This is a genomic window from Nocardioides lijunqiniae (assembly GCF_015024225.1).
Classification (GTDB): Bacteria; Actinomycetota; Actinomycetes; order Propionibacteriales; family Nocardioidaceae; genus Nocardioides; species Nocardioides lijunqiniae.
Map to the genome: position 1 here is coordinate 1 of NZ_JACJGM010000040.1, position 42493 is coordinate 42493.

Annotated in this window: 48 protein-coding genes; 19 read left to right on the top strand and 29 right to left on the bottom strand. The window is 73.6% G+C overall.

All coding sequences use genetic code 11. The annotated features are described in order from the left end of the window. Window positions 1–202 precede the first annotated feature (202 nt). From IRQ30_RS19960 to IRQ30_RS19990, 7 genes are all read left to right on the top strand, one after another. Complete coding sequence (locus IRQ30_RS19960; protein ID WP_193607647.1) at window positions 203–775, top strand: YceI family protein; 573 nt, start codon at window positions 203–205, stop codon at window positions 773–775. 114 nt (window positions 776–889) lie between these two features. Further along, window positions 890–1828 (top strand): GNAT family N-acetyltransferase, encoded by a 939-nt coding sequence (locus IRQ30_RS19965; protein WP_193614661.1) that lies wholly within the window; start codon window positions 890–892, stop codon window positions 1826–1828. A gap of 33 nt (window positions 1829–1861) precedes the next feature. Then, window positions 1862–2848 (top strand): LLM class flavin-dependent oxidoreductase, encoded by a 987-nt coding sequence (locus tag IRQ30_RS19970; protein ID WP_193614662.1) that lies wholly within the window; start codon window positions 1862–1864, stop codon window positions 2846–2848. A 100-nt stretch (window positions 2849–2948) separates the two neighbouring features. Beyond that, complete coding sequence (locus IRQ30_RS19975) at window positions 2949–3932, top strand: ABC transporter ATP-binding protein (protein WP_193614663.1); 984 nt, start codon at window positions 2949–2951, stop codon at window positions 3930–3932. Beyond that, window positions 3929–4804, top strand: coding sequence for an ABC transporter permease (locus IRQ30_RS19980; protein WP_193614664.1), 876 nt, complete (start codon window positions 3929–3931; stop codon window positions 4802–4804). Before IRQ30_RS19975 ends, IRQ30_RS19980 begins: the two co-directional genes overlap by 4 nt. A gap of 51 nt (window positions 4805–4855) precedes the next feature. Next, window positions 4856–6040: a sensor histidine kinase gene (locus tag IRQ30_RS19985; RefSeq protein WP_193614665.1), complete on the top strand. Its 1185-nt coding sequence runs from the start codon at window positions 4856–4858 to the stop codon at window positions 6038–6040. Then, complete coding sequence (locus tag IRQ30_RS19990) at window positions 6037–6642, top strand: response regulator (RefSeq protein ID WP_193614666.1); 606 nt, start codon at window positions 6037–6039, stop codon at window positions 6640–6642. The genes IRQ30_RS19985 and IRQ30_RS19990 overlap by 4 nt, the downstream gene beginning before the upstream one ends. A 3-nt stretch (window positions 6643–6645) precedes the next feature. Here IRQ30_RS19990 and IRQ30_RS19995 read toward each other — a convergent pair whose 3' ends face one another. The 6 genes from IRQ30_RS19995 to IRQ30_RS20020 all read right to left on the bottom strand — a co-directional run bounded on the left by IRQ30_RS19995 (window position 6646) and on the right by IRQ30_RS20020 (window position 13138). Next, window positions 6646–7278 (bottom strand): hypothetical protein, encoded by a 633-nt coding sequence (locus tag IRQ30_RS19995; RefSeq protein ID WP_193614667.1) that lies wholly within the window; start codon window positions 7276–7278, stop codon window positions 6646–6648. Then, complete coding sequence (locus tag IRQ30_RS20000) at window positions 7275–8489, bottom strand: acyl-CoA dehydrogenase family protein (protein ID WP_193614668.1); 1215 nt, start codon at window positions 8487–8489, stop codon at window positions 7275–7277. Before IRQ30_RS20000 ends, IRQ30_RS19995 begins: the two co-directional genes overlap by 4 nt. A gap of 82 nt (window positions 8490–8571) precedes the next feature. Beyond that, a complete protein-coding gene (locus IRQ30_RS20005) occupies window positions 8572–9315 on the bottom strand; it encodes a PadR family transcriptional regulator (protein WP_193614669.1) in 744 nt (247 codons plus the stop codon). Between the two features lie 138 nt (window positions 9316–9453). Then, window positions 9454–11382: a M3 family metallopeptidase gene (locus IRQ30_RS20010; protein WP_193614670.1), complete on the bottom strand. Its 1929-nt coding sequence runs from the start codon at window positions 11380–11382 to the stop codon at window positions 9454–9456. Window positions 11383–11531: 149 nt separating this feature from the next. Beyond that, window positions 11532–12776, bottom strand: a complete 1245-nt coding sequence (locus tag IRQ30_RS20015) for a sigma-70 family RNA polymerase sigma factor (RefSeq protein WP_193614671.1) — start codon at window positions 12774–12776, stop codon at window positions 11532–11534. Next, window positions 12773–13138 carry a YciI family protein gene (locus IRQ30_RS20020; RefSeq protein ID WP_193614672.1) on the bottom strand — a complete coding sequence of 122 codons (366 nt, stop codon included), beginning with the start codon at window positions 13136–13138 and terminating at the stop codon, window positions 12773–12775. Before IRQ30_RS20020 ends, IRQ30_RS20015 begins: the two co-directional genes overlap by 4 nt. Before the next feature lie 134 nt (window positions 13139–13272). Between IRQ30_RS20020 and IRQ30_RS20025 the strand changes: the two genes are divergently transcribed. After that, window positions 13273–14352 carry a glycoside hydrolase family 6 protein gene (locus tag IRQ30_RS20025; RefSeq protein ID WP_193614673.1) on the top strand — a complete coding sequence of 360 codons (1080 nt, stop codon included), beginning with the start codon at window positions 13273–13275 and terminating at the stop codon, window positions 14350–14352. Window positions 14353–14364: 12 nt separating this feature from the next. Here the strand turns inward: IRQ30_RS20025 and IRQ30_RS20030 are convergent, their stop codons facing one another. Both IRQ30_RS20030 and IRQ30_RS20035 read right to left on the bottom strand, forming a co-directional pair. Next, entirely contained in the window at window positions 14365–14862 is a 498-nt protein-coding gene (locus IRQ30_RS20030) for a DUF427 domain-containing protein (protein ID WP_193614674.1), read from the bottom strand. 46 nt (window positions 14863–14908) lie between these two features. Next, on the bottom strand, window positions 14909–15130 hold the full coding sequence (locus tag IRQ30_RS20035; protein WP_193614675.1) for a DUF4287 domain-containing protein: 222 nt from the start codon (window positions 15128–15130) through the stop codon (window positions 14909–14911). A 92-nt stretch (window positions 15131–15222) separates the two neighbouring features. Here IRQ30_RS20035 and IRQ30_RS20040 point away from each other — a divergent pair, with 92 nt between their 5' ends. Continuing rightward, window positions 15223–15777 carry a gamma carbonic anhydrase family protein gene (locus tag IRQ30_RS20040; protein ID WP_193614676.1) on the top strand — a complete coding sequence of 185 codons (555 nt, stop codon included), beginning with the start codon at window positions 15223–15225 and terminating at the stop codon, window positions 15775–15777. Here IRQ30_RS20040 and IRQ30_RS20045 read toward each other — a convergent pair. Beyond that, on the bottom strand, window positions 15774–16184 hold the full coding sequence (locus tag IRQ30_RS20045; RefSeq protein WP_193614677.1) for a hypothetical protein: 411 nt from the start codon (window positions 16182–16184) through the stop codon (window positions 15774–15776). The two genes, IRQ30_RS20040 and IRQ30_RS20045, sit on opposite strands and share 4 nt — an antisense overlap. A 94-nt stretch (window positions 16185–16278) precedes the next feature. Here IRQ30_RS20045 and IRQ30_RS20050 point away from each other — a divergent pair, with 94 nt between their 5' ends. Further along, a complete protein-coding gene (locus tag IRQ30_RS20050; RefSeq protein WP_193614678.1) occupies window positions 16279–17556 on the top strand; it encodes an MFS transporter in 1278 nt (425 codons plus the stop codon). Here the strand turns inward: IRQ30_RS20050 and IRQ30_RS20055 are convergent. Beyond that, window positions 17534–18037, bottom strand: coding sequence for a mycothiol transferase (locus IRQ30_RS20055; protein WP_193614679.1), 504 nt, complete (start codon window positions 18035–18037; stop codon window positions 17534–17536). The genes IRQ30_RS20050 and IRQ30_RS20055 overlap by 23 nt on opposite strands. Window positions 18038–18080: 43 nt before the next feature. On the opposite strand from IRQ30_RS20055, the gene IRQ30_RS20060 reads away from it, so the two are divergent. The 3 genes from IRQ30_RS20060 (at window position 18081) to IRQ30_RS20070 (ending at window position 20061) form a co-directional block, all read left to right on the top strand. Continuing rightward, on the top strand, window positions 18081–19073 hold the full coding sequence (locus IRQ30_RS20060) for a TIGR03557 family F420-dependent LLM class oxidoreductase (RefSeq protein ID WP_193614680.1): 993 nt from the start codon (window positions 18081–18083) through the stop codon (window positions 19071–19073). A 55-nt stretch (window positions 19074–19128) separates the two neighbouring features. After that, window positions 19129–19593 (top strand): group II truncated hemoglobin, encoded by a 465-nt coding sequence (locus IRQ30_RS20065; protein WP_193614681.1) that lies wholly within the window; start codon window positions 19129–19131, stop codon window positions 19591–19593. Window positions 19594–19656: 63 nt separating this feature from the next. Beyond that, on the top strand, window positions 19657–20061 hold the full coding sequence (locus tag IRQ30_RS20070; protein WP_193614682.1) for a hypothetical protein: 405 nt from the start codon (window positions 19657–19659) through the stop codon (window positions 20059–20061). Window positions 20062–20078: 17 nt separating this feature from the next. Here the strand turns inward: IRQ30_RS20070 and IRQ30_RS20075 are convergent, their stop codons facing one another. Genes IRQ30_RS20075 through IRQ30_RS20085 form a run of 3 tightly spaced genes read right to left on the bottom strand, consistent with a single transcriptional unit; the run spans window position 20079 to window position 23594 of the window. Further along, the gene (locus IRQ30_RS20075; RefSeq protein WP_193614683.1) at window positions 20079–21779 is read right to left on the bottom strand and encodes a DUF429 domain-containing protein; all 1701 of its coding nucleotides are present in this window, start codon (window positions 21777–21779) and stop codon (window positions 20079–20081) included. Between the two features lie 25 nt (window positions 21780–21804). Beyond that, the gene (locus tag IRQ30_RS20080; RefSeq protein ID WP_193607671.1) at window positions 21805–22719 is read right to left on the bottom strand and encodes a pseudouridine-5'-phosphate glycosidase; all 915 of its coding nucleotides are present in this window, start codon (window positions 22717–22719) and stop codon (window positions 21805–21807) included. Beyond that, on the bottom strand, window positions 22716–23594 hold the full coding sequence (locus tag IRQ30_RS20085; protein WP_338089802.1) for a carbohydrate kinase family protein: 879 nt from the start codon (window positions 23592–23594) through the stop codon (window positions 22716–22718). Before IRQ30_RS20085 ends, IRQ30_RS20080 begins: the two co-directional genes overlap by 4 nt. Before the next feature lie 88 nt (window positions 23595–23682). Here IRQ30_RS20085 and IRQ30_RS20090 point away from each other — a divergent pair, with 88 nt between their 5' ends. Together IRQ30_RS20090 and IRQ30_RS20095 are read left to right on the top strand one after the other, a co-directional pair. Beyond that, window positions 23683–24675, top strand: a complete 993-nt coding sequence (locus IRQ30_RS20090) for an ATP-binding cassette domain-containing protein (protein ID WP_193614685.1) — start codon at window positions 23683–23685, stop codon at window positions 24673–24675. Next, the gene (locus IRQ30_RS20095; RefSeq protein ID WP_193607673.1) at window positions 24672–25481 is read left to right on the top strand and encodes an ABC transporter permease; all 810 of its coding nucleotides are present in this window, start codon (window positions 24672–24674) and stop codon (window positions 25479–25481) included. Before IRQ30_RS20090 ends, IRQ30_RS20095 begins: the two co-directional genes overlap by 4 nt. A gap of 37 nt (window positions 25482–25518) precedes the next feature. Here IRQ30_RS20095 and IRQ30_RS20100 read toward each other — a convergent pair whose 3' ends face one another. Together IRQ30_RS20100 and IRQ30_RS20105 are read right to left on the bottom strand one after the other, a co-directional pair. After that, window positions 25519–25869, bottom strand: coding sequence for an iron chaperone (locus IRQ30_RS20100; RefSeq protein WP_193607674.1), 351 nt, complete (start codon window positions 25867–25869; stop codon window positions 25519–25521). A 36-nt stretch (window positions 25870–25905) separates the two neighbouring features. Beyond that, entirely contained in the window at window positions 25906–27210 is a 1305-nt protein-coding gene (locus IRQ30_RS20105) for a cytochrome P450 (protein ID WP_193614686.1), read from the bottom strand. Between the two features lie 123 nt (window positions 27211–27333). Between IRQ30_RS20105 and IRQ30_RS20110 the strand changes: the two genes are divergently transcribed. Next, on the top strand, window positions 27334–27615 hold the full coding sequence (locus tag IRQ30_RS20110; RefSeq protein ID WP_193614687.1) for a DUF427 domain-containing protein: 282 nt from the start codon (window positions 27334–27336) through the stop codon (window positions 27613–27615). Here IRQ30_RS20110 and IRQ30_RS20115 read toward each other — a convergent pair. The 9 genes from IRQ30_RS20115 to dnaB form a co-directional block, all read right to left on the bottom strand. Next, window positions 27599–27772 (bottom strand): hypothetical protein, encoded by a 174-nt coding sequence (locus IRQ30_RS20115; protein WP_193614688.1) that lies wholly within the window; start codon window positions 27770–27772, stop codon window positions 27599–27601. The genes IRQ30_RS20110 and IRQ30_RS20115 overlap by 17 nt on opposite strands. Next, the gene (locus IRQ30_RS20120; protein ID WP_193614689.1) at window positions 27772–28626 is read right to left on the bottom strand and encodes a hypothetical protein; all 855 of its coding nucleotides are present in this window, start codon (window positions 28624–28626) and stop codon (window positions 27772–27774) included. Before IRQ30_RS20120 ends, IRQ30_RS20115 begins: the two co-directional genes overlap by 1 nt. A gap of 76 nt (window positions 28627–28702) precedes the next feature. After that, window positions 28703–29125, bottom strand: a complete 423-nt coding sequence (locus tag IRQ30_RS20125) for an MmcQ/YjbR family DNA-binding protein (protein WP_193614690.1) — start codon at window positions 29123–29125, stop codon at window positions 28703–28705. Window positions 29126–29193: 68 nt separating this feature from the next. After that, entirely contained in the window at window positions 29194–30078 is an 885-nt protein-coding gene (locus IRQ30_RS20130) for an aldo/keto reductase (protein ID WP_193614691.1), read from the bottom strand. Window positions 30079–30088: 10 nt separating this feature from the next. Then, window positions 30089–31078 (bottom strand): saccharopine dehydrogenase NADP-binding domain-containing protein, encoded by a 990-nt coding sequence (locus IRQ30_RS20135; RefSeq protein WP_193614692.1) that lies wholly within the window; start codon window positions 31076–31078, stop codon window positions 30089–30091. 145 nt (window positions 31079–31223) lie between these two features. After that, window positions 31224–31928: an alpha/beta fold hydrolase gene (locus tag IRQ30_RS20140; RefSeq protein ID WP_227467870.1), complete on the bottom strand. Its 705-nt coding sequence runs from the start codon at window positions 31926–31928 to the stop codon at window positions 31224–31226. A 10-nt stretch (window positions 31929–31938) separates the two neighbouring features. Beyond that, window positions 31939–32661, bottom strand: a complete 723-nt coding sequence (locus tag IRQ30_RS20145; protein ID WP_193614693.1) for a VOC family protein — start codon at window positions 32659–32661, stop codon at window positions 31939–31941. A 20-nt stretch (window positions 32662–32681) separates the two neighbouring features. Then, entirely contained in the window at window positions 32682–33950 is a 1269-nt protein-coding gene (locus IRQ30_RS20150) for a hypothetical protein (RefSeq protein ID WP_193614694.1), read from the bottom strand. A gap of 68 nt (window positions 33951–34018) precedes the next feature. Beyond that, window positions 34019–35368 carry a replicative DNA helicase gene (gene dnaB, locus IRQ30_RS20155; RefSeq protein ID WP_338087764.1) on the bottom strand — a complete coding sequence of 450 codons (1350 nt, stop codon included), beginning with the start codon at window positions 35366–35368 and terminating at the stop codon, window positions 34019–34021. Window positions 35369–35870: 502 nt separating this feature from the next. On the opposite strand from dnaB, the gene IRQ30_RS20160 reads away from it, so the two are divergent. Next, window positions 35871–37214: an MATE family efflux transporter gene (locus IRQ30_RS20160; protein WP_193614695.1), complete on the top strand. Its 1344-nt coding sequence runs from the start codon at window positions 35871–35873 to the stop codon at window positions 37212–37214. Continuing rightward, window positions 37211–37765 carry a hypothetical protein gene (locus tag IRQ30_RS20165; RefSeq protein WP_193614696.1) on the top strand — a complete coding sequence of 185 codons (555 nt, stop codon included), beginning with the start codon at window positions 37211–37213 and terminating at the stop codon, window positions 37763–37765. Before IRQ30_RS20160 ends, IRQ30_RS20165 begins: the two co-directional genes overlap by 4 nt. A 149-nt stretch (window positions 37766–37914) precedes the next feature. Here IRQ30_RS20165 and rplI read toward each other — a convergent pair whose 3' ends face one another. From rplI to rpsF, 4 genes are all read right to left on the bottom strand, one after another. Next, window positions 37915–38361, bottom strand: a complete 447-nt coding sequence (gene rplI, locus IRQ30_RS20170; RefSeq protein ID WP_193607689.1) for a 50S ribosomal protein L9 — start codon at window positions 38359–38361, stop codon at window positions 37915–37917. A gap of 15 nt (window positions 38362–38376) precedes the next feature. Further along, window positions 38377–38613 carry a 30S ribosomal protein S18 gene (gene rpsR, locus IRQ30_RS20175; protein WP_011758085.1) on the bottom strand — a complete coding sequence of 79 codons (237 nt, stop codon included), beginning with the start codon at window positions 38611–38613 and terminating at the stop codon, window positions 38377–38379. Between the two features lie 98 nt (window positions 38614–38711). Continuing rightward, complete coding sequence (locus IRQ30_RS20180) at window positions 38712–39266, bottom strand: single-stranded DNA-binding protein (protein WP_193614697.1); 555 nt, start codon at window positions 39264–39266, stop codon at window positions 38712–38714. A 119-nt stretch (window positions 39267–39385) separates the two neighbouring features. Continuing rightward, the gene (rpsF, locus tag IRQ30_RS20185; RefSeq protein ID WP_134740527.1) at window positions 39386–39685 is read right to left on the bottom strand and encodes a 30S ribosomal protein S6; all 300 of its coding nucleotides are present in this window, start codon (window positions 39683–39685) and stop codon (window positions 39386–39388) included. 178 nt (window positions 39686–39863) lie between these two features. Between rpsF and IRQ30_RS20190 the strand changes: the two genes are divergently transcribed. Then, window positions 39864–40739: a serine/threonine-protein kinase gene (locus IRQ30_RS20190; RefSeq protein WP_193614698.1), complete on the top strand. Its 876-nt coding sequence runs from the start codon at window positions 39864–39866 to the stop codon at window positions 40737–40739. Between the two features lie 40 nt (window positions 40740–40779). On the opposite strand, the gene IRQ30_RS20195 is transcribed toward IRQ30_RS20190, so the two are convergent. Continuing rightward, a partial coding sequence (locus IRQ30_RS20195) for a trypsin-like peptidase domain-containing protein (protein WP_193614699.1) occupies window positions 40780–42493 on the bottom strand: 1714 nt, incomplete at its 5' end.

Here is a 42493-nt window from a genome sequence, read left to right on the forward strand (position 1 = left end):
TTCGCCGGTCGACCGGCGAATCTGGACCTTGACCGCTGAAACTTCGTCGGTCCAGGGTGAGTTTCGCCGGTCGACCGGCGAAACTCACCGCCGCTCAGCGCTCCCCCGCGACCGATTGCCCCACGACATCGGGAATGAAAGCGGACGCGAGTCCGTTTGCACCATCGTTGACACTTCAACCACCCGACCAGAGGAGATCCCCATGAGCAGCGACTTCGACCCCAGCACCACCGTCATCGACGACATCGCCGGCGACTACACCATCGACGCGAGCCACTCGCGCCTCGGCTTCGTCGCGCGCCACGCGATGGTGACCAAGGTCCGCGGCCACTTCGGCGACTTCGGCGGCACCGCCCACATCGACACCGCCAACCCGGCCGCGTCGAACGTCTCGCTCACGATCAAGACCGCCAGCGTCACCACCGGCAGCCCCGACCGCGACGGCCACCTGGTCTCCGCCGACTTCTTCGACGCCGAGAACAACCCCGAGATCACCTTCGCCTCCACGAACGTCTCCCGCGACGGCTCCGACTGGACCATCGCCGGCGACCTGACGATCAAGGGCACCACCAAGCCCGTCACGATCGAGTTCGAGGAGACCGGCTCGGCCCGCGACCCGTTCGGCAACCTCCGCGTCGGCTTCGAGGGCTCCACGACCCTCAACCGCAAGGACTTCGACCTGACCTGGAACGCCGCCCTCGAGACCGGCGGCGTCCTCGTCTCCGACAAGATCAAGCTCGAGCTCGACATCTCGGCCATCCAGAACGCCGGCTGACGCACCACCTCCCACTGACCCGCCAGGTACGCCTGGCGGGTCAGTGCGCATTTCGGGGACGCCCCGACGGAAAATCGGGTGCCGGGGCGACCCGGTCGCCGCTTGAATGCCGCCATGCACGCACGACCCGAGATCACCGGCCTGCCCGAGGGCTACACCTCCCGACCGCTCCGCCTCGACGACGCCGCCGCGGTGACCGCGGTGATGGCCGCGCAGGAGCTGCACGACGTCGGCGAGGTCGTGATCGAGGAGGCCGACATCGTCGCCGACTGGCAGCGCCCCTCCTACGACGTCACGCAGACCTCCGTCGGCGTCCTGCACGACGACCGGCTGGTCGGGTACGCCGAGATCACCGGCGGCGACCGCGGCGACGCGGCCGTGCACCCCGACCACCGCGGGCGCGGGATCGGCACCGCCCTGGCCCGGTGGATGCAGGACCTCGCGCGGGCGCAGGGCAAGCCCGTCGTCGGCATGCCGGTGCCGCAGGGCTCGCCGGCCGACCGGCTGCTCGAGGCGTTGGGCTACCACGTGCGGTGGACCAGCTGGGTCCTCGAGCTGCCCGACGGCAGGACCGTGCCCGAGCGCCGGCTCCCCGACGACTACGCGCTGCGCGAGGCCACCGAGGCCGACCACGAGGCGGTCTGGACCGTGCAGGAGGACGCGTTCCTCGAGTGGTCGGAGCGGGAGCGGGAGCCGTTCGAGGACTGGCGCGCCGGCGTACCGCTGCGACCGGGTTTCGAGCCCTGGAACCTGCGGGTGGTCACCGATCCCGACGGCGACATCGTGGCGATCGCGCTGATCCACCTCACCGGGGAGGGCTCCGCCCGCGAGGGGTACGTCGACCGGCTGGCGACGCGGCGCGACCAGCGCGGCCGCGGGCTGGCGCAGGCGCTGCTGGTCGACGCCTTCGCGGCGGCGCGGGAGCACGGTGCGGCGCGGTCGACGCTGTCGACGGACTCGCGCACCGGCGCGCTCGGGCTCTACGAGAAGGTCGGCATGGAGGTGACCTCGGTGTGGGTCAACCGCGCCGTCACGCTCGCCGCGGCTACCTAGAACCTGTTCCACTTCTCTGCCAGGGTGAGCCGCATGGCCCACTTCGTCACCCGCTACGACTTCCGCGCCCCGGGCGCCGACCCGGCGACCCGCCAGGAGATCTTCGGGCGCGCGATCGAGCAGGCGGCCTACATCGACGAGCACGGCGAGGACGCGATCATGCTCTCCGAGCACCACGCCTCCGACGACGGCTACCTCCCGAGCCCGATCCCGGTCGCGGCGGCCGTCGCGGCGGTGACCAGCCGGGTGCCGATCACGATCTCGGCCTTGTTGGCCAACCTCTACGACCCGGTCCGCCTCGCCGAGGACATCGCGGTGCTCGACCACCTCTCCCGCGGGCGGGTCAGCTACACGATCGGCCTGGGCTACCGGCCCGAGGAGTACGAGCACCTCGGCCGGCCCTGGTCGACCCGCGGCGCCGACCTCGAGGCCGCGATCCTGGTGCTGCAGCGGGCCTGGCGCGGCGAGGCGTTCGAGCACGAGGGCCGCACGGTGCGGGTGACGCCCGCGCCGTACTCCCAGCCGCACCCCGTCCTGTTCTACGGCGGCGGCTCGCTCGCCGCGGCCCGTCGCGCGGCGCGGCTCGGCCTGCACTTCGCCCCCCAGCACGGCGACCCGGAGCTGCACGCGGCCTACGAGGAGGCGTGCCGCTCACACGGCCGGGAGCCCGGGCTCGTTCTGCGCTCGCCACGCGGTCCGGCCAACGTCTTCTGCGCCGACGACCCCGACGAGTTCTGGGCGACGTACGGCCACCACCTGCTCGCCGACGCGACCGGCTACGCCGCCTGGCGCGGCACCGACCAGCGCTCCTACGTGCAGGACGACTCCGCCAGCGTCGAGGAGATGCGCAAGGCCGGGGTGTACGTCGTGCTGACCGCCGACCAGCTCGTCGAGCGCTGCCGCAGCAAGGAGATCCGGCTGGTCACCAGCCATCCTGCGTGCGGCGGGCTGCCCGCCGAGCCGTCGTGGGAGAGCGTGCGCCTGATCAGCGAGGTGGTGCGACCCGCGCTGGCCGGCTGAGCCTCCCATGACGGATGTCATGGGGAAGGGGTGTGCGAGCACGGCAGACCGATGACGGCGCGCACTGCCGCGGGCGCTCGCGGCGCGGCACCGTGGAGGCATGGACACCACGACCTCCTCGCGACCCGGCCCACGCCCCGGCCCACGAACCAGCCGTCCGTCCGGCTCCGTCGCCGACGAGCCCGCGATCCTCGTGCGCGACCTGCGACGCACCTACGGCTCCGGCAAGCAGGCCTTCGAGGCCGTGCGCGGCGTCGACCTCGACGTCGAGGCCGGCACCGTGAGCGCCCTGCTCGGCACGAACGGCGCCGGCAAGACCTCCACGATGGAGCTGATCGAGGGGCTGGGCCGGCCCAGCGCCGGCGAGGTCCGGGTGCTCGGCCTGGACCCCGTCGCCGACCGGGCCGCCGTGCGCCGCCGCCTGGGGATCCTCCTGCAGCGCAGCGGCTTCTCCGGCGACCTCAGCGTCCTGGAGACCCTGCAGATGTGGCACAGCACGCTCAGCCGGCCGCGGCCGGTCGCGGACATGCTCGACGCGCTGCGGCTCACCGGGCGGGCCGACACCCGCGTCGTCGGCCTCTCCGGCGGCGAGCAGCGGCGCCTCGACCTGGCCTGCACGCTGATGGGCGACCCCGACGTCGTGCTGCTGGACGAGCCGACCACGGGCCTGGATCCCGAGAGCCGGCGCGACGTGTGGTCGCTGATCCGCGGCCTGCGCGACGGCGGCACGACCGTGCTGCTCACCACCCACTACCTCGACGAGGCCGAGGCGCTGGCCGACGAGCTCGCCATCATGCACGAGGGGCGCATCGTGCGCCGCGGGACCGTGCCGCAGATCGTCGAGGGGCACCCCTCCGTCGTCCGCTTCACCACCCCCGACCGGGCCCTGCCCGACCTGCTCGGCACGGCCACCACCGAGCGCGGCCTCACCGTCGTCGAGACCGACGACCTCCAGCGCACGCTGACCGCGCTGCTGACCTGGGCCGACGGCCACGGCGTCCGCCTCGCCGACCTGTCCGCCCGCACCGCCACCCTCGAGTCGGTCTTCCTCGCGGTGGCCGACCAGGAAGGAAGCACCCGATGAGCACCTCCACGCCCTCGACCACCCCGCCCGCCGCCCCGGACCCGTCGGCCTCCTCGGCCTCCTCGGCCTCGTCGGCCCCGTCGGACCCGTCGGAGACCACCGAGCCGGGCCGGTACGCCGTGTCGTGGCGGCGGGTCGCCGGCCTGGCGCGCGCGAACGTGCTGCTGATGACGCGCAACCGGCTTACGCTGCTCTACGGCCTGGTCCTGCCGCTGCTGCCCCTGCTGCTGCTCCTCACCGGTGAGCGCGGCGACACCGCGATCGGCGCCAGGGCGGTCACCAGCGCGCTGCTGACCGCCCTGCTCTTCCCCGTCTACTACAACATCCTCTCGCTGGTGGTCTCGCGCCGCGACGAGCTCGTGCTCAAGCGGCTGCGCACCGGCGAGACGCGCGACTCCGAGCTCGTGGTCGCGCTGTCCCTGCCCGGGGTCGTGATCGCCGTCGTCCTCTCCGTCCTGACGCTCGTGGTCGGCCTCGTCGGCGGCCTGCCGACGCCGGCCAACGCGCCGCTCTACCTGCTCGGCATGCTGGTCTCCTCGGCGATGTTCGTGGCGTTCGCGTTCTGGACCGCGGCCTGGACCAAGACAGCCGAGTCGGCGCAGATGACGAGCCTGCCGGTCATCGCGCTGGCCGTCGTCGGCACCATGTCGGCGGCGTTCCCGGAGCGCTTCGCCGAGATCGTCGAGCGCACCCCCACCGGTGCGCTCCGGGAGCTGGTCGACGTCTCGTGGTTCGGGGAGGACGGCGCACGCAGCGTCGGCTTCGTCGACAGCTGGGCCGCGGCCGGGGAGCCGATCCTGGTGCTGCTGGGGTGGACGGCGGTGGCCGTCTGGCTCGCCGCCCGCTCGCTGCGCTGGGAGCCCCGCACCTGATCTCCGTAGGCTGACGGCCACGGGCGGCACCAGCAGCGGGAGGGGAGCACGATGGCAGGCACGCGGCAGGGCGGCGCGCGGGGATGGCCCTGGCGCAGCTGGTCCGACCTGAGCGAGGTCGAGCGCGTCGACGTCTACACCCGCCAGTCGCTGTACCTGCTGCTCTGGGCCTCGCTGGCCTTCACCCTCGTCGGCGCCCTGCCCGAGGCCGACGAGGTCACCCCGCGGCTGGTCGCGGTCCTCGCCGCGGCGCTGGTCCTCGGTCTCCTCGGCACCCGCGCGCTCACCGCCGTGGCCGACCTGTACCCCGCCGAGGGCCCCCTCCCCTGGCGGCAGGTCGGGCCGCTCCTGGCGGCCTGCGCCGTCGCCGTGGCGGTCGTGGTCACCTGGGCCGGCGACCTCCGCAGCGCAGCAGGGGCCGGCATCTGGGTCGTGCTCGCCTGGTCGCTCGGCGGGCTGCGCGGCCGGATCCCGAGCGCGGTCCTGCTCGCGGTCCTGACCGTGCTGCCGGCCGTCGTCACCACCGAGTGGTGGGCCTTCGCCTACGGGCTCGTCACCGGGGCCTTCTTCCTCTTCACGTGCCGGGTGTCGCTGTGGCTGCTGGGCGTCGTCACCGAGCTCGACGCCGCCCGCACCGCCCAGAGCGCGCTGGCCGTGGCCGAGGAGCGCCTGCGCTTCTCCCGCGACGTGCACGACGTGCTCGGACGGCGGCTCTCGACGATCGCGGTGCAGGCCGAGCTGGCCGCCACGCTCGCCGGTCGGGGCGACGAGCGCGCCGCGCCCCGGATGCTCGAGGTGCGCGGCATCGCCCACGAGGCCCTGCGCGAGGCCCGCGAGCTCGCCCGCGGCTACCGCCCCACCGACCTGGGCCAGGAGCTCGAGGGAGCCCGCTCGCTGCTGCGCTCCGCCGGCATCGGCGCCCAGGTGGACGTCGAGGGTCTCGACCCGTCGTGGCACGAGCCGGCCGCCTGGGTCGTGCGCGAGGCGGTCACCAACGTCCTGCGCCACTCCAGCGCCACGACCGTCGCGATCTCGTACGCCGGCGACGTCCTGGAGGTCCGCAACGACGGCGCCGGCGGGCCGGTCGGCGACGCCGGCACCGACGGCAGCGGGCTGTCCGGGCTGCGGGCCCGGCTCGCCCCGCGGGGAGCGACGGTGGAGGTCGAGCACGACCCGCCGTCGTTCGCCGTGCGCGTGCGGATGCCGGCGCCCGCGCTGACGGGGGCGCCGTCGTGATCCGCCTCCTCGTCGCCGACGACGAGCACCTGATCCGCACGGCCCTGGCGCAGCTGCTCGGCCTGGAGGACGACCTGGAGGTCGTGGCCGAGGCCGCGAGCGGCGCCGAGGCGCTCGCCGCCGCCGTGAAGGCGCAGGTGGACGTGGCGATCCTGGACCTGCAGATGCCCGAGCCCGACGGGATCGCCGTCGCGGAGCGGCTGGCCACCGAGCTGCCCGGCTGCCGGGTCGTCATCGTGACCAGCCACGGCCGGCCCGGCCACCTCAAGCGGGCGCTCACCGCCGGGGTCCGAGGCTTCCTGCCCAAGACGACGTCGGCGGCCACGCTGGCCGACGTCGTGCGCCAGGTGCACTCCGGGGGCCGGTACGTCGACCCCGAGCTGGCCGCGGAGGCCATCGGGGCCGGCGACTGCCCGCTGACCCCGCGCGAGGCGGACGTCCTCGAGCTGGCCGCCGACGGGGCGAGCATCGAGGAGATCGCCCAGCGCGCCTCGCTCTCGCCGGGCACCACCCGCAACTACCTCTCCAACGCCGTCGCCAAGCTCGGCGCCGCCAACCGGCACGAGGCCTTCGTCAAGGCGCGTCGGCTCGGCTGGATCTGAGCCTCAGCGGCCGTCGCCGACCTCGACGGTGGTCGTGACGGTGGTGACCGACGGTCGGCGCGGGGTCGAGGAGAAGCCGAACCGCGGGGGCGGGTCGAGCGGCGCGAGCGCCCCGAGGTCGCGACCGTCGTAGGCGCCGGTGAGCGAGACGACCGCGCGGTTGTCGGTCGCGCCGTACCACTCGCGGCGGTCGCCGCCGGCCGTCCCTCGCGTGCGCACCCCGCGCACCAGCACCCGGGCGACCGGGTCGGTCAGCGCGGAGAACCACGGCGCCTGCGCGACGACCCGCGGCACGCACCGGACCAGCAGTCCGAGCCAGGTGCGTCGTCCGGTCGACCAGTCGAGCGCGAGCGACGCCGACCGCAGCCGCCGGCGGTCGCCTTCCACGTCCACCTCCACCGGCTCGACGCGGACCTCGTCGAACACGTAGGTCGTGGCCACGAAGTCGGCCACCTCCTCGGTCGGCGCGACCAGCACGCGGTGCCCGCCGGGCAGCTCGACCATGGCGTCGGAGAAGGAGCCGTACGGCGACTCCGGCCAGTGCCCCACGACCACGCGGACACCGCTCGTGCTGCCGAGCCCCGAGATGGACCCGCGGAAGCGACGGCGCTCGCGCCGCTCGCCCCGGCGGGTCATCGGATCGGGGCGCCCGAGACCGTGCGCGCGATGACGAGGCGCTGGATCTCGGAGGTCCCCTCGAAGATCGTGTAGATCTTGGCGTCGCGCGCCATCCGCTCGACGGGGTACTCCCGGGTGAAGCCGTTGCCCCCGAGGATCTGCATGGCGCGCTCCGTGACCCGCACTGCGGTCTCGCCCGCGAACAGCTTGGACATCGAGCCCTCGGCCTTCTCGAACCGCCTGCCCTGCCGGGCCATCCAGGCCGCGCGCCACACGAGCAGCCGCGACGCCTCGATGGAGGTGGCCATGTCGGCGAGCATGAACGCGATCGCCTGGTTCTCGATGATCGGCTTGCCGAACTGCTCGCGGGTCCGCGCGTAGTCCAGCGCCACCTCGTACGCCGCCCGCGCGATGCCGATCGCCTGCGCGCCGACCGCGGGACGGGTGCGCTCGAACGTCGCCATGGACGCGTTGCCGGACGAGCTCGCGCCGTGGCGCGCCTTGGCCAGGCGGGCGTCGAGCCTCTCCTTGCCGCCGAGCAGGCAGCGGCCGGGCACCCGCACGTCGTCGAGGACGACCTCGGCGGTGTGGGACGCGCGGATGCCGTGCTTGGCGAACTTCTGGCCCTGGCTGAGGCCCTTGGTGCCCGGCGGCACCACGAAGCTGGCCTGCCCGCGGGTGCGCAGGTCGGGGTCGACGACCGCGGTCACGACGTGGACGTCGGCCAGGCCGCCGTTGGTGGCCCAGGTCTTGGTGCCGGTGATGACCCACTCGTCGGTGGCCTCGTCGTAGCGGGCGCGGGTGCGCATGGCGCCGACGTCGCTGCCGGCGTCGGGCTCGGAGGAGCAGAAGGCGCCGAGCTTGAGGTCGCCGGGCTCGCCGAACATCTGCGGCACCCACTCGCCGACCTGCTCGTCGGTGCCGTTGGCGCGCACCCCGGCCGCGGCGAGCGCCGTACCGCAGATGGCCAGGCCGATGCCGGCGTCGCCCCAGAACAGCTCCTCCATCGCGACCGGGATGCCGAGGCCGGTCTCGTCGAAGCTCTGGGTGGCGAAGAAGTCCAGGGAGTAGATGCCGGCCGTGGCCGCCTCCTCGAGGACCGGCCAGGGGAACTCCTCCCGCTCGTCCCACTCGTGGGCGGCGGGGCGGATGACGTCGGCGGCGAAGGTGTGGAGCCAGTCGCGGAGCTCGACGTGGTCGGGGCCGAGCTCGAAGGAGGGTGTCGTCACCTACCCGAGAGTAGCCAAGCGCGCCGCCGGCCCGCCGAGGATCTCGGACGGGCCGGCGGGTCGTGCGGTCAGCGGGTGGCGGTCACTCGGCCGGGGTCTCCGGGTCGGTGCCGTCGGCGAGGATCCCGTAGAGCTTGCGGCGGGTGTCGACGAGGACGCCGACCGCCGCGCTGCGCTGGCTCTCGGAGCCGGAGCTGACGATCTGCCAGACCGCGCCCATGACCTGCCCGATCTCGGACTTGATGTCCGCCGAGCCGGACTCGGCGCCGTCGGGCTGCTCGCGGGTGAACGGGGCCCAGACCGCGGTGAGCTCGTCGGCGTGCTCGGCGACGTACGTCGCGCCCTCGGCGGTGAGCCGCAGGCTGCGGCGACCGCGCTCGTCGTCGGCCTCGACCAGGCCCTCGTCCTCGAGCTGCTGGATGGTCGGGTAGACCGATCCCGGGCTCGGGCGCCAGGCGTCGTTGCTCTTCTCGGCGATGGCCTGGATGACCTGGTAGCCGTTGACGGGCTCCTCGGCCAGGCCGGCCTCGCGGAGCACGTCGAGGATCGCGGAGCGCACGTCCCCGCGGCGTACGCGGGGGCCGCGGCGGCGCTCGTCGGGCTCGCCGAGCCCGAAGAGGCCGGCCAGCCAGGGCGGGCCCTGGTGGCCGGAGCGGCCGCCGCCCCAGCCTCCGCCGGCCCAGCCGCCGCGGTGGCCCTCGGGGCCTCCGGGTCCGCCGTGGCCGCGTCCGCGGTGCTGCTGCCAGGGGCTCTGCGGCCCGTCGGCCCACTCGCCGTTGAAGCCGTCGTTGCGTCGTTCGTGTCGGTTGCGTCGGGGGTGTCCCATGTCGCAACTCCTTCCGTGTCGGATCGCGGTCTGCCTGACGTCCGTATGACTGTCGGCGACTGTTCGCGATATATCGTTACTGTACGCCGGAAGGAGGACCCGCACAAGGGGTCGCCGTGTGCAGCCCGGTGAGGACCCTCAGCGGGCGAGCCAGGCGGCGTAGGCGTCGAAGGTGTAGGGGCGGCCGAGGAAGTCGGCGACGAGGTCGGCGGCGTCCTTGCTGCCGCCGGGGGCGAGCACGCGGTCGCGGTAGCGGGCGGCCGTCTCGGTGTCGAAGAGGTCCTCGGGGTCGAAGGCGCTGAAGAGGTCCTTGGCGATGACCAGCGACCACATGTAGGTGTAGTAGGCCGAGCTGTAGCCGCCGAGGTGGCCGAAGCTGGCGAACATGTGGGTGCCCTCGATGTAGGGGAACGGCGCGTACCTCTCCTGCAGCTGGCGGGTCTTCGCGGTGAGGTCGTCGGGGCGCTCCTGGTGGAACCAGTAGGACATCGAGGCGTAGAACATCTGCTGGCGCGCGAGATAGCCCTTGCCGAAGTCGTCGCCGCGGCGCATCCGCCCCACCAGGTCGGCCGGGATCGGCTCGCCGGACTCGTCGGTCGCGAACGTCCTCAGCACGTCGGCGTCCCAGGCCCACTCCTCGAGCATCTGGCTGGGGGCCTCGACGAAGTCCCACTCGGTGCTGACGCCGGCGAAGCGGGTCCACCGCCCGCGACCGCCGAGCACGTGGTGGACCAGGTGGCCGAACTCGTGGAAGAGCGTCACGACGTGGTCGTGCTCCATCAGCCCGCGCGAGAAGTTGCACACCAGCACGCCCTCGGACAGCTGCCGGCCGCCGACGCCCTCGGTGAGGGTGAACTGCGCCGCGTGCTTGTACTTGCCCTCGCGCGGGTGCAGGTCGAGGTAGATCCGGCCGAAGGAGTCCGCGGCGTCGCCCTCGGCGGCGTCGAACACGTCGTACGCCGTCACGTCGTCGGCCCACAGCGTGGCGTCCGCGACCTCCTCGTAGCGCAGCCCGAAGAGCCGTCCGGTCACGTGGAGCAGCCCCTGGCGCACCTTGTCGAACGCGAAGTAGGTGCGGACCTGCTGGGCGTCGACCTGGAGCTGCTCCTTGCGGACCAGCTCCTCGTAGTAGGTGGCGTCGGCGCCGGTGATCGCCGTCGCGTCGGGGTGGTCCTGGCGGAACCGGTCGAGCAGGATCGTGAGGTCGCGGCGCATCGGCTCCTCGGCCGCGGCGGCGATCCGCTCGATGAACTCGGGGATCGCGGGGCCGGTGCCGATCATCTTCACGTCGGCGTCGTAGGAGGCCCAGTCGTCGTAGCCGACCAGCGTCGCGAGCTCGTGGCGCAGCGCGAACATCTCCTTCAGCAGCGCGTCGCTCTCCGGCCAGCCGCGGTTGAGGAAGGCCATCGTCAGCTCGCGGCGCACGTCGGCGTCGTGCGCGAACATCCGCACCGGCACCACGTCGGGGTAGTCGGTCGTGACCGTGACCAGCCCGTCGTCGTCGGCGGGGTGCGCCTCGAGCCAGTCGGCCGGCAGCCCGTCGAGCCGCTCGGGCGCCACCCGCACGGTGCGGACGTCGTCGCGCACGACCTTGCCGAACTCCTGGTCGAGCTCGGTCACGCGCTCGTTGATCGCGGCGATCCGGGCGCGGGTCTCGTCGTCACGGTCGACGCCCGAGCGGCGGAAGTCGTCGAGGACCTTGGTGAGCAGCCGGGTGGCCTGCTCGTCCAGGCCGGACGCGTCCAGCCCGGCGAACACGTCGTAGAGCCCGCGGTCCAGGCTCAGCTCGGTCACCAGCCGCTGCACGTCCTGCTCGGCGGTCTCCGCGGCGTCGCGGACGTCCTCGAGCGGGTGCACGTTCGACAGCAGCGAGCCCATCGCGGCGACGTTGCTCAGCTGGAGGCTGACCTCGTCCCACTGGCGCAGCGCGTCGAGGGCGTCGGTCGGCGGCGTGTCCCGCAGCCGCTGCACGAGCTCGCGCGCGCCTGCCAACCCCTCCTCCGCGCGGGTCCGCACCCAGTCGTGGGCGGCGTCGGCGGCGGGCAGGTCCAGGGGGCGAAGGCTCACCCGCCCAGCCTGCCACGCGCGCCTCGCCCGTTCGAGGTGGTTTCGATCCCCCGTGGGTTGAGGAAGGCGCACAGCGCCTGTCTCGAAACCTCGTGAGCCGACCGGGGTTTCGAGACAGGACTTCGTCCTTCCTCAACCACCGGGGGCGGTCAGCCGGCGAGCTGGTCGCGGCGGCGGGTGAGGTAGGCGCGCTCGGCGGGGTTGGCGGTGGCGTCCAGCGCCGCGTCGTACGCCGCCCGCGCGTCGGCCGAGCGGCCGAGGCGGCGCAGCAGGTCGGCACGGGTGGCGTGGAAGGCGTGGTACGTCGCCAGGGCGGGCTGCCGCGAGGGCAGGCGGTCGACCTCGGCGAGCGCGACCTCGGGGCCGTCGAGCTCGGCGACGACCACCGCGCGGTTCAGCGCGACCAGCGGGCTCGGGTCGAGCGCGTAGAGCTGGTCGTAGAGCGTGGCGATCTGGGACCAGTCGGTGTCGGAGGCGGTGGGGGCGTCGGTGTGCACGGCGTTGACGGCGGCCAGCAGCTGGTAGCGCCCCGGCCGACCGACGGCCAGGCACTCGCGCACCAGCGCGTGGCCCTCGGCGACCAGGGCGCGGTCCCAGCCGCCGCGGTCCTGCTCGGGCAGCGGCACCAGCTCGCCGCCGGCCAGCCTCGAGGGACGACGGGCCTCGATGAGCAGCATCAGCGCGAGCAGCCCGGTGACCTCGGGCACCGTCGGCAGCAGCCGGTGCAGCAGGCGGCCGAGCCGGATGGCCTCACCGGTCAGCTCGTCGCGGATCGGGGTCTCGGCGGAGCCGGACAGGTAGCCCTCGTTGAAGACGAGGTAGACCACCGCCATCACCGCGGAGACCCGGGCCGGGAGGTCCTCGGCGCCCGGCACCCGGAACGGGATGCCGGCGTCGCGGATCTTGGCCTTGGCGCGGGTGATCCGCTGCGCCATCGTCGTCTCCGGGACGAGGAACGCCTGGGCGATCTCGGCGACGGTCAGCCCGCCGAGGAGCCGCAGCGTCAGGGCCACCCGCGCCTCGGGGGCGAGGGCGGGGTGGCAGCAGGTGAAGACCAGCCGCAGCCGGTCGTCCTCCACGACGCCCGTGGGCTCGTGGGGCGTGTCGTCCTGGATCATCAGAGCCGCCTGGTGCTTGGCGTCGCGTCGCTGCTCCCGACGGATGCGGTCGATGCCCTTGCGGGCCGCGGTGGTGGTCAGCCAGGCGCCCGGGTTGGGCGGGGTGCCGTCCACGGGCCATCGCTCGAGCGCCACCACGAGCGCCTCGCCCGCGGCCTCCTCGGCGGCGTCGATGCCGCCGAGGCGACGGACGAGGGAGGCCACGACGCGGCCGTACTCCTCGCGGAAGATCCGCTCGATCGCGTCGTGGGCGGTGCCGTCGGGCGCCTCGCTCACGCCTCCGGCTCGTCCTGGAAGGGACGGATCTCGACCTTGCCCTGGCAGGCCTTCGAGCCCTCGATCGCCCAGGCGAGCGCGGCGTCGTGGTCGGCCGCCTCGATGACCCAGAAGCCGCCGAGGTACTCCTTGCTCTCGACGTAGGGGCCGTCGGTCACGACCGGCGCGTCGCCGGTGTTGTCGACCGTGGTCGCCTGGTCGATCTGCTGGAGACCGCCCGCGAACACCCACGCGCCCTCGGTGCGCAGCCGCTCGTTGAAGCGCTCCACCGCCTCGAAGATCGGCTGGAAGTCCTCCATCGAGCGGGTCTCGGCGGCGTCCTCGTCGACGTTGCCGTGGACGGAGAGCAGGTACTGGGTCATGGGGTTCCTCCTGGGTGCGGTGGCGGGCGTCGCCCGCCTCTCACTGCCTCTACGAACGAGGCAGGGCAGCTACGACACCACCCTGCCAGAAACGCCGTATCGGCCGATCGTGCTCGCGGCGCCTATCCTTCACCGTGACCTCTTCCTCCTCCCGACGCGGCGCGTGGCTGCGCCCCGGCACCGTCCTCACCGCGCTCGCGCTCACGGCAGGCCTCCTCGCCGGCGCCGGCACGTCGGCCCGGGCGGAGCGGGCGGTCCCCGCGGCCGCCGAGAACACCACGGCCGCCACCCCCGCTGCCACGCCTGTCCGGACGACGGCGGCGGCCCGCGCCCGCGACCCCCGCAGGACGCGCGCCCTCTACCGCGACCCGAAGTCGTCGGCGGCCCGGCAGGGCGCCGCGTACGCCGCCATCGGCCGGCGTCCCGCGGCCCGGTGGTTCACCAACGAGGCCTACCCCCAGCGCAGGATCACCGCGGCGGTGCGCGGCCACCTCACCCGCTCGACGCGCGCCCGGCGCACCGCGACGATGGTCGTCTACGCGATCCCGCACCGCGACTGCGGGCAGTACTCCTCCGGCGGGGTGGCCAACGCGAAGGCCTACCGCCGCTGGGTGACGGCGTTCGCCCGCGGTATCCGCGCCGTGCGCGGCAGCAAGCCGATCGTGGTCCTGGAGCCGGACGCCATCGCCCAGTACGGCCAGGCCAGCTGCGCCAGCCCCCGCGACCGCCTCGCGTCGCTGCGCTTCGCCACCCGCACGCTGACCCGCGCCGGCGCGTGGGTCTACCTCGACGCCGGCCACTCCAACTACACGCCGTACGACACCCGCCCGGCCATGCTCAAGAGCGCCGGCGTCGCCTACGCCCGCGGCATCAGCACCAACGTCGCCAACTTCCGCCCGCTGGCCGACGAGAAGGCCTACGCCACGCTGATGGTGCGCCAGCTGCGCGCCCTCGGCGTCCGCGGCACGCGCTACGTCGTCGACACCTCGCGCAACGGCGCGTCCCAGCCGGTCGCCGGCGACGTCATCAACCCGACCTGGGCCCGCCTCGGCACGCGTCCGCGCCTGGCCTTCCAGGGCGCCTTCGACGGCACGCTGTGGGTGAAGAACCCCGGCGAGTCCGACGGCACGACCAACGGCGGCCCGGCGGCCGGTCGCTGGTGCGACCTGCTGGCCGACCGGCTGCTCGGCCGGGGCGAGGGCAACGGCTGCTGACCACCGCGGCGCTCACCAGCCGTGGGTGCCGGGCCCGCCCTTGAAGGGCCCGGCCACGCGGCTGGTGATCCACCCGCCGTAGAACCCGCCCGGCTGGGGCGTGACCGCCTCGCCGTCGACCGTGCACTGCTCGACGAGCAGCGGCGTCACCGCGACCGCGTCGGCGATGACCTCGAAGCCGGCGCTCGGGTCGGGGTAGGTCCAGGCCGCCCGCGCGGCCACGGTGCTGCCGACCACGAGGTCGAAGTAGGCCGCCTGCCCCTTCCACTCGCACCACGTCGCGCCCTCGGCCTCGCGGAGGACACCGGGCGCGAACGCCGCGCGCGGGAGGTAGTACGTCGGCGGGTGGCTCGTCTCGAGGACCCGCCACGACACGTCGCTGCGGGCGACGACCTGGCCGCCCAGGAGGATCTCGACGTGCTCGGAGCTGGGCTCCACGCGGGGCGGGCGCGGGTAGTCCCAGACGGACTCCTGTCCGGGGCCGGCGCGGTCGGGCTTGGGGTGTCTCATCCCCGCCAGTGTGGCGCAGGGGTGGTCGGGCGGCGTCCGGTCGGGCTCAGCCCCGGTCCTCGGCGAGGGTGTGCGCGACGATCGCGTTGGCGTGACCGTGGCCCAGGCCGTGCTGCTCCTTGAGCACCGCGACCAGCTGCATGTGCGTGGCCTCGCCGCCGTAGCCGGGCGCGGACCGGACCACCTGCTTCCAGTGGGCGATCGGCTGGCCGTGCTTCTTCTCGATGGACGGGAAGTACGACGCGGGGCCCTGGGGCGTCTCGGTCATGCGGGTCTCCTGGAGGCGAGGTCGGGGTGTCGGTGCGGATGAGGGTCGGACCCGTCGCGGACACCGGACTCATCGCCCCTAGCCTGACGCCCATGAAGCTCTACGAGTTCGAGGGCAGGCGCCCGCGTGTCCACCCCGAGGCCTTCGTCGCGCCCACCGCGACGCTGATCGGCGACGTCACCGTCGAGCGCGGCGCGAGCGTGTGGTTCGGCGCGGTGCTGCGGGGCGACATCTGCGCGATCGTCGTGCGCGAGGGGGCCAACGTGCAGGACAACTCCGTCGTGCACGCCACCCCCGACCAGACCGTCGAGATCGGCGCCGGCGCGACCGTGGCGCACGGGTGCATCGTGCACGGCGCGGTGATCGGCGAGCAGGCGCTGCTCGGCAACGGGAGCACGATCCTCGACGGCGCCCGGCTGGGCGCGGGGTCGCTGGTGGCGGCGGGATCTCTCGTGGGACCCGGCGCGGACATCCCCGAGGGCGTGCTCGCCGCGGGCACCCCGGCCCAGGTCAAGCGGCCGCTCGCCGGCACCGACGCGGAGTTCTGGGTGCAGTCGAACCCGCCGTACTACGCCGAGCTGGCGCAGCGCCACCTCGCCGGCCTGCGGGAGATCGGCCCGGACGACGTCTCCTCGGACGAGGTCTAGCAGCGACCGACGCCGCCGAGCACGTGGGTGTCGCCGAAGCCGCCGACGCCGTCGCTCATGCCGGCGCCGAGCTGCTGACCGCTGCCGCGTCGGACGGTGAGGGTGCGGACCTTGGTGGTCGTCCCGGGTCGGGCGACCAGGGTGACGCGCTGGAGCGTCTTGGCACCCTTCGTCACCGAGTAGCCGGCCTCCCAGCGCCTGTCGTCGCGGTTGACCAGGCGCACGCGCACCTTCCAGTACCTGCCGTCCGCGGTCGGCGCCTTGCACGCCTGCGACCGCGCGCCACCGGACTTGAGGACCGTCGTCCACGACGCGGCCGAGGCCGGGCCCGCGAGGCCGAGGGTCAGGGCGAGCAGCACGACAGGGACGAGGAGACGCGGCAGCACCGCGAGGGATCGGCGAGTCATGCCCGACAGTGTGCCGCAGCGACCCTCGCGCCCCGGACGGCGGCGTCCCCGGACGGCGTCCTGCCGGCCGGCGGGGCGTGGGTAGATTTGCCGGGTGCAACTCCGGGGGCTGGTGGCCGACACGCGCCCGCTGCGCATCCCGCACTTCCGCCGGCTCTGGCAGGCCAACATCATCACCGTCGTCGGCGCGCAGCTGACGGTCGTCGCCGTGCCGGCCCAGATCTACGCCGACACCGGCTCCTCGGCGTACGTCGGCCTCACGGGGCTGTTCGGGCTGGTCCCGCTCGTGGTCTTCGGCCTGTGGGGCGGCGCCCTCGCCGACGTGTTCGACCGTCGGATCATGCTGGTCATCACCACGATCGGGCTGATCGTCACCAGCGGGCTGTTCTACCTGCAGGCGGCGCTCGGCAGCACGAACGTGTGGCTCCTGCTCGGCCTGTTCTCGGTGCAGCAGGCGTTCTTCGCGGTCAACCAGCCCACGCGCAGCGCGGTGCTGCCCAAGCTCGTCCCGGCGGAGCTGCTGCCGGCGGCCAACTCGCTCAACACCACCGTCATGCAGGCGGGCGCGATCGCCGGCCCGCTCGTGGCCGGCGTGCTGATCCCGGTGCTCGGCTTCGAGTGGCTCTACCTGATCGACACGTTCACGCTGCTGGCCACGCTGGGCGCGGTCGTCAGGCTGCCGCCGATGCCGGTGCTCGGGGCGGTGCGGCAGACGCCCGGCCTGCGGTCGGTCGTCGAGGGGTTCACCTACCTGCGCGGGCACCCGGTGCTGATGATGTCGTTCGTCGTCGACATCATCGCGATGGTCTTCGGGATGCCGCGTGCGCTGTTCCCTCAGATCGCGCACGAGAGCTTCCTCGGTCCCGAGGAGGGCGGCCTGGCCTTCGCCGCGCTGTTCGCGGCGATCCCGGCCGGCGCCGTGCTCGGCGGCATCTTCTCGGGGTGGGTCTCGCGGGTCTCGCGCCAGGGGCTGGCGGTCATCGTCTGCATCGTCGTGTGGGGCGTCGCCATGGGCGGCTTCGGGCTCGCCGTCGCCCTGTCGAGCCAGTGGCGCACGCCGATGCTGGTGGCCGCCGTGGGGATGCTGGTCGTGGGCGGCGCGGCCGACATGGCGTCGTCGGCGTTCCGTACCACGATGCTGCAGACCTCCGCCTCCGACGCCGTGCGCGGGCGGCTGCAGGGCATCTTCATCGTGGTCGTCGCCGGCGGCCCGCGGGTCGCCGACGTGGCCCACGGGGCCAGCGCCGCCATGGTCGGCACGGCCGCGGCGGCGGCGGGCGGCGGCGTCCTGGTCGTGGTCCTGACCGTGGTCGCGGCGATCGCCGTGCCGTCGTTCGTGCGCTACCGGGTCACGCGCCCAGCAGCCCTCTGACGTACGCCGCCTGGCCGGCGTGCTGGAGGTCGTCGTTGGCCACGCTGGCCAGCCGCACGCCGAGCGTCACCGGCGGGTCCCAGTCCTCGTCGACGACGCGGTCGAGGTCGTCGGCCTCCAGGCCGGCGACCCAGCCGGTGGTCTGCGCGTGGACCGCGCGGAGGTAGTCGGTCAGCAGCGCGGCGTCGGCGCGCACCTGCCCGACCTCCTCGCGGGACTGGCCGTAGCCGATGGCGGAGACGTCGAACGGCAGGTCGAACCGCTCGGCGTACCCCTGCGCGGTGTAGACCTGCTCGAGCCCGGCGACCGTCGCGACGTGGTCGTCCTGGACGCGGGCGAGGTGCCAGACCAGCCAGGCGATCGGATTGGCGCCGTCACCGGGGCGGGTGGCGAGCTGGTCCTCGGTCAGGCCGTCGACGGCGGCCTCGGCGCTGGTGAGGACGCGCTCGAAGAGCTCGGTCAGGAGGGCTGCGGGAGTCATGCCGTCGACGGTAGCCCGCAGCGGAAGTGGGTAACGGCGCAGCATGACGAACTTCGGCTACACCCTGATGACCGAGCAGAGCGGACCGCGCGAGCTGGTCTCGTACGCCGTCGCGGCCGAGGAGGTCGGCTTCGACTTCGAGGTCTCCAGCGACCACTTCTCGCCGTGGCTGACCGAGCAGGGCCACGCGCCGTACGCCTGGACGCTGCTGGGCGCCGTCGCCCAGGCGACCTCGCGCGTGGGGCTGATGACCTACGTGACCTGCCCGACCCAGCGCTACCACCCGGCGATCGTCGCGCAGAAGGCTGCGACGCTCGGGCTGCTGTCGGAGGGGCGCTTCACGCTGGGGCTGGGCTCCGGCGAGAGCCTCAACGAGCACGTCGTCGGCGGCGGCTGGCCGGGCATCCTGACCCGGCAGGAGAAGCTGGTCGAGGCCGTCGAGATCATCCGCGAGCTCTTCACCGGCGAGCTGGTCGACTACCGCGGCAACCACTTCGACGTCGACTCCGCGCGCATCTGGGACCTGCCCGACACGCCGGTGCAGCTCGCGCTCGCGGTCGCGGGCGACCGCGCCATCAACACCTTCGCGCCCGTCTCGGACCACCTGGTCGCGGTCGAGCCGGACGCCTCGCTGATCGAGACCTGGAACGGCGTCGACGGCGCGCCCCGCATCGGCGGTGGCGGCAGCGCCCGGGCGATCGGCCAGATCCCGATCTGCTGGGCGCCGGACGTCGAGGAGGCGAAGGCGCTCGCGCACGAGCAGTTCCGGTGGTTCGCGGGCGGCTGGAAGGTCAACGCCGACCTGCCCACGCCCATGGGCTTCTCGGGGGCGACGCAGTTCGTGACCCCGGACGACGTCGCCGAGTCGATCCCGTGCGGCCCCGACCTCGACAAGATCGTCGAGGCGGTCTCGGCGTACTGGGACGCCGGCTTCACCGACGTCGCGCTCGTCCAGGTGGGCGACAAGCACCAGCGCGCGTTCCTCTCCGACGTCGCCGGCCCGCTCCTCGAGAAGCTGCGCGCCGCTGCTCCGTGAGGCGGTCCGACTGTGGGTCTGTCGGCGCGGCCCGGACCGTCGTACGCTCCGGAGCATGAGCACGCCGACGCTGTTCGAGTGGGCCGGTGGGGCGCCGGCGTACCGACGCCTCATCGACTGCTTCTACGACCGCGTGGAGGCCGACGACGAGTTGAGCCCGTTCTTCCCCGGTGGGGTGTCGGAGCAGCACCGCGCCCACGTCGCCGCGTGGTGGGGCGAGGTGATGGGCGGCCCGGCCGACTACACCGAGCAGCACGGCGGCTACGAGCGGATGCTCGCGCACCACCGCCGTCTCGGGATCACCGCCGCGCAGCGGCTGCGGTTCGCGACCACGATGAGCCTGGCCGCCGACGACGCGGGACTGCCGAGCGACCCGGAGTTCCGCGCGGCGTTCGTCGGGTACGTCGAGTGGGGGACCCGCCTGGCGATGCACAACTCCGCCGAGGATGCGTCCGACGTGGTCGAGCAGGCGCCGGTGCCGCGCTGGGGTTGGGGCGTCGCGCCGCCGTACCAGCCCTGACGGTCACACCCGGCGATCCCGGCGCGTCATCCCCGTAGACCCACCCCTACGAGAGGACCCGTCATGCTGAGCCAGAGCTCCTACCCCGCGGCGTACGTCGCCGCCTGCCGCGAGACCGTGTGCAACCACCTCGACGCCTACGACGCGCTGCCCCTGTCGGCCGCGGACCGCGCGGCGTTCGAGCCGGGCTACCTGCGCCAGCTGGTGCTCGCCCTCGACACCTACGCGCTGCACCGCAGCCGCGGCCAGGAGGGCAAGGACGGCAACCCGCTCAACGAGGTCCGGATGCTGTGCGCCTCGATCCGCGAGCACGAGGGCGTCCTGACGGGCGAGAAGTCGATCCGGTACGCCGCCGACCGCTCCGTCCTCGGTCTGGCCGTGGGCGACGAGGTCACCCTCGACGCCGCCGCCTTCCGCCGCCTCTCCGACGCGTTCTTCGCCGAGCTCGAGGCCCGCTTCCCGGGATAGTCCCCCGCGGGACGACCTCAGTCGCGGAGCTTGGCGAGCCGGGAGAGGAGGGCGTCGCGGCGGTGGGCGTTGCCGTGGAGGTCGACGTAGCGGTCGGCGTACGTCGCCAGGAGGGCGTCGTCGAGACGGCGGACGGCGCCCGGCGGGTAGCGGTAGTCCATGCGGGCGTTGAGGTCGTCGGGGCTGCCCCGCAGCGCGTCGTTGAGCTCCTCGAGGCTGGTGATGCCGAGCTCGAGCAGCAGCCCCGAGATCCACGCGTAGTGGTCGGTGCGCGACCAGCCGGCGTCGTCGTACTGGCCGGCGAGGTAGGCCGCGAGCTCGCGCTGGTCGATGCGGGGATCGTCCACGACGTCCAGCGGCCCCGGCCCCGCCGCACCGCCGGCGCCCGCGGCGGTCGAGCGCAGCCGCTCGCGGATCGTGGAGAACTCCTGGTCGGCGAGCTCGAGCAGCCCGGCGGCCAGCGTGAAGCGGCGGTCGAGGTCGCGGGCGTGCTCGTCGGGCACGTCGCCCTTGTAGCGGATGTCGTGCTCGAACTCCGCCCACGCGTGCTGCAGCACGGTGCGCACCTGCACCTGCGCGACCCGGCCGCGCAGCGCGGCGTACGCGCGGTCGCTCTCGCGCGCGGCGTCGAGCTGGATGAGCAGGTGCCGGCTGGCGTAGCCGAAGCGGCCCTGGCTGGCCGTCTCCTGCCCCATGTCGCGGTCCTCCTTGACGACCACCTGGTCGCCCAGCAGCTCGGCGACCGCGGAGACGTCGCTGTGCACGTAGGTGATGACGCGCACGCCGATCTGGTCGGTGATCTCGCGCAGCGGGTCGCCGAAGACCGGCTTGCCGTCGACCACCCGCGCCGCCTTGGCCGCGAAGGACTGCACGCCCTTGGTGCGCCCCGTGACCGAGAGGTAGTTGATGCCGGCCTCGTCGAGGATCGAGGTCACCAGCGCCACGAACTGCGCGCCGGCCTCGACCAGCGCGGGCTGCTGGGCGGCGTACTCCTGCGTCGCCGCGCGCGCGTCGGGCAGCGAGGGCGTGACGATGTAGCCGGTCTCGAGGTCGCCGTACGTCGTGGTGCGCTCGGGCCAACGCTCGCGGAAGTAGGCGACGTAGGCGCACACCACCGCGTCGACCTGGTCCTCGACCACCCGCAGCTCGCTCTTGCGCGTCGCGGTCTCGACGGCCAGGCGCAGCGCAGCCCACTCCGCGCCGGTCTGCACGATCTCCTGCACGTGGCCCATCAGCGTGAGCAGCTCGCCGCGCAGCAGGTCGAGGTCGCGGCCGCGCTTGTCCTTGTACTTCAGCGTCTTGGTGAGCCCGAAGAGCACGATCGTCGCCGGGTGCGGGTAGACCTCGATCGCGCGGCGGGCGCGACCGGAGCGGGGGTTGAGGTCGAGGCCGAGGCGCTGGCACACGCGCGCGCCCCGGGTCGCGCCGCCGGCGAACTCCGGCTTGCCGGTGTTGGAGGGGTGGGTGCCGGCCTCGAAGCGCCGGAAGTCCTTGCTGAGCCGCTGCTCGGCGGGCCGCGAGCCCGTCGCGTTGGTGACGATGAGCGGCGCGTCGATCCCGACCAGGCACTCGCCCCCGACGTACGGCGCCAGGGCGTCCGCGATCTCGTCGTCGGTGCGCACGGCGCGGACCATCAGCAGCCGTGCGTCGTCGTCGAGGACGGCCAGCCCGGTCGGCTGGCGCTCCCCCCACGCGAGGTCGATCCCGATGTGGTGCACGGGGGTCAGCCTGCCCTAGTGGCGGCTACCCCCGCGCGAACTCGACCGCGACGGCCGCGCCGAGCCGGGCGTTGCTGCGCACGAGCGCGATGTTGGCGGTCAGGCTGGCGCCGTCGGTGAGCTCGACGATGCGGCCCAGGAGGTACGGCGTGGCGTCCTTGCCGTGGATGCCCAGGGAGTCCATGTCGGCGAGCGCGCGGTCGATGATCAGCCCGATCTCGTCGGCGGGGATCTCGTCCTCGGCGGGGATCGGGTTGGCCACGACGATGCCGCCGGCCAGGCCGAGGTCCCACTTGGCGCGCATGATGGCGGCGACGTCCTCGGGTGCGTCGACGCGCATCGGGGCGCGGTGGCCGCTCTGGCGCGAGTAGAACGAGGGGAACTCCTCGGCGCCGTAGCCCAGCACCGGCACGCCGAGGGTCTCCAGCGTCTCCAGGGTGAGCCCGATGTCGAGGATGCTCTTCACGCCGGCGCACACGACGGTGACGTCGGTCTGCCCGAGCTCGGTGAGGTCGGCGGAGACGTCGAAGGAGGTCTCGGCGCCGCGGTGGACGCCGCCGAGGCCGCCGGTCACGAAGGTCCGGATGCCGGCCAGCGCGGCGAGGCGCATCGTGGAGGCGACGGTGGTCGCGCCGTGCACGCCGCGCGCCACGACGTACGGGAGGTCGCGCACGCTGACCTTGGTCACCTCGGGGTGGCTGGCGAGCAGCTCGAGGTCGTCGGGCGACAGCCCGATCCTCGGCCGACCGTCGAGCACGGCGATGGTGGCGGGCACGGCGCCGTGCTCGCGCACGATGCCCTCGACCTCGACCGCCATGGCGACGTTCTGCGGGTACGGCATGCCGTGGCTGATGATCGTGCTCTCCAGCGCGACGACCGGGCGGCCCTCGTCGAGAGCCGTGGCCACCTCGTCGGTGACGGTCAGCAGGGGGTGGGTCACAGTCGGCTCCTCACGAGCTCGTCGGTCAGGTCGGAGCGCACGGTGTCGGCGGAGGCCACGGTGAGCGCGGCGGCGGCGTGCCCGTAGGCGGCCGCCTCGCCGGGGGACACCCCGCACAGCAGGGCGTGGCAGAACGCCGCGAGCATGGCGTCGCCGGCCCCGGTGACGTCGACGACCTCGCCCGGCACGGTGGCCAGCTCCAGCTCGCCGTCGGGACCGCTCAGCACCGAGCCCTCCGCGCCGCGCCGCACCCACACCAGCTCGACGCCACGGGCGTGCAGCACCGAGGCGCTGCCGCCGAGGACGGCCAGCTCGCCGCTGTTGGGCGTGACGCACCACAGCGGCCGCTCACCGACCAGGTGCGCGAGCGCGGCGGCCTTCGGGACACTGACCGGGTCCAGGACGACCCGCACCCCGGCCTCGGTGGCGGCGGTCCAGGCGGCGGCGAGGGTGTCGGCGCGCAGGTTGCCGTCGAGCACGACCAGGTCGGCGCCGGCGAGCAGCGCGCGGTCGAGGTGCTCGGGGCCCAGGGTGGCGGTGGCGGCCATGTCGGAGACGCCGACCGAGAGCTCGCCGCCGGGCTCGAGGACGGCAAGGTAGGTGCCGGTCGCCCCCGGCACCCGTCGTACGGCGGACACGTCGACGCCGGCCGCGGCGGTGGCGCCGAGCAGGTCGTCGCCGAACAGGTCCTGGCCCACGGCCGCGACGAGCGCAGTCGGGGTGCCGAGGCGGGCGAGGTTCTCGGCGATGTTGCGACCGACGCCGCCGGGGCTGGTCGCGAGCGAGCCGGGGTTGCTGGTGCCGGGCACCACCACGGCCGTCGTCCGCGCCTTCAGGTCGAGGTTGGCACCTCCCACCACCACCACCGCCGTCACTGGCGTGAGGCTACCGGCGATGAGTACGGGTGTCGGCGGCGGTCCTTCCCGTCGGCCGCAGGACCACGACAGGAGAGGCGAGGCGAGCATGGGCGAGATGATCCGCGCGACCGGGCTGGTCAAGCGCTACCAGAAGGTCGAGGCGCTCGCGGGCCTCGACCTGTCGGTGCAGGAGGGCCGGGTGCTCGCGCTGCTCGGGCCCAACGGCGCCGGCAAGACGACCGCCGTACGCATCCTCTCGACGCTGCTCAAGCCCGACGGCGGCTCGGCGCAGGTCGCGGGCGTCGACGTGGCCGCCGACCCCGACGGGGTACGCGCGCGCATCGGCCTCTCGGGCCAGTACGCCGCCGTCGACGAGTACCTCACGGGCTACGAGAACCTCGAGATGGTCGGCCGCCTCTACGGTCTGGGCAAGCAGCGCTCGCGCGAGCGGGCGCGCGAGCTGCTCGAGCGCTTCGACCTCGCCGGGGCCGGCGACCGCCCGTCCAAGACCTACTCCGGCGGCATGCGCCGGCGCCTCGACCTCGCGGGCGCGCTCGTCGCCGAGCCGCCCGTGCTGATCCTCGACGAGCCGACGACCGGGCTCGACGTGCGCAGCCGCCAGCAGATGTGGGGGGTGATCCGCGAGCTGGTGTCGTCGGGGGCGACCCTGCTGCTGACGACCCAGTACCTCGAGGAGGCCGACCGCCTCGCCGACGAGATCGTGGTCATCGACCACGGCCGCGCCATCGCCCGCGGCACGGCCGACGAGCTGAAGTCCCAGACCGGCGGGGAGCGCATCGAGGTGGTCCTCACCGACGTCGCCGACCGCGTCGCGGCGACCGCCGTGCTCCAGGCGGTGGCGGTCGGCGAGGTCCAGGCCGACGACAACGGCCGCGCGCTGACCGCCGCGGTCGACGGCGGCGCGCGGGCCCTGAGCGGCGTGCTGGCCCGGTTCGCCGACGACGACATCGACGTCCTCGACATCGGTCTGCGCCGCCCCACGCTCGACGACGTCTTCCTGAGCCTGACCGGGCGCGCCACCGCCGACGAGGCGTCGGACGCCGCCGCGACCGAGACCACCGAGGAGGTGCCCGCATGAGCGCCGGACCCGCCCGCGCCGTGACCGACGGCTGGATCGTCGCCAAGCGCAACCTGATCAAGATCAAGCGGGTGCCTGAGGTGCTCGTGTTCGTGCTGATCTCGCCGATCATGTTCGTGCTGCTGTTCGCCTACGTCTTCGGCGGCGCGATCAACCCCGCCGGCTCGGTCGGCTACAAGGAGTTCCTGATCGGCGGGATCTTCGCCCAGACCGTGGTGTTCGGCGCGACGTTCACCGGCGCCGGGCTGGCCGAGGACATGCAGAAGGGCATCATCGACCGCTTCCGGTCGCTGCCGATGTCGAGCGCCGCGGTCCTGGTCGGCCGCACGACCTCCGACGTCGTCTACAACATCCTGTCGCTGATCATCATGGCGCTGACGGGGCTGCTGATCGGCTGGCGGATCCGTGAGGGCGTCCTCGACGCGGCCGCCGGCTTCCTGCTGCTGCTGGTCTTCGCCTACGCGATCAGCTGGGTGATGGCGTGGGTCGGGCTGCTGGTCCCGAGCGTCGAGGTCATCCAGAACGCCTCGTTCATCGTGATCATGCCGCTGACGTTCGTCTCCAACGCGTTCGTGCCGCTGGAGTCGTTCTCCGGCGCGCTGCGCCACGTCGTCGAGTGGAACCCCGTCTCCACGCTGACCCAGGCCGCCCGAGAGCTCTTCGGCAACACCGACCCGAGGCTCCCGGTCTCCGACGCGTGGTCGATGCAGCACCCCGCCCTCTACACGCTGCTCTGGGTGGTGCTGATCCTGGCGGTGTTCGTGCCGCTGTCGGTGCGTCAGTACCAGCTCTCCAGCAGTCGCTGAGCGCCACCCGAGCGGGTCGCCCGCGGCGGGCGCGGCGTCAGGCGCGCCCCAGGGCCCGCAGCGTCCGGCGTACGAGCTGCTCGTCGAGGCCGGCCAGCGGGAAGCGCAGCGTCCCCTTGCCCGAGGAGTACGGCGCGAGGTCCAGCACCAGCCCCGGGTCGTCGGCGGGGGCGGGCGGCTCGGGATAGACGGAGACGAAGCGCCGCCAGCCCGCGAGGTGCAGCACCGCCGCGTCCCCGCGCCGGAAGGTCGGCATGTTGTAGGCGATCGTCTCGCTCAGCCCGGGGATCTCCTCGTGCACCCACGCGCGTACCTGCCGCACCGCGGCGGCCGGGCGCTCGTCGAGGTCGGCGAGGTAGGCGTCCACGTCGGCGTACTTCTGGGCCATGGCTGCACGCTAGCCCTCGGCGACGGTTCCTGGCGGTCAGCGAGCGGGCAGGGTCGCCGGCTGGTCGTCGAAGAGGCGGACCGGCAGTGCGTCGACGCCGTAGACCGCGGAGAGCTTGCGGAAGTCCAGCTCGGCTGGGTCGGCGGTGATGGCGAGGTCGGGGAAGCGACGGGCCAGGCCGCGCAGGGCGATCCGCAGCTCCATCCGCGCCAGCTCGGCGCCGACGCAGCGGTGGATGCCGTGGCCGAAGGCGAGGTGTCGGGTGGTGGGTCGGTGCGGGTCGAACCTGTCGGGGTCCGGGGTGAACGCCGGGTCGCGGTTGGCGCCGAGCAGCGAGATGCCGAGCACGTCGCCCGCCTTGATCTGCGCGCCGGCGATCTCCATGTCGTCGCGGGCGAACCGCACGAACGCGAGCTGGACCACCGTGAGGTGGCGCAGCAGCTCCTCGACGACGCGGTCGACGGCCGCGGCGTCGTCGCCGGCCATCAGGGCCATCGCCTCGGGGTGCTGGGCGAGGAGGTAGGTGCCGAGGGCGAGCATGCTCGCGGAGGTCTCGTAGCCGCCGAGGAACACCCCGTCGGCGAGGCCGCCGAGGGTGACGTCGTCGAGCTCGTCGCCGTGGTCGCGCAGCAGCGCGCCGATGAGCCCGTCGCCGGGGTCGAGCCGCTGCTTGGCGACCGACCCGATCAGGAACTCCCGGGTGTGGGCGGCGGCACCGAACACGCCGACGCCTCCCTGGGAGAGGTCGAAGCGGGCGGCGCCCAGGGAGTGGAAGCGCGCGCGGTCGTCGACCGGCAGGTCGAGGAGCTCGCAGATCACCTCGAACGGGATAGGGAACGCGAACTGGTCGACCAGGTCGACGTCGGGGCCCTGCTCGGCCATCGCGTCGAGCCGGGCGTCGACGATCCGCTCGATGACCGGCTCGAGGCGGGCCAGTCGGCGCATGGTGAACTCGGGAGTGAGGTAGCGCCGCAGGGCGGTGTGGGCCGGCGGGTCGGTCATCCCCAGCCCGCCGATCTGCTCGGAGTCGTCGCGACCCTCCTGGGACACGAACTGACCCAGGTCGTTGGACAGGGCCGCGCCGTTGGCGAGCAGCGCTCGCGCCTCGTCGTACCCGCTGACCAGCCAGATGCCCTTGCCGAACATCTCGGCGATCCGCTTCACCGGCGCCTCGGCGCGGACCTGCGCCATCTCCGGCAGCGGGTCGAGCACGTCGCGCTTGAGCGGCATGGTGGTCGAGTCGGGCAGGAACCGCAGCTTGCGCAGGTCGATGCCCTTGCGCGTCGACCGGGCCAGGAGGCGCGTCGCCACCCGTCGCTTCACGGTGCTGAGGATCCCCATGGGTACAAGTTCACCAGAAAGTGGGCGCGCCCGTGCATCAGGCATGACCCTGGGCGTGCCCCGGTACCCCGTCGAGCGGTCCTCGCGCCCCCTGAGGTCGCCACCCCGACGTACCGTGGAGGCATGCGAGCCATGTGGAACGAGAAGGTCATCGCCGAGAGCGACGACACCGTCGTCGTCGAGGGCAACCACTACTTCCCCGCCGACGCGGTCGACGCCGCGGTGCTGCGCCCGTCGGAGACGCAGTCGCACTGCCCGTGGAAGGGCGAGGCGTCCTACTACAGCCTGGAGGTCGACGGGAAGGTCAACACCGACGCCGCGTGGTACTACCCCACGCCGTCGGAGGCCGCCGCCGAGATCCAGGACCGCATCGCCTTCTGGAAGGGCGTCACCGTCTCCGAGTGACCTCCTCGGGCACGTCGAGCAGCGCGGCGTCCGCCGCCGCGCGGCCCGCGACCCAGCCCTCGGCGTCGGCCCAGGCCGGCGGCTGCGCGCGCGACGGCAGCACCTGCTGCAGGGCCAGCGGAGCGAGCCGCTGCTCGATCTGGCGGCAGTAGGACATCAGGAACGACAGGTCGAACCTCGTGCGGGTGACACCGCGCTCGGTGGTGCCGCGCTCGCGCAGCGCCCTCGCCGCGGTCGCCTGAGCGAGGTCGCCAGGTCCTCGGCGGCATCGAGGTCGCGTGGGTCGCCGATGACGGCACAGCACCCCAGCGACTCGCTGCCCACCGCGTCGCACCCGAAGGCGTCGGCCACTGCGGTCACGAGATCGACCTTGGCCCCGACGGCGGGTGGCTCGAGCCAGAGCAGGCGATGGCGGCAGGACGCCGTGACGTCCCACCGGTCGTCCAGTGGAGGCAGGGACGACAGCAGCGCGGCCACCTGCAGCACGACCTGCATCCCATAGACCGTGCCGGGGGTCGTCCGCTCAGGCAGGACCGGGCCCGGCGTCGCGCCTTCCGTGGCCAGCCGGGCCGAGCGGCGCCGTACGAGGAGCAGGGCGGCGTCGTCGAGGCAGCTCAGAGCGCCCGGAGCCGCCCGGCGTCGCACGAGCTCGACGACGTCGTGCTCGTGCCACCCCTGGTCGAGCGCCAGGCCCACCAGGGTCAGCACCAGGAGGTCGGCGGCGTCGGCGACGAAGTCCGCCGGGACCGGCCGCAGCTCGCAGAGCACCGACCGCGCCTGCTCACGCAGGTGGGCCGTGTCGTCGAGCCGGTCCCACGCGGTCGCGGCGGCCCGGAAGATCAGCGACGCGACCGCGACCGGGGCCTCATCCTCCGGCTCCGACAGGTTCGGCGGTTGGACCTGCGTCCCCGCGACCGGGGCGACGGACCGTGACGGGCGCCCTCGCGACGGTCCCTGCGGAGGTCGCCGGCGCTCGCGGGCCTGACGTCGGCGTCTGCTGTTGGCTCCCATCGCCCCAGGATGCGCCGGTTCGCGACGTCGTGGGATCTCTCTCCACAGGCCCTCGTCCGGTCACCCGGCACGGCCCTCAGCCAGGGGCGATCTCGGGGCGGTCGACCAGGGCGACCAGCCGGCGCGGAGCCTGCACGCAGTAGCTGTCGGTGAGGAGCTCGGCGACCTCGTCCCAGTCGGTGTCGCCGTCGATCAGCAACCCGGCGGCGGTGGGCCACCAGTCGGGGCGGAAGTACGGCGGACCGAGGTGGCCCAGCGTGGCCGCCTCGTCGGACTCGGCGCGGAACACCAGCACCAGGGCGGGTCCGTCGGTGCCGGCGGCGCGGGCGTAGCCCTCGGGCCGGCCGTCACGCACCAGGCAGACGTGCGCGAAGGTGCGCCGCCGTACGCGCCACCGGACCCCGACCCACGCGTCCTCCTCGTGGGCCTCCGGCAGCGCCAGGCAGATCTCTCCCAGCCGCCGCACCGCGGCCGCGAGCGCCTCGTCGTCCTCGCTCATGGCGCGACCGTATCCCCGACCGCCGACCGTTTGCGGGCGCCGGCTCCGGGTAGTACGGAGCGCGGGGCTCAGTCGGCGTCGAGGCGGGAGAGCTCCTCGGGGGTGAGCTGGAGGTCGGCGGCGGCGGCGGAGTCGGTGATCGACTGCGGGCGCTTGGCGCCGGGGATCGGGATCACGACCGGGGACTGGGCGAGCTCCCAGGCCAGCGCCACCTGCTGGGCGCTGACGCCGTGGGCCTGGGCGATCTCGGCGAAGGCCGGGTGCTTGTCGGCCAGCTCCTTGGCGTCGCCCAGGCCGCCCAGCGGGCTCCAGGGCAGGAACGCCAGGCCGAGCTCCTCGCAGACGTCGATCTCGGGGCGGCTGCTGCGGAACGCCGGGGAGAACTGGTTCTGCACGCTCACCAGCGCGTCGCCGAGCACGGCGTGCGCCGCGCGGATCTGCGCGGGGTCGGCGTTGGACAGCCCGACCCAGCGCACCTTGCCGGAGTCGGCGATCTCCTTGAGCGTGCCGATGACCTCCTCGTAGGGGACCTTCGGGTCGGGCCGGTGGTGCTGCCACAGCGCGATCTGCTCGACGCCGAGGCGCTCGAGGCTGGCGTCGACGGCCTCGTGGAGGTGGGAGGCGGAGCTGTCGGTGTCCCAGCCGCCGCCGTCGGTGCGGACGTGACCGCCCTTGGTGGCCAGGACGACGTGCTCGCGCACGCCGAGCTCGTCGAGCAGGCCGGCGACCAGCCGCTCGTTGGCGCCCTGCGCCCCCTCGCCGAGCTCGTCGCCGTTGCCGTAGGCGTCGGCGGTGTCGAAGAGGGTGACGCCGGCGTCGAGCGCCGCGCGCACGGTGGCGGCGAGCTGCTCGCGCGGCTGGGTGCCGCTCTGGTCGAAGGTCATGAGGCCGAGGCCGATGGCTCCGACCTCGATGCGTCCGGTGGTCTGGTGTCCGAGGTGTCGTGTCTGCACCCCTCCGACCCTACGGAACGGCTCCGAACGCCGTCGACAGCTCCATCCGGGACAGCGGCAGACGGCGCAGCAGCCCGACCGGGTCGGGCAGCTCGCCGGGCGCGCGGGCCCCCGGTGGCAGGGCCCCGGCCAGCAGGGCGAGCGCGACCTCGGCGACCAGCGGCCCGGTGACGGCGTAGAAGTCGTCGCCCGCGACCTCCGCCGTGCGCTCCTCTGCGCCGCGGCGGGCGACGACGCGCAGGGCGTAGGGGTCGCCCCCCTCGCGGGCCCGGACCCGCTCGTCGGGAGTGAGGTCGCGCGCCGCCTCGAGGTCCTCGATCGCGGAGGCGTTGACGGTGCTCTGCAGGCTGCGGACCGGCAGGTGGCGGGAGACCAGCAGCGGCTCGGAGAGGCGCAGCTCGACCCGTCCGGGTGCGGTCGTCGCGGGCGTCGTGACCAGGAGACCGTCCTGGAGGTGGAGGCGGTCGCCGGGGTTGCGGTCGCCGGTGGCGAGGGTGCCGTCGGTGGGGTGCCAGCCGGCCAGCTCGACCTCGACGTCGACGTGGTCCCAGGGCGCGCCGTCGTCCGGTCCGAGGAGGGCGGTGAGGACCAGGTCGCCCAGCGCCCCGAAGAACCCGACGCCGGGCATGACCACCACCCCGGCGCGCTCTGCCGGCCCGGCCCACGCGTGCAGCAGCGCGAGCGTGCTGGGCTGCTCGGCCGCGATGTCGACGTAGTGGGCGCCGGCCGCCAGCGCGGCGCGGGCCAGCGGCAGCGCGGTGTCGGCGAACGGGCCCGCGCAGTTGACCACCAGCCCGACGCCGGCGAGGTCGGGCACCGCCTCGACCGCGAACGCCCGGGACTCCCGCCCCTGTGAGCCCGGCATGCTGGCGAGCCGGTCGGCGTCGCGGCCGGCGAGCACCGGCACCAGGCCGCGCTCGACCAGCGCGGCCACGACCGCCCGCCCGGTGTGGCCGGTGGCGCCGTAGACCAGCACGGGCAGGGACGCGTCCGTCGTCATGGGCCTCGGTCTACCCGACGCCACCGACAGGGCAGGGGCGGCCTGGGGAGCTGACGGCGACGGCGGGCCTCGTCGCGGCAGCCGTGGCGGGCTCGCAGCCGTGGTGGCCCGGCGGAGGGAGCAGGCGAGCGGCGTCTGACGTCGGTCAGCCGGGGCTCTCGGTGCGGACGAACCGCGCGAGCAGCCCGGCCAGCTCCTCGGGCCGGCTCAGGTGCGGGCAGTGCCCGGCCGCGATCTCGTCGGGCCGCTCGATGCCCAGCCGCTCGACCGCGACCCGACGCTGGACGGACTCCGGCAGGAATCGGTCGCAGGTGGTGACCACGTAGCGCGCGGAGGCCGACGGCGGCGTCGCGCGCGGCCAGGGCTCCTCGCCCAGCCGCGCGCTGGTCGGGCGCTCGTGGGCGATGGCCTGAGCGGCCAGCTCGGGCGGCACGTCGGCGTAGAAGGCGCGCGCCGGGTCCGGGTCGGCGAGCGCGGCGTCCCAGCCGACGGCGTCGAACCACTCGCCGGCGCCCTCCCCCGGCTGCGGCACCATGCCCGCGACGTAGACCGTCAGCCGGGCGCCGAGCCGGTCCGCGACCAGCGGGGCCACGAACCCGCCCGCGGAGTGCCCGACGACCACCACGTCCGAGCCGCCGTCGACGGACGCCACCGCCTCGGCGACCGCGTCGACGCAGTCGTCCCAGGTCGCGTCGTCCCGGTCGGTGGGCAGGTCCGGCGCGACCGCCTCGTGGCCGCGCTCGCGCAGCGCCCGCTGGACCAGGTGCCAGGCCCAGCCGCCGTCGCCCGAGCCGTGCACCAGCGCGTACGTCGTCATGCCGGTCAGACGCCCGCGGGCGCCGGAAGTCATCGCCCGTCGGTCAGCCGCGTGAGGGCAGCACGCAGAGCTCGTTGCCCGACGGGTCGAGGAACGTGCGCCAGGCGACGTCGGGGTTGTCGGGCAGCTCCTGCCCGCCCCGGTCGAGGATCGCGCGGGCGACCGTCTCGGGGTCGTCGTCGCCGGGCTCGAGCCGGATGTCGAGGTGGAGGTGGTTCTTCGTCGACTGCCGCTTGGGCTCGACCTCGGGCACCAGCTCGAGCAGCGGCCCACGTCCCGACGGGTGCTGGAGCGCCGCCACGCTCCCCTCGTCGGTCGGCACCCAGCCGCTCAGGTCCGCCCAGAAGTCACGGTCGCGCTCGGGGTCGGCCGACCACAGCGGCAGCGCCGCGAGCGGCCCCCTGCCGTCGTACGCCGCCCGCTCCTCCATCACGCAGAAGGCGTTGCCCTCCGGGTCGGCCAGCACCACCCACGGCACGTCGCCCTGGCCGATGTCGGCCCGGGTGGCGCCGAGCGCGAGCAGCCGCTCGACCACGCCCTCCTGCTCGGCCCCGCCCTGGAGGTCGAGGTGCAGCCGCCGGGGCCCGTGCGCCGGCTGCGCCACCGGTTGGAAGCACAGGTCGAGCTCCGGGCCGTCGGGCACCGCCAGCCGGGTCTCGTAGCCCCCGGCGTCGTCGGTCAGGGTCTCGGTGCCGAGCGCGGCCTCCCAGAACCGACCGAGGGTGCGGGGGTCGCGTGCGTCGAAGACGAGGTTCTCCAGGTACACGCCTCCAGCCTAGGTCCAGGTCAGGGCAGCAGGTTGAGGTACAGCTGGCGACGTACGTCGTCGACGGCCGACTCCTCGCTCGTGAGGCCGAGGTAGCCGTTGGTCTCGACGAGGTGCACGTCGGCCGCGGCCTCCGCCTGCTCGCGCAGGCCGGTGACCCAGGAGCGCTGGTGCCGGTAGGCGGCGACCCGGACGCCCCGGCGGACGAGGGCGAGGACGACCCCGGCGAGGTCCTCGCGCTCGCCGCCGACCAACAGGCTCTCGAGCCGCGGCATGTCCAGCAGGAAGGACCCGTCGGCGTCCTCCAGGTCGATCCGGAGCCGCCGGGCGCCGACCCCGGACAGGGCGGTGAGGTCGGCGTTGCGGGTGGTCCGGGTGAGGTGCAGCTCGGTGAGCTCGGGCAGGTCCCGCAGCGGCCCCACCCCGAGCAGGCCGGGCTCGCCCTCGGCGCCCACCCGGAGCGTCCGCAGCCCGGTGCACTCCGCCAGCGGCGCGAGGTCCGCGCCCCCGGTCAGGACGACCTCCAGGCTGGTCAGCCCGGCGACGGCGCCGATGCCCTCGAGGGTGGGCGCGAGACCGAGGCTCAGGGTGTACGGCGCCTGCCGGAACATCCGCGCCGCGAACTCCCGGCGGTCGAACCTCCCCCAGGCGCGGTGCAGCTCCTTGAGCACGGCGTCGGGGTAGCTCTCCTCGGCGTACCGGCCCAGCACGTCGAGGGCACCGGGCGTGCCGATCGTCCCGAGCGCCCGCACGGCGGCGCTGCGCTCCGCGGCCCGCTGACCCTCGCGGGGCGCCAGCAGGGCCGGGTCGGCGTCGGGGTGGGCGGCGAGCCAGGCCTTCACCTCCGAGACCTTCTGCGGGACGTCGGGGGCCTGTGAGGCCGGCCGTTCCGGTCCGTCGGTCGGGGCGGCCGCGTGCTTGGCCGCGGCCCGGCGGATCGTCGCCTGCAGCCGCCGCGCGTACTCCTGGTCGCCGAGGCCCTCGGCGAGGCGGTTCAGGACCTCGACGTCGGCGCGCGCGGCCAGCGTCAGCAGCCCCCACAGCTCCTGCGTCGGGTAGGGACCGAGGTCGGGCGTGGCCTCCAGCCCGAGGGCGCCGGCGAGCGCCGGGTCCTCGACCACGACCAGCGCCGCCCGCTCGACCTCGGGCGCGCCCTCCGTCTTCGCCGTGCCCTTCACGGTGTTGGGCAGGTTGGAGTAGCGGTCGATCCGCGTCAGCAGCCTCTCGGCCACGTCGTCGCCGAGGTGGGCGCCGAGCGCGGTCCGGATCGGGTCGTCGTGGGTGTCCATAGGCGCTGGATCATGACCCGAACGCGGCCGGGCAAACCACGGCCCCGGGGGCTGGGGGACCGGCCGCGTCAGTGGGCCATGTCGACGAAGCGGGAGTAGTGGCCCTGGAAGGCCACGGTGATGTCGCGGGTGGCGCCGTTGCGGTGCTTGGCGACGATCAGGTCGGCCTCGCCGGGGCGGGTCGACTCCTTCTCGTAGGCGTCGTCGCGGTGCAGCAGGATCACCATGTCGGCGTCCTGCTCCAGCGAGCCGGACTCACGCAGGTCGCTCATCATCGGGCGCTTGTCGGCGCGCTGCTCGGGACCACGGTTGAGCTGGGAGAGCGCGATGATCGGGAGCTCGAGCTCCTTGGCGAGGAGCTTGATCTGGCGGGAGAACTCCGAGACCTCGAGCTGGCGGGACTCGACCTTGCGGCCGGACGACATGAGCTGCATGTAGTCGATGACGATGAGGCGCAGGTCGTGGCGCTGCTTGAGGCGGCGGGCCTTGGCCCGGATCTCCATCATCGTCATGTTGGGCGAGTCGTCGATGAACATCGGCGCCGAGGAGACCTTGCCCATGTGGCGGGCCAGCTTGTCCCAGTCCTCGCTGCCCATCTTGCCGTTGCGGATGTGGTTGAGCGGGACCTTGGCCTCGGCCGAGAGCAGTCGCATGGTGATCTCGGAGCGCGTCATCTCGAGGCTGAAGAAGACGCTGGCGAGGTTGTTGTTGATCGACGCCGCACGGCAGAAGTCGAGCGCCAGCGTCGACTTCCCCATGGCGGGGCGGGCCGCGACGATGATCATCTGGCCGGAGTGGAGACCGTTGGTGAGGTCGTCGAGGTCGGCGAAGCCGGTGGGCACGCCGTAGAGGCCGGACTCGCGGTTCTCGATCGCCTCGATCTCGTCGAGGACCTTGTCCATGATGTCGGACAGCGGCGCGTAGTCCTCGGCGCTGCGACGGTCGGCGACCTGGTAGATCTCAGCCTGGGCGCGGTCGACGATGTCGTCGACCTGGCCCTCGCCGGCGTAGCCGATCTGCACGATCTTGGTGCCGGCGTCGACCAGGCGGCGCAGGACGGCCTTCTCGCGGACGATCTCGGCGTAGAAGGCGGCGTTGGCCGCGATCGGGACGTTGGCGGCGAGGGTGTGGAGGTACGGCGCGCCGCCGATGCGGGCCAGCTCGCCCTTGCGCTGGAGCTCGGAGGCGACGGTGATCATGTCGACCGGCTCGCCGCGCCCGAAGAGGTCGATGATCGCGTCGTGGATCGTCTCGTGGGAGGGGCGGTAGAAGTCGACGCCGCGCAGCACCTCGGAGACCTCGGCGACGGCGTCCTTGGAGATCAGCATCGAGCCCAGCACCGACTGCTCGGCGGCCATGTCCTGCGGCGGCGTGCGGTCGCCGGGGCTGGTGGGCCGCTCGCCCGGGGCGTAGGACACCGGGCCGTCGCCCCAGTCGTCGAACGGGGGCTCGGAGGCCCCGCGCGTGTCGGACTCGGTGACGCTCAACGCTGGCTCCCTGTCGTCCGGTGACTGGTCGGAGAGGTGGTGCGGTCTGGACCGGATGGTCGATCGACAACGCTAGGAGACGGCGCCGACACCGGGGTGGTCAGCCGCGAACCTACGGGCCCCGGGGGGCCCAGGGATAGCGGCCTGTCCACAGGCCCTGTTGATAACTGTGGACACACCGTGGACGACACGCACGCAGCTTGTGCACAGCTTGGGGAGAGACCTGTGGACTCAGCACGACCGCCCACCGGCATCAGGCCTCTGACCTGCGGAAACGACGTCGCCGGGGTGTGCACGAAAAATAGTTCGTCGTCAGCTCAGTTCACCGCCCGTCCACCTGCGCGTCGGGTGCCGGTATGTCGACAAAAGGCCCTCGCGTCCCGGGTTTCCACACCGTTATCCACCGGCTGGGCATTTACCAGACAATGAGGGGGTGCGCCGCGAAATCGACCGAGAAATCTGGAGACTCGCGGTCCCCGCCTTCCTCGCCCTGGTGGCCGAGCCGCTGTTCCTGCTCAGCGACGCCGCCATCGTCGGCCACCTCGGCACCCCCGAGCTGGCCGGGCTCGGCATCGCGGCCGTCGTGCTGCAGACCGCGGTCGGCCTGTGCGTCTTCCTGGCCTACGGCACCACCGCCAGCGTCGCGCGCCACCTCGGCGCCGGCGACCGCTCGGGCGCGCTGGCCCAGGGCGTCGACGGGCTCTGGCTGGCGGTGCTGATCGGGGTGGTGACCACGGTGGCGGGCGTCGCGCTCACCGGCCCGCTGGTGGCCGTCTTCGGCGCCGACGACCAGGTGGCCGAGCACGCGACGACGTACCTGCGCATCGCCTTCCTCGGCACCGTGCCGCTGCTGGTCATGCTTGCGGCGACCGGCGTGCTGCGCGGCCTGCAGGACACCCGCACCCCGCTGGTGGTCGCGGTCGCCGGCAACGCCCTCAACATCGTGCTCAACCTGCTGCTCGTCTACGGCGTCGGCCCGGTCGCCGGGATGGGGCTCGCCGGCTCCGCCGTCGGGTCGGTGCTGGCCCAGGTCGCGAGCGCCGCGGCGCTGGTCGCGGTGGTCGCGCGGGGCGCGCGGCGCGAGGGCACCTCGCTGCGGCCCGACCTGCGCGGGGTCAGGGCCGCCGCCCGCGCGGCCGTGGCGCTCGTCGTGCGCACGCTGACCCTGCGGGCCGCCCTGCTCGTCACGACGTACGCCGTGACGCTCGGCGCGGGCGCCGACTCGGCCGTCGACCTGGCCACCCACCAGCTGGCGATGACGCTGTGGACCTTCCTCGCGTTCGCCCTGGACGCCATCGCGATCGCCGCCCAGGCCATCACCGGGCGCCACCTGGGGGCCGGCGACGTGGACGCGACCCGGGCCGTGACCCGGCGGATGGTGCAGTGGGGCGTCGTCAGCGGGGTCGTGACCGGTCTGGCCCTGGCCGTCCTCAGCCCGCTGCTGGGCCCGCTGTTCAGCTCCGACCCGGCCGTCCACGACCTGCTGGTGCCGGTGCTGGTGGTCGCCGCGATCGGGCAGCCGATCGCCGGCGTCGTGTTCGTGCTCGACGGGGTGCTGATCGGGGCCGGCGACGGCACCTACCTCGCCTGGGGCGGGCTGGTGACGCTCGCGGTCTACGCGCCGCTGGCGCTCGTGGCGGCCCAGGTCCTCGGTGGGCTGGTCGCGATCTGGGTGGTGTTCTCCGCGGTGTTCATGGGCGCGCGCTTCGTCGTGCTCACGCGTCGCGCCCGGACCGACACCTGGCTGGTCACGGGCGCCCCTACAGTGGCGCCATGAAGTCCCTGCAGTCGGCCGCGATGGGCTTCGTGTTCGTCGCGCTCTACGCACGCTTCCACGGCTACGACGCCTACGCCGACCCGTTCGGCTGGCTGCTGGTCCTGCTCGGCGTACGTCGCCTGCCGCCCGAGACCCCGCTGCGCTCCGCGATGCTCGCGACCGGCGCGCTGACCCTGGCGGTGTCCGTGCCGCTGTGGCTCCCCGAGGTCCGCGAGCGCGTGGCCGACCTGGACGCCTCGGTCGGCTGGAGCGCCGACCTGCCGGCGTTCGCGCTGGTGGCCCTGCTGTGCCACGGCCTGGCCGAGGCCGCCACGACGGCGGGCGACGAGCGGCCGGCGCGGTGGCTGCGCCTGGTCCGGACCGCGGTGGTGGTGGTCGCGCTGCTGCCGGTCGTCGTCTTCGGCGGCGGCGTCGAGTCGCTCTCCTCCACCGCGGCCCTGGCCGCCCAGCTGCTCTACGTCGCGCTCGTCTGGCTGCTGTTCAGCTGCTCCGGCCGGGTCTGGGCCGGTGGGCCCGGCCCGCGCGTCGCGAGCGCCGCCGAGCGCATGTAACACGTTGTCGTCAGTGCCTTCAGCCCGCTGCAGCGGGCTGAAAGTGCCATGGACGACGTGTTACAAGCACGCTCCGCCCCCGGACAGGCGACGAGGCCGCCCTCCCCGAAGGGAGGACGGCCTCGTCGTGTGGTGCGGGTGGGGCTGGGTCAGGCGGGGATCACGTTGAGGGCCACGTCAGCGGACACCTCGTCGTGCAGCTTGACCGAGACCTGGTGGCTGCCGAGCGCCTTGATCGGGTTCTTGACCACGATCGTGCGCTTGTCGACGGCCTCGCCGGACACCGCGGTGATGGCGTCGGCGATGTCGGCGACCGTGACGGAGCCGAACAGGCGGCCACCGTCACCGGCGCGGACCTTGACGTCGACGGGCGACGACTCGAGCTTGGTCTTGATCTGCTCGGCGTGGTCGTGGTCGCGGACCGAGCGCGAGGCGCGGGCGGCCTTGATGGAGGTCACCTGCTTCTCACCGCCACGGGTCCAACGGATCGCGACGTTGCGCGGGATGAGGTAGTTGCGGCCGTAGCCGTCCTTGACCTCGACCACGTCGCCGGGCGCGCCGAGACCGGTCACTTCCTGGGTCAGGATGAGCTTCATGTTCGTCAAGCCCCCTTATCGACCGGTGGACGTGTAGGGCAGCAGGGCGACCTCGCGGGCGTTCTTGACCGCGATCGCGACGTCCCGCTGGTGCTGGACGCAGTTGCCGGTGACCCGACGCGCGCGGATCTTGCCGCGGTCGGAGATGAACTTGCGGAGCAGGGCGGTGTCCTTGTAGTCGACACCGGTCGCCTTCTCCTTGCAGAACTGGCAAACCTTCTTCTTGGGCTTGCGAATCACTGCCTTGGCCATTGTGGTGCTTCCTCTCTAGAAGCCCGGCCCCGAGTGGGTACGGCGCCGGAATGGTTCGGGTTGATTGCGTGGATGTGGTGCGGGTGAGCCGGATCAGCTCAGAACGGGGGCTCCTCCGAGCCCACGCCCGGGGCGCCCCAGGGGTCGGACACCGGAGCGCCGCCACCCTGGCCACCGGCCGGACGCGACGGGGCCGCGGTCGCCCACGGGTCGTCGCCGCCACCACCGGAGGACTGGCCGCCCCCCGAGGGCTGGCCGCCGCCGTAGCCTCCGCCCCCACCGCCGGAGCGCTGGGCACGGGCGACCTTGGCGGTGGCGTACTTCAGGGAGGGGCCGACCTCTTCGACGTCGAGCTCGTAGACGGTGCGCTTCTCGCCCTCACGGGTCTCGTACTGGCGCTGCTTGAGCCGCCCCTGCACGACGACGCGCATGCCCTTCTGCAGCGACTCGGCGACGTTCTCCGCCGCCTGGCGCCACACGGCACACGAGAGGAAGAGGGCGTCGCCGTCCTTCCACTCGTTGGACTGCTTGTCGAAGGTGCGCGGCGTCGACGCGATCCGGAAGTTGGCCACTGCCGCCCCCGAGGGGGTGAAGCGGAGCTCCGGGTCGTCGACGAGGTTGCCGACCACGGTGATGACGGTCTCGCCTGCCATGAAAGGTCTCCCTAGCTGATGTTGATCCGTTGTGGTGCGTGTCTGCGTCTCGGCTCATCAAAGCCTGAGCCGTCGACAGTGGAAAGTGCGTGTCCACAGGACGCGCGCATGCGGACCGATCAGGTCAGCGAGCGGGCTCCGGGACGGATCACCTTGGTGCGCAGGATCGCCTCGTTGAGCGTGAGCTGGCGGTCGAACTCCTTGACCGTGGCCGGCTCGGCGCTCAGCTTGATGACGGCGTAGATGCCCTCGGCGTTCTTCTTCACCTCGTAGGCGAGGCGACGGCGTCCCCAGACGTCGACGTTCTCGACGGTGCCGCCGTCCTTGCGGATGACGTTGAGGTACTTGTCGAGGGAGTCGGGAACGGTGCGCTCCTCGATGCTGGGATCGAGGATGACCATCACTTCATAGTTGCGCAAAGCGGTACTACCTCCTTTGGACTCGGCGGCCACGGTCTCTCCGTGGCAGGAGGGCCTTGCAGTTCATCTCGCGGCACGCCCGTCGGTGGGCGTGACAAAGACAGGCAAGGTTAACAGCGCGCGCAGACCCTGTGGAAATCCCGGCCCGGATGGTCCGCACCGGGCCTAGCGTCCAGGGATGGGCACGACCGAGCCTCCCCTCGCCGGACGCTACGTCCTGCTCGACCCGATCGGCGTCGGCGGCATGGGGTCGGTCTGGCGCGCGTGGGACCTGCGGGAGCGCCGGCTGGTCGCCGCCAAGCTGCTGGGCAGGTACGACGACGCGCTGCTGCAGCGGTTCGTCCGCGAGCAGGCGGTGCGGGTCGAGCACCCCCACGTGGTCGCGCCGACCGGCTGGGCGGCCGACGGCGGGCGGGTCGTGCTGACGATGGACCTGGTCGCCGGCGGCTCGGTGGCCGACCTGCGCGCCGAGCACGGTCCGCTGCCGGAGCCGGTGGTGGCGCGGCTGCTCGACCAGCTGCTCCAGGCGCTCGAGGCCGTGCACGCCGCCGGGCTCGTCCACCGCGACGTCAAGCCGGCCAACCTGCTGCTCGAGCCCGGGCCGCTGCACCTGCGCCTGGCCGACTTCGGGGTCGCGGCCGTGCTCGGCGAGCCGCGGCTGACCGGGGCCGGGACCGTCGGCACCCGCGGCTACTCCGCCCCCGAGCAGGACGACGGCGCGGACCCGCACCCCGCGCAGGACCTGTACGCCGTCGGCGTGGTCGGCCGCGAGCTGACCGGCCGGCGGCCCGGCGTGCTGGACCCCCTGCTCGGCGCGCTCTGCGACCCCGACCCCGCGCGCCGTCCCGCCTCGGCGAGCGAGGCGCTGGTCCGGCTGCGCCGCCTCCCGGTGCCGGTGACCGCCGCGGGCGTCGTGGTGCGCGACCGGCTCGGGCCGGCGGCGTACCCGTCCGGCGCCGGACGGCGGCTCACCGTCGTCCTGGCCGGCGTGTGCCTCGTGTGCCTGGCGCTCGCGATCGTGCTCGGTGTGGCCGTGACCCTGCGCGCCACCTGACCACCTACCGCCTGCCGAGCTGAACGCCCGGAAGGGCGGACTACTGGAACCGGAGCGGGTTCTCCGCGACGACGCGGCCCTCCTCGCCGACGACGAACGCGCCGTTGACGCCCGCGATCTCCTCGGGCGCCTCGAACGGCACGTAGATGCAGACCGACTTCTCGCCGAACGTCCAGGTGTCCTGGAGCGAGCTGAGCTGGTCGTCCTCGTCGCCGAGGGCGTAGTAGGTCACCCCGATCGGGACCCCGTCGGGCAGGCCCTGGACGACGTACTCGGCATAGAGCACGTCGCCGGCCTCGACGCTCATCGTCTGCGGGCTCTCGGGGGTGCTGGTGCCGTCGCAGTCGCCCTGCTCGCCGTCGCGCACCCAGCCGGCGGGACGGAAGGTCGCCTCCGCCGGGACGTCGGTCGGCTCCGGGAGCTCCTCGGCGTACGGCGAGACGTAGGAGGGGTCGCCGCCGTCGCGGGCGATCTCGAGGACCTCGTCGGCCAGGGCCACCGGGCGGATCAGCGCGGAGCCGGACGTGATCGCGCCGGCGTCCTCGGACCCGGCGGTGATGACCGCGGTGTTGACGCCGATCAGCTCGCCCGCGTCGTTGATGGAGGGGCCGCCGGAGTTGCCCGAGCCGAGCCGGACGTCGCTGTCGATGAGGCCGCGCTCGGTCTTGACGATCTCGTCGGCCTGGAAGGTCGAGACGACGCCGCGGGTGACGGTGAGCGGCCGGTCGAGCGTGGCGCGGACGTTGCCGATCGAGGGGTAGCCGAGCGCGGTGATCTCGTCGCCGGTGTGCAGGTCGTCGCTGTCGCCGACCGGCAGCGGCTCGGGCAGGTCGATCTCGGAGTCCTCGAGCTCGTTGCCGTCGGCGTCGGCGCTGATCTTGAGGACCGCCAGGTCGAGGTAGCCGTCGGCGACGATCGGCTCGGCCCGGTACGCCGCGGTGGCCGGCTTGTCGTCGTCGCTGGAGGTCAGCGAGACCAGGAGGTAGTCGGGGTCGGGCGTCTCGCTCGCGCCCTGGCCGGGCGCGGAGGGCAGCGCGACGTGGGCGTTGGTGAGGATCAGCCCGTCCTCGCTGATGATGCTGCCGGACCCGGAGTGCGTGGGCGTGCCGCTCTCGTCGACGGCGATCAGGTAGACCGCGGCCGCCTTGGCGCGGGCGAGGTTCTCGGGGCTGAGGCCGCCGGCCGTCGTGCCGCCGCCGCCGCCGTCGTCGCCGCCCACGAGGACGGCGGTGGTGATGCCGCCGCCGACGACCAGCAGCAGGGCCAGCGCGGCGCCCACCATGGTCAGGGTGCGTCGGCGCTTCTTGCGGGCGATCGCCGCGGCCGCCTGGCCCGCGCCGACCACCGGCACCAGCTCGAGCTCGAAGCCCGCCGTGGGGTGACCGAGCAGGACCTCGACCGGCTCCTCGATCCTGTACTGCGTGAGCCGCTCGCCGTCGACGTAGGAGCCGCTGGTGGAGCGGTCGACCCACCACCAGCCGTCGGGGCGCGGCTCGATGACCGCGTGCCAGCGGGAGACGGCGCTGTCCTCGACCACGACCTCGAGGGCGGGGTCGCGGCCGACGTGCACGGGCGCGTTGGCCTGGAAGCGCAGGTCGCCGCCGTCGCGACGGCGCACGAGCAGGCTCGGGCCGCTCGGCGCGCCGGGGAAGCCGGGCAGCCCCGGGATCGGGGCGCCGGTCACGACCGTCTGCGCGAGCAGCGGGGACGGCGGCACGGGGGCGGCGCCGGCCGCGGGGCGGTCGGTCGCCCCG

Coding starts and splice junctions, on each gene's coding strand:
- IRQ30_RS19960 (WP_193607647.1), top strand. CDS start 203: ATGAGCAGCGACTTCGACCCCAGCACCACCGTCATCGACGACATCGCC.
- IRQ30_RS19965 (WP_193614661.1), top strand. CDS start 890: ATGCACGCACGACCCGAGATCACCGGCCTGCCCGAGGGCTACACCTCC.
- IRQ30_RS19970 (WP_193614662.1), top strand. CDS start 1,862: ATGGCCCACTTCGTCACCCGCTACGACTTCCGCGCCCCGGGCGCCGAC.
- IRQ30_RS19975 (WP_193614663.1), top strand. CDS start 2,949: ATGGACACCACGACCTCCTCGCGACCCGGCCCACGCCCCGGCCCACGA.
- IRQ30_RS19980 (WP_193614664.1), top strand. CDS start 3,929: ATGAGCACCTCCACGCCCTCGACCACCCCGCCCGCCGCCCCGGACCCG.
- IRQ30_RS19985 (WP_193614665.1), top strand. CDS start 4,856: ATGGCAGGCACGCGGCAGGGCGGCGCGCGGGGATGGCCCTGGCGCAGC.
- IRQ30_RS19995 (WP_193614667.1), bottom strand. CDS start 7,278: ATGACCCGCCGGGGCGAGCGGCGCGAGCGCCGTCGCTTCCGCGGGTCC.
- IRQ30_RS20005 (WP_193614669.1), bottom strand. CDS start 9,315: ATGGGACACCCCCGACGCAACCGACACGAACGACGCAACGACGGCTTC.
- IRQ30_RS20020 (WP_193614672.1), bottom strand. CDS start 13,138: ATGACCCAGTACCTGCTCTCCGTCCACGGCAACGTCGACGAGGACGCC.
- IRQ30_RS20030 (WP_193614674.1), bottom strand. CDS start 14,862: ATGAGACACCCCAAGCCCGACCGCGCCGGCCCCGGACAGGAGTCCGTC.
- IRQ30_RS20035 (WP_193614675.1), bottom strand. CDS start 15,130: ATGACCGAGACGCCCCAGGGCCCCGCGTCGTACTTCCCGTCCATCGAG.
- IRQ30_RS20040 (WP_193614676.1), top strand. CDS start 15,223: ATGAAGCTCTACGAGTTCGAGGGCAGGCGCCCGCGTGTCCACCCCGAG.
- IRQ30_RS20045 (WP_193614677.1), bottom strand. CDS start 16,184: ATGACTCGCCGATCCCTCGCGGTGCTGCCGCGTCTCCTCGTCCCTGTC.
- IRQ30_RS20055 (WP_193614679.1), bottom strand. CDS start 18,037: ATGACTCCCGCAGCCCTCCTGACCGAGCTCTTCGAGCGCGTCCTCACC.
- IRQ30_RS20060 (WP_193614680.1), top strand. CDS start 18,081: ATGACGAACTTCGGCTACACCCTGATGACCGAGCAGAGCGGACCGCGC.
- IRQ30_RS20065 (WP_193614681.1), top strand. CDS start 19,129: ATGAGCACGCCGACGCTGTTCGAGTGGGCCGGTGGGGCGCCGGCGTAC.
- IRQ30_RS20070 (WP_193614682.1), top strand. CDS start 19,657: ATGCTGAGCCAGAGCTCCTACCCCGCGGCGTACGTCGCCGCCTGCCGC.
- IRQ30_RS20090 (WP_193614685.1), top strand. CDS start 23,683: ATGGGCGAGATGATCCGCGCGACCGGGCTGGTCAAGCGCTACCAGAAG.
- IRQ30_RS20095 (WP_193607673.1), top strand. CDS start 24,672: ATGAGCGCCGGACCCGCCCGCGCCGTGACCGACGGCTGGATCGTCGCC.
- IRQ30_RS20100 (WP_193607674.1), bottom strand. CDS start 25,869: ATGGCCCAGAAGTACGCCGACGTGGACGCCTACCTCGCCGACCTCGAC.
- IRQ30_RS20105 (WP_193614686.1), bottom strand. CDS start 27,210: ATGGGGATCCTCAGCACCGTGAAGCGACGGGTGGCGACGCGCCTCCTG.
- IRQ30_RS20110 (WP_193614687.1), top strand. CDS start 27,334: ATGCGAGCCATGTGGAACGAGAAGGTCATCGCCGAGAGCGACGACACC.
- IRQ30_RS20115 (WP_193614688.1), bottom strand. CDS start 27,772: ATGTCCTACTGCCGCCAGATCGAGCAGCGGCTCGCTCCGCTGGCCCTG.
- IRQ30_RS20120 (WP_193614689.1), bottom strand. CDS start 28,626: ATGGGAGCCAACAGCAGACGCCGACGTCAGGCCCGCGAGCGCCGGCGA.
- IRQ30_RS20125 (WP_193614690.1), bottom strand. CDS start 29,125: ATGAGCGAGGACGACGAGGCGCTCGCGGCCGCGGTGCGGCGGCTGGGA.
- IRQ30_RS20135 (WP_193614692.1), bottom strand. CDS start 31,078: ATGACGACGGACGCGTCCCTGCCCGTGCTGGTCTACGGCGCCACCGGC.
- IRQ30_RS20140 (WP_227467870.1), bottom strand. CDS start 31,928: ATGACTTCCGGCGCCCGCGGGCGTCTGACCGGCATGACGACGTACGCG.
- IRQ30_RS20150 (WP_193614694.1), bottom strand. CDS start 33,950: ATGGACACCCACGACGACCCGATCCGGACCGCGCTCGGCGCCCACCTC.
- IRQ30_RS20165 (WP_193614696.1), top strand. CDS start 37,211: ATGAAGTCCCTGCAGTCGGCCGCGATGGGCTTCGTGTTCGTCGCGCTC.
- rplI (WP_193607689.1), bottom strand. CDS start 38,361: ATGAAGCTCATCCTGACCCAGGAAGTGACCGGTCTCGGCGCGCCCGGC.
- rpsR (WP_011758085.1), bottom strand. CDS start 38,613: ATGGCCAAGGCAGTGATTCGCAAGCCCAAGAAGAAGGTTTGCCAGTTC.
- IRQ30_RS20180 (WP_193614697.1), bottom strand. CDS start 39,266: ATGGCAGGCGAGACCGTCATCACCGTGGTCGGCAACCTCGTCGACGAC.
- IRQ30_RS20190 (WP_193614698.1), top strand. CDS start 39,864: ATGGGCACGACCGAGCCTCCCCTCGCCGGACGCTACGTCCTGCTCGAC.